Source organism: Amycolatopsis sp. La24, from assembly GCF_029087445.1.
Lineage (GTDB): Bacteria > Actinomycetota > Actinomycetes > Mycobacteriales > Pseudonocardiaceae > Amycolatopsis > Amycolatopsis nivea.
In genome coordinates this window covers 1-57311 of record NZ_JARACH010000036.1, presented here as the reverse complement: position 1 = coordinate 57311, position 57311 = coordinate 1, and the positions used below count along the sequence as shown (strand labels likewise).

At 69.2% G+C, this 57311-nt stretch carries 51 protein-coding genes and 1 other RNA gene (1 of these 52 running past the window's edge); 33 read left to right on the top strand and 19 right to left on the bottom strand.

Annotated elements, in window-relative coordinates; translation table 11 throughout:
• The 4 genes in view from PUT80_RS28985 to PUT80_RS28970 are tightly spaced (each overlapping or abutting the next) and all read left to right on the top strand, a layout consistent with a single transcriptional unit that may run on beyond the window.
• Positions 1-762, top strand: the 3' portion of a protein-coding gene (locus PUT80_RS28985) for a sugar ABC transporter permease (RefSeq protein WP_037815791.1). Its footprint begins 228 nt before the window's first position; 762 of the gene's 990 nt are visible here — the last part of the coding sequence; its start codon lies beyond the left edge, outside the window; its stop codon occupies positions 760-762.
• Entirely contained in the window at positions 759-1649 is an 891-nt protein-coding gene (locus PUT80_RS28980; protein WP_037815788.1) for a carbohydrate ABC transporter permease, read from the top strand. The genes PUT80_RS28985 and PUT80_RS28980 overlap by 4 nt, the downstream gene beginning before the upstream one ends.
• Entirely contained in the window at positions 1646-2911 is a 1266-nt protein-coding gene (locus PUT80_RS28975) for a 6-phospho-beta-glucosidase (protein WP_275294097.1), read from the top strand. The genes PUT80_RS28980 and PUT80_RS28975 overlap by 4 nt, the downstream gene beginning before the upstream one ends.
• The gene (locus PUT80_RS28970; protein ID WP_134734158.1) at positions 2908-3888 is read left to right on the top strand and encodes a BadF/BadG/BcrA/BcrD ATPase family protein; all 981 of its coding nucleotides are present in this window, start codon (positions 2908-2910) and stop codon (positions 3886-3888) included. Before PUT80_RS28975 ends, PUT80_RS28970 begins: the two co-directional genes overlap by 4 nt.
• Positions 3889-3928: 40 nt before the next feature.
• Here PUT80_RS28970 and PUT80_RS28965 read toward each other — a convergent pair whose 3' ends face one another.
• The 4 genes from PUT80_RS28965 to PUT80_RS28950 all read right to left on the bottom strand — a co-directional run bounded on the left by PUT80_RS28965 (position 3929) and on the right by PUT80_RS28950 (position 6730).
• Positions 3929-4438, bottom strand: a complete 510-nt coding sequence (locus PUT80_RS28965) for an SRPBCC domain-containing protein (RefSeq protein ID WP_043834939.1) — start codon at positions 4436-4438, stop codon at positions 3929-3931.
• Positions 4435-4776, bottom strand: a complete 342-nt coding sequence (locus PUT80_RS28960) for a metalloregulator ArsR/SmtB family transcription factor (protein ID WP_037816373.1) — start codon at positions 4774-4776, stop codon at positions 4435-4437. Before PUT80_RS28960 ends, PUT80_RS28965 begins: the two co-directional genes overlap by 4 nt.
• A gap of 95 nt (positions 4777-4871) precedes the next feature.
• The gene (locus PUT80_RS28955; protein WP_037815783.1) at positions 4872-6239 is read right to left on the bottom strand and encodes a gluconate:H+ symporter; all 1368 of its coding nucleotides are present in this window, start codon (positions 6237-6239) and stop codon (positions 4872-4874) included.
• Positions 6236-6730: a gluconokinase gene (locus PUT80_RS28950; protein WP_037815782.1), complete on the bottom strand. Its 495-nt coding sequence runs from the start codon at positions 6728-6730 to the stop codon at positions 6236-6238. Before PUT80_RS28950 ends, PUT80_RS28955 begins: the two co-directional genes overlap by 4 nt.
• 126 nt (positions 6731-6856) lie before the next feature.
• On the opposite strand from PUT80_RS28950, the gene PUT80_RS28945 reads away from it, so the two are divergent.
• Both PUT80_RS28945 and PUT80_RS28940 read left to right on the top strand, forming a co-directional pair.
• Positions 6857-7540 (top strand): FCD domain-containing protein, encoded by a 684-nt coding sequence (locus PUT80_RS28945; protein WP_037815780.1) that lies wholly within the window; start codon positions 6857-6859, stop codon positions 7538-7540.
• Between the two features lie 26 nt (positions 7541-7566).
• Positions 7567-8466: a cobalamin biosynthesis protein gene (locus PUT80_RS28940; protein WP_037815779.1), complete on the top strand. Its 900-nt coding sequence runs from the start codon at positions 7567-7569 to the stop codon at positions 8464-8466.
• Between the two features lie 4 nt (positions 8467-8470).
• Here the strand turns inward: PUT80_RS28940 and PUT80_RS28935 are convergent, their stop codons facing one another.
• The 3 genes from PUT80_RS28935 to PUT80_RS28925 form a co-directional block, all read right to left on the bottom strand.
• Entirely contained in the window at positions 8471-9079 is a 609-nt protein-coding gene (locus PUT80_RS28935) for an FMN-binding negative transcriptional regulator (RefSeq protein WP_275294096.1), read from the bottom strand.
• Positions 9080-9146: 67 nt separating this feature from the next.
• Entirely contained in the window at positions 9147-9977 is an 831-nt protein-coding gene (locus PUT80_RS28930; protein ID WP_037815776.1) for an SURF1 family cytochrome oxidase biogenesis protein, read from the bottom strand.
• A gap of 48 nt (positions 9978-10025) precedes the next feature.
• A complete protein-coding gene (locus PUT80_RS28925) occupies positions 10026-10487 on the bottom strand; it encodes a low molecular weight protein-tyrosine-phosphatase (RefSeq protein WP_275294095.1) in 462 nt (153 codons plus the stop codon).
• A 40-nt stretch (positions 10488-10527) separates the two neighbouring features.
• On the opposite strand from PUT80_RS28925, the gene PUT80_RS28920 reads away from it, so the two are divergent.
• The 4 genes from PUT80_RS28920 (at position 10528) to PUT80_RS28905 (ending at position 15168) form a co-directional block, all read left to right on the top strand.
• Positions 10528-11346, top strand: a complete 819-nt coding sequence (locus PUT80_RS28920; protein ID WP_275294094.1) for a Nif3-like dinuclear metal center hexameric protein — start codon at positions 10528-10530, stop codon at positions 11344-11346.
• Between the two features lie 17 nt (positions 11347-11363).
• Positions 11364-12101 carry a C4-type zinc ribbon domain-containing protein gene (locus PUT80_RS28915; protein WP_037815771.1) on the top strand — a complete coding sequence of 246 codons (738 nt, stop codon included), beginning with the start codon at positions 11364-11366 and terminating at the stop codon, positions 12099-12101.
• A complete protein-coding gene (locus PUT80_RS28910) occupies positions 12098-13240 on the top strand; it encodes a bifunctional RNase H/acid phosphatase (protein WP_275294093.1) in 1143 nt (380 codons plus the stop codon). The genes PUT80_RS28915 and PUT80_RS28910 overlap by 4 nt, the downstream gene beginning before the upstream one ends.
• 182 nt (positions 13241-13422) lie before the next feature.
• Entirely contained in the window at positions 13423-15168 is a 1746-nt protein-coding gene (locus PUT80_RS28905) for a hypothetical protein (protein WP_037815766.1), read from the top strand.
• Here the strand turns inward: PUT80_RS28905 and PUT80_RS28900 are convergent.
• Together PUT80_RS28900 and sfnG are read right to left on the bottom strand one after the other, a co-directional pair.
• Positions 15165-16343 (bottom strand): SLC13 family permease, encoded by a 1179-nt coding sequence (locus PUT80_RS28900; RefSeq protein WP_275294108.1) that lies wholly within the window; start codon positions 16341-16343, stop codon positions 15165-15167. The genes PUT80_RS28905 and PUT80_RS28900 overlap by 4 nt on opposite strands.
• Positions 16344-16420: 77 nt before the next feature.
• Positions 16421-17542, bottom strand: coding sequence for a dimethylsulfone monooxygenase SfnG (gene sfnG, locus PUT80_RS28895; RefSeq protein WP_037815762.1), 1122 nt, complete (start codon positions 17540-17542; stop codon positions 16421-16423).
• A 109-nt stretch (positions 17543-17651) separates the two neighbouring features.
• Here sfnG and rnpB point away from each other — a divergent pair.
• From rnpB to PUT80_RS28845, 10 genes are all read left to right on the top strand, one after another.
• Positions 17652-18044: RNase P RNA component class A (gene rnpB / locus PUT80_RS28890), an RNA gene on the top strand.
• A gap of 22 nt (positions 18045-18066) precedes the next feature.
• Positions 18067-18924, top strand: coding sequence for a hypothetical protein (locus tag PUT80_RS28885; protein ID WP_275294092.1), 858 nt, complete (start codon positions 18067-18069; stop codon positions 18922-18924).
• Positions 18925-19394: 470 nt separating this feature from the next.
• The gene (locus PUT80_RS28880; RefSeq protein WP_037815757.1) at positions 19395-19661 is read left to right on the top strand and encodes a hypothetical protein; all 267 of its coding nucleotides are present in this window, start codon (positions 19395-19397) and stop codon (positions 19659-19661) included.
• Positions 19662-19673: 12 nt separating this feature from the next.
• Entirely contained in the window at positions 19674-20162 is a 489-nt protein-coding gene (locus tag PUT80_RS28875; RefSeq protein WP_275294091.1) for a hypothetical protein, read from the top strand.
• A gap of 3 nt (positions 20163-20165) precedes the next feature.
• Complete coding sequence (locus PUT80_RS28870; protein ID WP_043834917.1) at positions 20166-23123, top strand: ATP-binding protein; 2958 nt, start codon at positions 20166-20168, stop codon at positions 23121-23123.
• A 46-nt stretch (positions 23124-23169) separates the two neighbouring features.
• Positions 23170-25248, top strand: coding sequence for a hypothetical protein (locus PUT80_RS28865; protein WP_037815752.1), 2079 nt, complete (start codon positions 23170-23172; stop codon positions 25246-25248).
• A 3-nt stretch (positions 25249-25251) separates the two neighbouring features.
• Positions 25252-25851 carry a hypothetical protein gene (locus tag PUT80_RS28860; RefSeq protein WP_037815751.1) on the top strand — a complete coding sequence of 200 codons (600 nt, stop codon included), beginning with the start codon at positions 25252-25254 and terminating at the stop codon, positions 25849-25851.
• A 2-nt stretch (positions 25852-25853) separates the two neighbouring features.
• On the top strand, positions 25854-26852 hold the full coding sequence (locus tag PUT80_RS28855; RefSeq protein WP_275294090.1) for a C40 family peptidase: 999 nt from the start codon (positions 25854-25856) through the stop codon (positions 26850-26852).
• A 2192-nt stretch (positions 26853-29044) separates the two neighbouring features.
• Positions 29045-29329 (top strand): hypothetical protein, encoded by a 285-nt coding sequence (locus PUT80_RS28850; protein ID WP_167754405.1) that lies wholly within the window; start codon positions 29045-29047, stop codon positions 29327-29329.
• Between the two features lie 24 nt (positions 29330-29353).
• A complete protein-coding gene (locus PUT80_RS28845; protein ID WP_275294089.1) occupies positions 29354-29551 on the top strand; it encodes a hypothetical protein in 198 nt (65 codons plus the stop codon).
• A 260-nt stretch (positions 29552-29811) separates the two neighbouring features.
• Here the strand turns inward: PUT80_RS28845 and PUT80_RS28840 are convergent, their stop codons facing one another.
• The 3 genes from PUT80_RS28840 to PUT80_RS28830 are packed head-to-tail and all read right to left on the bottom strand — an operon-like array spanning position 29812 to position 32766.
• A complete protein-coding gene (locus PUT80_RS28840) occupies positions 29812-30606 on the bottom strand; it encodes a hypothetical protein (protein ID WP_275294088.1) in 795 nt (264 codons plus the stop codon).
• Positions 30603-31748 (bottom strand): SMI1/KNR4 family protein, encoded by a 1146-nt coding sequence (locus PUT80_RS28835; RefSeq protein WP_275294087.1) that lies wholly within the window; start codon positions 31746-31748, stop codon positions 30603-30605. The genes PUT80_RS28840 and PUT80_RS28835 overlap by 4 nt, the downstream gene beginning before the upstream one ends.
• Before the next feature lie 58 nt (positions 31749-31806).
• Positions 31807-32766, bottom strand: coding sequence for an ATP-binding protein (locus PUT80_RS28830; RefSeq protein WP_134733918.1), 960 nt, complete (start codon positions 32764-32766; stop codon positions 31807-31809).
• Positions 32767-32891: 125 nt separating this feature from the next.
• On the opposite strand from PUT80_RS28830, the gene PUT80_RS28825 reads away from it, so the two are divergent.
• On the top strand, positions 32892-34298 hold the full coding sequence (locus PUT80_RS28825) for an RNB domain-containing ribonuclease (RefSeq protein ID WP_275294107.1): 1407 nt from the start codon (positions 32892-32894) through the stop codon (positions 34296-34298).
• Positions 34295-35059, top strand: coding sequence for a helical backbone metal receptor (locus PUT80_RS28820; RefSeq protein WP_275294086.1), 765 nt, complete (start codon positions 34295-34297; stop codon positions 35057-35059). The genes PUT80_RS28825 and PUT80_RS28820 overlap by 4 nt, the downstream gene beginning before the upstream one ends.
• Here PUT80_RS28820 and PUT80_RS28815 read toward each other — a convergent pair.
• The gene (locus PUT80_RS28815; RefSeq protein WP_275294085.1) at positions 35040-36467 is read right to left on the bottom strand and encodes an aldehyde dehydrogenase family protein; all 1428 of its coding nucleotides are present in this window, start codon (positions 36465-36467) and stop codon (positions 35040-35042) included. The genes PUT80_RS28820 and PUT80_RS28815 overlap by 20 nt on opposite strands.
• Complete coding sequence (gene gabT / locus PUT80_RS28810; protein WP_043834904.1) at positions 36464-37819, bottom strand: 4-aminobutyrate--2-oxoglutarate transaminase; 1356 nt, start codon at positions 37817-37819, stop codon at positions 36464-36466. Before gabT ends, PUT80_RS28815 begins: the two co-directional genes overlap by 4 nt.
• Before the next feature lie 139 nt (positions 37820-37958).
• Between gabT and PUT80_RS28805 the strand changes: the two genes are divergently transcribed.
• Complete coding sequence (locus PUT80_RS28805) at positions 37959-39377, top strand: PucR family transcriptional regulator (protein ID WP_275294084.1); 1419 nt, start codon at positions 37959-37961, stop codon at positions 39375-39377.
• On the opposite strand, the gene PUT80_RS28800 is transcribed toward PUT80_RS28805, so the two are convergent.
• Together PUT80_RS28800 and PUT80_RS28795 are read right to left on the bottom strand one after the other, a co-directional pair.
• Positions 39367-40107 carry a cache domain-containing protein gene (locus PUT80_RS28800; RefSeq protein WP_037816366.1) on the bottom strand — a complete coding sequence of 247 codons (741 nt, stop codon included), beginning with the start codon at positions 40105-40107 and terminating at the stop codon, positions 39367-39369. The two genes, PUT80_RS28805 and PUT80_RS28800, sit on opposite strands and share 11 nt — an antisense overlap.
• Positions 40108-40139: 32 nt before the next feature.
• Positions 40140-40883: an FCD domain-containing protein gene (locus PUT80_RS28795; protein WP_037815737.1), complete on the bottom strand. Its 744-nt coding sequence runs from the start codon at positions 40881-40883 to the stop codon at positions 40140-40142.
• A gap of 113 nt (positions 40884-40996) precedes the next feature.
• Here PUT80_RS28795 and PUT80_RS28790 point away from each other — a divergent pair, with 113 nt between their 5' ends.
• From PUT80_RS28790 to PUT80_RS28770, 5 genes are all read left to right on the top strand, one after another.
• Positions 40997-42412 carry a gamma-aminobutyraldehyde dehydrogenase gene (locus tag PUT80_RS28790; RefSeq protein WP_275294083.1) on the top strand — a complete coding sequence of 472 codons (1416 nt, stop codon included), beginning with the start codon at positions 40997-40999 and terminating at the stop codon, positions 42410-42412.
• A gap of 32 nt (positions 42413-42444) precedes the next feature.
• On the top strand, positions 42445-43521 hold the full coding sequence (locus tag PUT80_RS28785) for an ABC transporter ATP-binding protein (RefSeq protein WP_037815734.1): 1077 nt from the start codon (positions 42445-42447) through the stop codon (positions 43519-43521).
• A gap of 26 nt (positions 43522-43547) precedes the next feature.
• The gene (locus PUT80_RS28780) at positions 43548-44756 is read left to right on the top strand and encodes an ABC transporter substrate-binding protein (RefSeq protein WP_275294082.1); all 1209 of its coding nucleotides are present in this window, start codon (positions 43548-43550) and stop codon (positions 44754-44756) included.
• Between the two features lie 125 nt (positions 44757-44881).
• Complete coding sequence (locus PUT80_RS28775) at positions 44882-45763, top strand: ABC transporter permease (protein WP_037815731.1); 882 nt, start codon at positions 44882-44884, stop codon at positions 45761-45763.
• 9 nt (positions 45764-45772) lie between these two features.
• Positions 45773-46582 carry an ABC transporter permease gene (locus PUT80_RS28770; protein WP_037815728.1) on the top strand — a complete coding sequence of 270 codons (810 nt, stop codon included), beginning with the start codon at positions 45773-45775 and terminating at the stop codon, positions 46580-46582.
• Between the two features lie 58 nt (positions 46583-46640).
• On the opposite strand, the gene pip is transcribed toward PUT80_RS28770, so the two are convergent.
• The gene (gene pip, locus PUT80_RS28765) at positions 46641-47579 is read right to left on the bottom strand and encodes a prolyl aminopeptidase (protein ID WP_037815726.1); all 939 of its coding nucleotides are present in this window, start codon (positions 47577-47579) and stop codon (positions 46641-46643) included.
• 96 nt (positions 47580-47675) lie between these two features.
• Positions 47676-48650 (bottom strand): right-handed parallel beta-helix repeat-containing protein, encoded by a 975-nt coding sequence (locus PUT80_RS28760; RefSeq protein ID WP_275294081.1) that lies wholly within the window; start codon positions 48648-48650, stop codon positions 47676-47678.
• 234 nt (positions 48651-48884) lie between these two features.
• Here PUT80_RS28760 and PUT80_RS28755 point away from each other — a divergent pair, with 234 nt between their 5' ends.
• Positions 48885-49841 (top strand): undecaprenyl-diphosphate phosphatase, encoded by a 957-nt coding sequence (locus PUT80_RS28755; RefSeq protein ID WP_037815722.1) that lies wholly within the window; start codon positions 48885-48887, stop codon positions 49839-49841.
• Between the two features lie 16 nt (positions 49842-49857).
• On the top strand, positions 49858-50796 hold the full coding sequence (locus PUT80_RS28750; protein WP_275294080.1) for a cytochrome c oxidase assembly protein: 939 nt from the start codon (positions 49858-49860) through the stop codon (positions 50794-50796).
• Between the two features lie 32 nt (positions 50797-50828).
• On the opposite strand, the gene panB is transcribed toward PUT80_RS28750, so the two are convergent.
• Entirely contained in the window at positions 50829-51719 is an 891-nt protein-coding gene (panB, locus tag PUT80_RS28745) for a 3-methyl-2-oxobutanoate hydroxymethyltransferase (protein WP_275294079.1), read from the bottom strand.
• Positions 51720-52015: 296 nt separating this feature from the next.
• Between panB and lysX the strand changes: the two genes are divergently transcribed.
• From lysX to PUT80_RS28730, 3 genes are all read left to right on the top strand, one after another.
• On the top strand, positions 52016-55336 hold the full coding sequence (gene lysX, locus PUT80_RS28740) for a bifunctional lysylphosphatidylglycerol synthetase/lysine--tRNA ligase LysX (RefSeq protein WP_238608463.1): 3321 nt from the start codon (positions 52016-52018) through the stop codon (positions 55334-55336).
• A gap of 539 nt (positions 55337-55875) precedes the next feature.
• Positions 55876-56469, top strand: coding sequence for a hypothetical protein (locus PUT80_RS28735; RefSeq protein ID WP_037815718.1), 594 nt, complete (start codon positions 55876-55878; stop codon positions 56467-56469).
• A gap of 7 nt (positions 56470-56476) precedes the next feature.
• Entirely contained in the window at positions 56477-57058 is a 582-nt protein-coding gene (locus tag PUT80_RS28730; RefSeq protein WP_238608462.1) for a DinB family protein, read from the top strand.
• Positions 57059-57311 lie beyond the last annotated feature (253 nt).

Sequence of the window (57311 nt, the reverse complement as noted above, 5' to 3'; positions counted from 1 at the left end):
CGCATGTTCACCAGCGAGCCGCTGGTGAAAACCGCCGCGTACAACACGTTGTGGCTGGTGATCATCCTGACCGTCTGCCGGGTGCTGTTCTCGCTTGGCGTCGCGTCGGTGATTTCGCGGCTGAAGTCGGGCGTCGGCATCGTCCGCACGCTCTGCTACCTGCCCGCGCTCGCCCCGCCTGCGGCCGCGACGCTCGCGTTCGTCTTCGTGTTCAACCCGGAATTCGGTCCGGTGAACCGGTTCCTGCGGTTCGTGGGCATCGACGGCGGATTGTGGTTCAACAGCCCGGAAATGTCGAAGCCCGCGCTGACCTTGCTCGCGCTGTGGGGTTCGGGCGAGCTGATGATCATCATCCTGGCCGCGTTGCTGGACGTCCCGCAGGAGCAGTACGAGGCCGCGGAACTCGACGGAGCGGGCCCGGTGCGCCGGTTCTGGCACGTGACGCTGCCGTCGATCTCTCCGGTGCTGCTGTTCGGCGTGGTCAACTCGATGATCTACGCACTGCAGTTCTTCACCCAAGCGATCGTCGCCGCGTCCGCTTCCGCGGGCACCGCGGACGTCGCGGGGAACTCGAAACTGATCGGTGCGCCGGAGAACTCGACGCTGACGTATCCGATCTGGCTGTACGTACAGGGTTTCCGGTACTTCAACATGGGTTACGCGGCGGCGATGGCCGTGCTGCTGTTCCTGGTCTCAGCCGGATTCACGTGGATTTTGGTGCGGCAGATGCGTAAGACGCAACATCAGGAGGACGGAGCATGACGACGCTTTCGGCACCGCCGCGTCCGGCTCCTCCGGTGCATCCGCGGGAGAAGTTCAAGCGGCGCTGGGACAAGAAACTGTCCTTTGTGGCCACGCACGCGGTCGGCATCGCACTCGGCGTGATCTTCATGCTGCCGCTGCTGTTCGTCTTCCTCACCTCGGTGATGAAGAGCGACCAGGCGATGACGTCGAGCCTGTGGCCCACCGAATGGCATTTCGAGAACTTCGTCGAGGTGTTCAGGAAGGCCCCGTTGCTGGAGTACTTCGGCAACAGCTTCCTGTATTCGGCGCTGGCGACGATCGGGGCGCTGGTCTCGGCGATCCCGGCGGCGTACGGGCTGGCGAAACTGCGGTGGCGCGGGCAGAACCTGTGCTTCATGCTCGTCGTGGTCGCGATGATGCTGCCGCCGCAGGTCACCGTCGTCCCGCTGTACGACCTGTGGGTGCGGCTCGGGTTCACCGGCACGCTGGTGCCGCTCATCGTGCCGTACTTCTTCTTCGACGCCTTCTCGATCTTCCTGCTGCGGCAGTTCTTCCTCACCATTCCGAAGGACTACCTCGAAGCGGCGAAGATCGACGGCTGCAACGAGTTCCGGGTGCTCACGCGGGTGCTGATCCCGATGGCGAAGCCGGGGATCGCGGCCACCGCGATGTTCTGCTTCCTGTTCACCTGGAACGACTATTTCGGCCCGCTGCTCTACACGGGCGAGAACAAAGACAACTGGCCGCTTTCACTGGCGATCGCGTCCTTCCGAGGCATGCACCACGTCGAATGGAACCTCACGATGGCCGCCACCGCGCTGATCATGCTGCCGGTGATCGTGCTGTTCGTGTTCGCGCAGAAGTCGTTCGTCAAGGGCATCACGTTCACGGGAGTCAAGGGATGAAACTGGCAGTGGTCGGCGGTGGGTCCACCTACACGCCGGAGCTGATCGACGGCATCGCCGGACGGCGGGCCTCGCTCGACGTCGACGAGATCGTGCTGATCGACCCGGACGCCTACCGGGTCGAGGCGGTCGGCGATTTCAGCCAGCGGCTGCTGAACCACGCGGGGCATTCGGCCCGCGTGCGCACGACGGCGAACCTGGAGGAAGGCGTCGACGGCGCGTCGGCGGTTCTTATCCAGCTGCGCGTCGGCGGTCAGAAGGCACGTGCGTCGGACGAGACGTTCCCGCACATGTGCGGTTGTGTCGGCCAAGAGACGACCGGTGCGGGCGGCCTGGCGAAGGCGCTGCGCACGGTGCCGGTGGTGCTCGACATCGCCGAACGCGTGCGCAAGGTCGCCGGTGACGACACCTGGATCGTCAACTTCACCAACCCGGTCGGCATCGTCACCCGTGCGCTGTTGCAGGAAGGGCACCGCGCGGTCGGCCTGTGCAACGTCGCGATCAACCTGCAGCGCAAGTTCGCGAAGCTGCTCGGAGCTTCGACCGGCGACGTCAAGCTGGTCCACACTGGACTGAATCACCTGAGCTGGGAGCGCGGCGTCCTGGTCGACGGCGTCGACCGGCTGCCGGAACTCCTTGCCCAGCACGCGGAATACCTCGGCGAAGAGGTCAGTGTTCCGGTCGAGTGGATGCAGCGGATGCAGGCGGTGCCGTCGTACTACCTCAAGTACTACTACTCGCACGACGCGCAGGTCGCGAAGCAGCAGACCGAACGTCCGCGCGCCGAGGTGGTCAGCGATGTCGAGGAAGAACTGCTGAAGATCTACCTTGACCCGGAGCAGGTCACGAAGCCGGAATCGCTGGAGAAGCGCGGCGGTGCCTACTACTCGGAGGCAGCGGTGCAGCTCGTGCACGCGCTCACTTCGGGCGGTGCCGCCGAGGAACACGTGGTGAACGTCCGCAACAATGGCACGTTCGATTTCCTCCCGGACGACGCGGTGATCGAGGTTTCGTCCACTGTGGATTCCGCGGGCGCGACGCCGATTCCGCAGTCTCCGGTGGACCCGCGGTTCGCCGGGCTGATCGCCGGGGTCACCGCGTACGAGTACCTGGCTCTGGACGCCGCGATCAAGGGCGGCCGGGACCGGGTCGCGGACGCACTGCTCGCGCACCCGCTGGTCGGCCAGTACACGAAGGCGGACCAGTTCGCGGACGAACTCGTCGCACGCAACCGGGATTTCCTGCCCTGGGCGCGGGCATGAGCGACACCGTCGTCGCGATCGACGGGGGGAACAGCAAGACCGAGGTGCTGGTGGTTTCGCGGGACGGCGTCGTGCTCGGCGCTTCCCGCGGCCCCGGCGTTTCTCCCCAGCGGGTCGGAGTCGACGGATGCGTTGCCGCACTTGAGGAGTTTGTCCAGGAAGCCCTCCGCTCCGGCGGCTTGCCCGCTGAACCGCCGTTCGCCGTGCACACCTCGGCGTACCTGGCGGGCCTCGACTTCCCCCGGGAAGAAGCGGCACTGCACAAGGCTTTGTCGGCGCGCGGGTGGAGTTCCACTTTGGACGTCGGCAACGACGTGCTGGCGCTGCTGAGAGCGGGAAGCTCCGACGGCACCGGGGTAGCGGTGGTATGCGGTGCCGGGATCAACGGCGCTGGCTTCGCCCCGGACGGCCGATCCTACCGTTTTCCCGCCCTGGGCAAGGTTTCCGGCGACTGGGGCGGCGGCTACCGGCTAGGTGAGGAAGCCCTGTGGTGGGCTGTCCGCGCCGAGGACGGCCGGGGTCCGCGGACGGCGCTGGAATCGGCGGTCGCGGAGTACTACGGTGCCTCGACGCTGCTGGATGTGGTGCAGGGCCTGCATTTCGAGGAGATCGATGCCGCCTCGATCCACGGCCTCTGCCCGCTGCTGTTCGAGGTGGCCGCGGCCGGTGACGAGGTCGCGCAGGACGTGGTGACGCGGTTCGCCGAGGAAGTGAGCCTGCTGGTGGCCGCGATCATGCGCCGCCTGGACCTCACGACTTCGGCCCCCGAGGTCATCCTCGGCGGCGGCGTGCTGACCGGCGTCGGCGCGTCCGTGATCGCGGACATCGAACGCCGCTGCCTGAAGGTGGCGCCGCGGGCGCAGGTGCGGGTGGTGGAGGTGAACCCGGTGGTCGGTGCCGCGCTGTTCGGTTTGGACAAACTCGGGGCTTCTGACGATGCGAAGGCTGCGTTGAAGGCCGCGACGCAACGGGCGTGAGTTTGGGGTGGCTGCCCGAAAGCAGCCACCCCTGCCTCGCTCAGGCGGTGAGGTTCTTGCCCGTCTCGAGCACGGACTTCAGGTCGGACAGGACCCACGCCCAGCCGCCGCCCGCGTTCTCGCCGGGACCGGCGTTGATGTCTTCGTGCTGACCGGACACGAGCGCCGCGTGGTTCGGCGCGCCGGTGACGTCGTGGGTGACGGTGAGCCGGGTGCCCGCGGTCTGGGTTTCCTCGATGTCGTAGGTGAGCGTAGTGTACGGCTCGGCCGCGAGGCTCGGGTCCATCTGCAGTTTCCAGGTGATCACCAGCTTGCGCGGCGGATCGACCTCGAGCACTTCGCCGTCGAGGAGGTCGCTGGTGAAGCCGGAGTCGATGAACTCCTGGGTCGGCTTGGTGCGGTGCTTGCCGCCGCGCTTGAGGTCGAACTCGGCCAGGCCGGTGTAGCCGTACTTCGCGGTCCATTCCGGCTTGGTGACGGCGTCCCACACCGCCTGCGGGGAGGCCTTGATGTAGACGCGGTTGACCAGCACAGTCGTGGTGTCGCTCATGGTCCGGGCTCCTTCTGGGATTCTTCGGCTTCGAGCTGGGCCTTGAGGTCCAGCAGTGCCGCGGTGTGGTGTGCGGTGTACTTGTCGATCCAGCGGTCGTGGATCTGGCGGATCGGGACCGGGTTCAGGAAATGCCGTTTCTCCCGGCCCTCCTTGCGCGAGACGACCAGCTCGGCCTCCTCGAGCAGCTTGAGGTGTTTCATCACCCCGAACCGGGTCATGTCCACTTCGGACTCCAGCTCGGTGAGCGTGCGGCCGTCGCGCTCGTAGAGCAGGTCGAGCAGGAACCGGCGGGTCGGATCCGCCAGAGCCTTGAAAACCAGGTCCTCGTCGGGCACGCACCGAGAATAGGTGACCAAAAGGTCACATGTCAACCAGAAGAACGGCCGCTGGGCTTCCAACGAGGGAAACCCAGCGGCCGGAGGGGGGAACGCTAAAGCAACGCGCCCAGCGGCAGGATCAACGCGATCGCCACCACCGAGATCACCGTTTCCATCACCGACCAGCTCTTCAGCGTCTGGCCGACCGACATCCCGAAGTACTCCTTGACCAGCCAGAACCCGGCATCGTTCAGGTGCGAGAAGAAGAGCGACCCGGCACCGATGGCCAGCACTAGCAGTGCGTTGTGCGTCGGGTCCAGCGTCGCGGCCAGCGGCGCGACGATGCCCGCCGCGGAGACGGTCGCGACCGTGGCCGAGCCCGTCGCCAGGCGGATCGCCACCGCGACCAGCCAGCCGAGCAGCAGCGGGGACAGGTCCGCGCCCTTGGAAAGGCTGGTGATCACGTCGCCGACCCCGGCGTCCACGAGGGTCTGCTTGAACCCGCCGCCCGCGGCCACGATCAGCACGATCCCGGCGATCGGGCCGAGGGAATCGCCGATGATCGACGAGAGACGTTCCCGGTTCAGCCGTGCCGGGCGGCCCAGCACGACCATGCCGACGAGGACCGCCAGGAGCAGCGCGACGAGCGGGTCGCCGATGAAGTCCAGGACCCGGCGGGCCGGGTTTCCCTTGTCCGCCAAGATGTCCGCGAGCGCCTTGGCCAGCATCAGGACCACTGGCAGCAGCACCGTGGCCAGCGTCGCGAAGAAGCTCGGGCGGTGCTTTTCGTCGGTGCCCTCGGATTCCGGGACCAGCCGGGCGGGCGGAGCGGCGTCGGGCACCATTTTGGCGGCGAGACGGCCGAACAGCGGGCCGGCGATGATCACCGTGGGAATGCCGACCAGCAGGCCCAGCCCCAGGGTGAGGCCGACGTTGGCGTTCAGCGATCCGGCGGCGGCCAGCGGGCCGGGGTGCGGCGGGATCAGGCCGTGCAGCACCGACAGGCCGGCCAGCGCCGGGATTCCCAGCAGCAGTACCGGTTTCCCGCTGCGCTTGGCGACCAGCAGCACCACCGGGATCAGCATCACGAGGCCGATCTCGAAGAACATCGGCAACCCGATCAGCGCGGCCACCAGCGCCATCGCCCACGGCAGCCCCGGACCGCGAACCCGGCCGAGCACGGTGTCGACGATCCGGTCCGCGCCGCCGGAATCGGCGAGCAGTTTGCCCAGCATCGCCCCGAACGCGATCAGCACGCCGACGGACGCGACGGTGCTGCCGACACCGTTCGTGAAGCTCTTCAGCAGTTTGTCGATCGGCATCCCGGCGACCAGGCCGAGCACGCCGGAACCCAGCGTGAGCGCGAGCAGCGGATGCAGTTTCACCTTGCTGATCAGCACCACGATCACGGCGATGGCGAGCACCGTGGCGACGATCAGGCGGGTGTCGTGGCCGGTCCAGCCGGCGGCGAGGGCGGTCATGCGCGCTCCTGGAACGCTTTCAGCGCCGACGCGACGAGGTCGGCGGGCGGGCGGCTGATGTCGAAGGTCGCTCCCGGCTCGTCCGCTTCCAGCGGTTCGAGGTCGGCGAGCTGGGAATCGAGCAGCGAGACCGGCATGAAGTGGCCGCTGCGGGTCTTCATCCGCTCGGCGAGCAGGTCACGCGAGCCCTGCAGATGCAAGAACCACACGTCCCCGCCGCCGCGCAGCACGTCGCGGTAGCGCCGCTTCAGCGCGGACGAGCTGACCACGGCGCCGTTTTCGTGATGCTTGCCGATCCACTCCGCGATCGCGGCGAGCCACGGTGCCCGGTCCTCGTCGTTCAGCGGGTGCCCGGCGGTCATCTTCTCGATGTTCGCTCGCGGGTGGAAGGTGTCTGCCTCGGCGTACACGGTCCCGAGTTCCTTGGCGAGCGCCGTGCCGACTGTCGTCTTGCCCGAGCCCGATACGCCCATCACCACGATGACCGTCATGCGCACCTCCCACGTCTTTGTGCCCTGGAGAGTCAAACTCAAAAGTACTACTTAATCAAGAAGAAGTAGTACTTAATCGAGTCAGAGGGTTAGGTTGAGCCGGTGGGGAATGATCGGCACGAGGACATGCTCGACGAGCTCGGCGCGGCCATCGCGAGCGGCGAGCTGGCTCCGGGCGCGGTGCTGCGCTCGGAGGAGCTGCAGGAGCGGTACGGGGCGTCGCGGACGGTCGCCCGCGAGGTGGTCCGGGTCCTCGAGACGATGGGGTTGACCAGCAGCCGCCGCCGCGTCGGGGTCACCGTCCGCGAGCCGGCCGAGTGGAACCACTATGACCCGAGGCTGATCCGCTGGCAGCTCGACGGAGCCGACCGGCCGACCGCGCTGCGCACGCTGACCGAGCTGCGTTCGGCCGTCGAACCGTGTGCCGCGCGGTTCGCCGCGCTCCGGGCGACCCCGGAGGAACGCGGACGGCTGCGCGCGCTGGCGGTGCATCTCCAGCGCACGGCGCGGGCTCGCGACCTGGACGCCTTCCTCGGCCACGACGTCGCATTCCACGATCTGCTGCTGTCCGCGTCGCGGAATCCGATGTTCGCGCAGCTGTCCTCAGTGGTCGCCGAAGTGCTCGCCGGCCGCACCGGCCACGGCCTGATGCCGGACGAACCGCAGCCCGAGGCGGTCGCGCTGCACGTCGAGGTCGCCGAAGCGATCGACCTCGCCGACGCGGCTCGCGCCGAACGCGCGATGCGCGACATCGTGGAGCAGGCACGCGAGGAAATCGCCGCCGCGGTGTCGAGTAATCTCGGCGACTGAATCGTCCACGTTCGGGGGGGCTACAGGTGAGCGCGGCGCGCGCGATCGGCTTGATTCTCGGTTTGGCCGCAGACGGTGCACTCGGCGACCCGCGGCGACGTCCGCCGGTCACCGCCTTCCGGCAGGTCGTCGCCGCCACGGGGGCGCGACGCGCGGCAGGCTTGGGAATCGCGGGCGCGGCAGTCGCGGCAGGAGTGCTGGTCGAGCGGACCGGCCGCCGCAGCCCGGTGCTGCAAGCGACGACCACGGCAGTGGCGACCTGGGCGGTCGTCGGCGCGGCCGGGCTGGCGACGCAGGGCACGGAGCTCGCGCGCGATCTCGAAGAAGGCCGTCTCGAACCCGCGCGCGACACACTGTCCGAACTGGACCCGCGCGTCACCGACGGGCTGAGCACGATCGGGCTTTCCCGTGCGTCGGTGGAAACTCTGGCCGAGAACACGTCCGAAGTGGTCGTCACGCCGCTGTTGTGGGGTGCGGTCGCGGGCGTGCCCGGGCTGCTCGCGGCGCGGACGATCGGCTTGCTGCGCCGGCTGCTTCCCGGGCACTGGGTCCTCGACCGGCTTGACGAACTCGTGCACCTCCTGCCGACCAGGGTGGCGGCTGCGTTGACGGTTCTCGGCGCGCCGGTCGTCGGTGGTTCGGCGGGCGGCGCGTGGCGGGCTTGGCGGCGGGACACGATCGCGCATCCGAGCCCGAACGCGGGCCGGGTCGAGGCGGCTTTCGCCGGTGCGCTGGAGATTCGCGTCGGCGGGCGGACCGAGTACCCGCAAGGGGTCGTGGAGTTGCCGGTGCTCGGGGTCGGCCGGAATCCGGACGCCGGGCACGTGACGCGCGCGGTGGAGCTGTCCCGGGTGGTCGGCTGGCTGGCCGCGGGAACGTCGGTGCTCGTCGCGGTACTGACCGGGGTGCGCCGCCGGAACCCTTGAGCCGTCAGGGTTTCAGGTGCGCGATGGCTTCCGCGTCGTTGAAACCGTCCCGTTCGGACAGCAGTGCGCCGATCCGCCGCCGGTCCTCCGATTTCTTGTTCCCGCCGTACTTGAACTTGGCCCGCACCTCGGTCACCGTCAGCTCGATGCCGCGAATCCCAGGCAGCAGCCGCCGATCCGGAGCGTCCACAGCGGACACTGGGATGCGCTTGCCGTCCGGTTCGAAATGCGCCAGCTGGTGGTTCAGCAGCGCTGCTTTCTCCTCGGGATCGTCGATGACCCGGACGTCGCAGGCCAGCTGCACGCTCGCGTAGTAGGAAGTCGGCACGCCGAGCGCGGGATCGTCGGCGGTGTTCCAGTCCGAGCGGATGTAGGTGTAGTCGCCGGTCACCGTCAGCAGGGCGCGCGGGTGTTCCTCCAGCAGCGGCCACACCGGGTTCGGCCGGGCGAGGTGCAGGCGGACGGTAGCGTCGCCGTCGAAGACGAAGTGCGTCGGCACCACCACGGGGAGATCGCGGCCGCGGCCGCCGGCGACGAGTTCGCCGAAATCGTGTCCGGCGAGCCATTCCCGCCATTCGTTCTCGTCCGCGGCGTCCCAGGGGTGGATCAGCATGCCGTCAGTATCAGTGCCGCAAGTGGCCCCGACAAAGAGCCATTTTTGCGAGAAACGACCAGGCCACTTAGGCGGTCGGCGTGTACTCGTCCTCGTCTTCGGCGAGCATCTCCGCGACGGACTTGCGCCGGCCGCGCTGCGGGCGCTCGGTCGTCAGCGCGCCGCCCGGACGCAGTTCGCGGATCGTGAAGTACAGCCAGCCCAGCAACGCCATCGTGCCGAACGCCAGCCACTGCAGCGCGTACGAGAAGTACGGGCCCGATTCGAGCTGTGGCAGCGGTAGCGGGCTGAGCACGCCGGGCTGGTTCTGGTCGAGCTGGAAGTACCCGGGCCGGATCGTGAGGCCGGAAGACTTCGCCACCACGCGCGAGTCGACGGTGTAGCTCTGCAGCTTCCCGTTCGTCGACGCGTCGGCGAACGCGTCGCGGTTCTTCGGGTCCGTCTCGTCGCTTCGCACGCGCGCGACGACCGTCACCTGCCCGCCCGGCGCCGCCGCGTACGGAAGCACGCCGGAGTCACTGCTGAGCCCAACGTAGCCGCGGTCGATCAGGTACACAGTGCCGTCGGTGGCGCGAAGCGGCGTGAGGACCTCGTACGCGCCTTGGCCCTGCACAGTGCGCAGCCGCGCGACAACCTCGGCCGAAGGCAGGTACGTGCCGGTGATCGTCACGAGGTGCCACTCGGTGTTCTTGTCCGGCTTCGTCCCGGGCGGCAACAGTTGCGCCGCGGGCGCGGGTTTCGCGGTGAACGACGTGGTCAGCGCGTTGTTCTGGGTGACCTGCTCGTTGTCGCGGCGGAACTGCCACGGGGCCAGCAGCGTGTAACAGCAGATGGCGAAGGTGAACACCACCACTGTCAACGCCAGCCATCCCGGCCGGAGCAGAAACCGCAACCGCACCCCTCTACGGTAGGCCGTCGCGTTCCGTGCGCGCACCCGGACCGGACGTCACGCCTGTTCGCGGACCCAGTCGAGCAGTCCCGGCACGCTTCGCTCGATCATCCCGAGCACGTCGTCGAAGCCGTCGTCGCCGCCGTAATACGGGTCCGGCACCTCGGCGCCTTCCGGAGCGGACGGGTCGAACGAACGCAGCAACCGCACCCGCGAAGGGTCCTCGACGCGCGACTGCAGGAAGCCCAGGTGGCTCTCGTCGGCGGCGAGCAGCAGGTCGGCTTCGAGGTCTTCGTCGCTGACCTCGGCCGCGATGTGCTGGGTGGGGTAGCCGTGCGCCTTCAACGTGGCGCGCGCCCGCCGGTCGGCCGCCTCGCCGACGTGCCACGGACCGGTGCCCGCGCTGGACACGTGCACGGCGTCCGAGAGACCCGCGTCGGCGAGCTTCTTGCGGAAGACGAGCTCCGCCATGGGGGAGCGGCAGATGTTCCCGGAGCAGACAAACACCAGCTTGGGCATGGTCCGCAGTCTTCCAGAGCGACCGTGCGAGGATCCCCGGGTGCCTGCATTAGCCGAGATCATCGCCGTCCTCGAACGCAGTTACCCGCCCCGGCTGGCGGAAAGCTGGGACGCGGTCGGGCTCGTCTGCGGAGACCCGGCCGAGGACGTCCGCCGCGTGCTCTTCTGCGTCGACCCGGTCGAGGAGACGCTTGCCGAGGCCGAGGAGATCGGCGCGCAGCTGATCGTCGCGCACCATCCGCTGCTGCTGCGCGGCGTGCACGGCGTCCCCGCCGACACCGCCAAGGGCTCGCTCGTGCACCGCATGATCCGCGGCGGCATCGCGCTCTACTGCGCGCACACCAACGCCGATTCGGCCGACCCCGGAGTGTCCGACGCGCTCGCGCAAGCCATCGGCCTCGAGGTCGACCGGCCGCTGGACCCGCACGAACCCGGTGCCGCCACCGGGATCGGCCGCATCGGGCACCTGCCCGCCGCGGAACCGTTCGCGCAGTTCGTCCAGCGGGTCGCGGACGCGTTGCCGGCCACCGTGCCCGGCGTGCTCGGCGCCGGAGATTCGGACCGGCTGATCCGCACAGTCGCGGTGTCCGGCGGCGCGGGCGACTCGTATTTGGCGAAGGCGGCGGCCGAGGGCGTCGACGCGTACGTGACCGCGGATTTGCGCCACCATCCCGCCGGCGAACACCTCGCGTCCGCCGGAACCGTGCCCGCGCTGGTCGGCTTGACGCACTGGGCCAGCGAGTGGCCGTGGTGCGGACAGGCCTCGGACCTTGTCGGCGCGGCCTTTGCGGGTACCGTCGAAGCTCACGTCTCCACGCGGTGCACCGACCCGTGGACCATCCGCGCTACCGCCCAGTAACTAAATCAGGGAGCACAGTGAAGGCCGACCCCGCCGTCCAGCGTCAGCTGCTCGAACTCGCGAAGGTGGACGCCGAGCTTTCGCGCGTCGCGCACCGCCGCCGCACTCTGCCCGAGCTCGCCGAGATCGAGGCCGGGGAGAAGACCGTCCGGGAGAAACGCGACGCGCTGGTGTCCGTCGAGACCGCGACCTCCGACCTCGACCGGGAGATCGCGCGGCAGGAGAAAGAGGTCGAATCGGTGCGGGCGCGCGAGGACCGCGACCGCAAGCTGATGGAATCCGGTTCGGTCGGGGCCAAGCAGATGACCGACATCGAGCACGAACTGCAGACGCTCGGCCGCCGCAAGGGCGCGCTCGAGGACGACCTGCTGGAGCTGATGGAGCAGCGCGAGGCGCTGGGCCTGGACGCGCAGCGCACGAGCGCCGAGGTCGACAAGGCGACGCAGGCGGTCGAGGCCGCCGCGGCCCGCCGCGACGAGGCGTTCAAGGACCTCGACACCACCGAGGCCCGGCGCAAGGAGGACCGCGCGAAGCTGCTGCCGCGGTTCCCGGAGCCGCTGCTCAAGCTGTACACCCGCGTCTACGACCACAAGGGCATCGGCGCGGCGCTGCTGCGGGCCCGCCGGTGCGGCGCCTGCCAGCTCGAACTCGACCGCAACACCATCTCCGAGATCAAGGCCGCGGCCGAGGACAGCGTCGTGCAGTGCGACAACTGCGGCGCGATCCTGGTCCGCACGCTGGAGTCGGGGCTGTGACCGAACGGGCGATCGTCGAGGCCGACGGCGGGTCCCGGGGCAACCCGGGCCCGGCGGGCTACGGCGCGGTCGTGAAGGACGCGGCGACCGGTGAGGTGCTCGCCGAACGCCACGAATACCTCGGCATCGCGACGAACAACGTCGCGGAGTACTCCGGGCTCGTCGCCGGGCTGGCCGCGGCCGCCGAACTCGGAGTGTCCATTGTGGACGTCCGGATGGATTCGAAGCTCGTGGTCGAGCAGATGTCCGGGCGCTGGAAGATCAAGCACGCCGCGCTGCAGCCGCTCGCCGCGCAGGCGCGCGAGATCGCGGCGGGCTTCGAGCGGGTCGGCTACACCTGGATCCCGCGCGCGGAGAACTCGCACGCCGACCGGCTCGCGAACGTCGCCATGGACAGCGCCGGGTCCGGCGCGACCTCGCCCGCGCCGGTCGCCGAGACGCGGCCCCGGGCGAAGGTCACCGAGCCGGACCGGGTGTCCCCGGCGGGCTGGACCGGTGCCCGCGGCACGCCCACCAAACTGCTCCTGCTGCGCCACGGCCAGACCGAGATGTCGGTCGACCGCCGCTACTCCGGGCGCGGCGACGTCCCGCTCACCGAGCACGGCCGGGGCCAGGCCGCCGCGGCCGCCAAACGGCTGGCCGCGATGCCTGGTCTGATCGGCGAGGACGGCGAACCGGCACCGATCGTTTCGTCGCCGCTGATCCGCACCAAGCAAACCGCGCAGGCCGTCGCCGACGCGCTCGGCGGCCGGGTCGAAACCCACCCCGGGCTCATCGAGACCGACTTCGGCGAATGGGAGGGCCTCACCTTCGGCGAGGCCGCCCAGCGGGACCCGGAATTGCACCGCTGCTGGCTGAGCGATTCCTCCTGCCCGCCGCCTGGCGGCGAGAGCTTCGACGCGGTCCACGAGCGGGTCGGCAAGGCCCGGCGCGACCTGGTCGAGCAGTACGACGGGCGGACGGTGCTCGTGGTCAGCCACGTGACGCCGATCAAGACCCTGCTGCGGATGGGGCTCGACGCCGGGCCGTCGCTGCTGTTCCGGCTGCACCTCGATTTGGCGTCGCTGTCGATCGTCGAGTTCTACCCGGACGGCAACGCCTCGGTCCGGTTGGTGAACGACATCTCGCATCTGTCCTGAACCGGACAAATGTGAGGCAGGTCACGGTCGGGGATGACGTGTGAAACGCCCCGGATGAGGTATTGGCTAGAGTGCGGTGTCGACCGCGGCGCCGCGGCGCAGGTCCCGGCCGGGACTTCAAGGGGGGCGCAGGCTCGTGCGTTTCTTCGGCAGCATCCGCAAGTGGAAACAGTGACGAGGACATGACGGCTAGCGCACTCACCGCAGTATCCGAGCCCGACCTGCCGGGGGAGAAGACGACCGACCCGCCCGCGCGGTTCAAGCTCAGCTGGCTGGCGTCGACGCTGGCGGTGCTGGCCGGCGTGGCCGCGGTCGCCTGGCACGCCACCCGCTACGGGCACTGGATCGTCGACGACGCGGCCATCACGTTCTCCTACTCGCGCAGCGTCGCCGAAGGCCTCGGCCCGGTGCTGGCCCCTGGCGCGCCGCCGGTGGAGGGCTTCTCCGACCCGACCTGGATGATCCTGCTGGCGCTGGGCAAGGTCGTCGGCCTGTTCGACAAGGGCCTGCTGTTCGGCATCCCGGACTACGTGCTGTTCCCCAAGCTGCTCGGCCTGTTCTTCGCCGCGGGCATCCTGGTGCTGTGCCACCTGGTGGCCCGCCAGGTGTTCCGCAGGCACGCGTGGGCGATCACGCTGGCCACCGGTCTCGCGCTGGCGGCGATCCCGTCGTTCGTGATCTGGGTGGTCTCCGGCCTCGAGAACTCGCTGTTCGCGTTCTTCACCACCGCGCTGGCCGCGCTGCTGTTCACCGCGCTGCGCAAGGAAAACTCGCTGTCGTTCAAGGTCGCGATCGTCGCCGGCGTGCTCGTCGCCGCGGCCGCGCTGACCCGGCCGGAAGGCCTGATCTACGCCAGCGCGTACCCGATCGTCCTGCTGTTCGGCGTGAAGCGCGAAGGATTCTGGCCCAGCTTCCGGTCCGCGCTGGTGTCCATCGCGGCCTTCGCCGTGCTGTTCGGCGGCTACGTCGTCTGGCGCTACACGGAATTCCACCGGCTGCTGGCCAACCCGTCGGTCGCCAAGAAGCAGGGCCTGCCGACGTTCGCCTCGATCATCCGGCCGCACCAGCTGGTGGAGTACGCGGGCATCGCGCTGACGCTCGTGCTGGTCGCCGTGGTCGTGTGGGCGCTGCTCAAGGCTCCGTGGCGGCGTCCGCTGATCGGGCTGGTCACGCCGCTCGTGCTCGGCGTGATCGCGTACGGCGTGATGGTCCCGGACTGGATGGCCCAGTACCGCTTCGCGACGCCGGTGTGGGTGCTTGGCGCGCTGTGCGGCGTCATGGCCTTCGCCGAGCTGCTGCGTTCCCTGCCGAAGGTGCCGCTGAAGGCGGTCGCCGCCCTCGTGCTGGTGGCCGCGGCGGTCCCGTCGGCGATCGGCTTCGTGCACCACGACGAGGAATTCGTCAAAAGCCCGACCGTGCCGGCGTGCCTGATCGCCGACCGCTTCGGCCGCGGCTTCAACACGTACGCGGACATGCTCGGCCTCCAGCACGCGTCGCTGCTGCTGCCGGACCTCGGCGGCTCGTCGATGACCAGCCGGCTCGAACTGGTCGACATGGCCGGACTCGTGAACGCCCCGATCGCGGACCTCACGCACAAGGAAGACATCGCCGGCCTGCGCGACTACGTGTTCGACACGGTCAAGCCGACCTTCATCCACTCGTGGGGCCCGTGGGCGGACGGCAACGAGATCAGCATCGACCCGCGCATCGACCGCGACTACGTCCCGATCCTCGTGTACCCCGGCCCGGGCAAACGCCAGGGCGACTTCGTCCGCAAGGACGCGGTAACCGACCCGGCGAAGCTCGCGGCGGTTCAGCACTACGCACAGGTGACGATGATGTCCGTCGAGGCACAGCGATTCGGCAACGGTCTAGAGGACTGCGGCCCGACGTTGTCGCGGGGGAGCACGATCCCGCCTCGGGGTTAGAGGGCCAGCCATAGTGCGCACGTCGCCGCTGCCAATGACAGCGGCGTCGTGAGCGCACCAAGCTTCAGAAACTCCCCCACCGGCGGATGCTCCCTGTGCCGGACCACCACCCGTCGCCACAGCAGCGTCGCCAGTGAACCGAGGTACGTCGCGTTCGGGCCGATGTTCACGCCCAGCAGCACGGCGAGCAGCACGCCCTGATTCGGGTGCGGGCCGAGCACGGACAGCAGGATCAGCGTCGCGGGCAGGTTGTTGACGACGTTCGCCAGCAAAGCCGCGACACCCGCGGCGAGCAGGAGCTCGGGCAGCCCGGCGGTCGTCGGCAGCAGAGTGCGCAGCAGGCCGCCGAGGACGTGTTCGTCAACCGCTTCCACCACCACCGCGAGGGCGAGCACGAAGAGCACCAGCAGCGGAGACGCTTCGGCGACCACCTGCCAAGGCCGGATCTTCCGCTCCGCCAACGCTTTCGCGGCCAGCACGAGCGCGGTCAGCGCGGCGATCCAGACCGGCTCGACGTGCACCAGCTGTCCGGTAGCGAAGCCGACCAGCATGACCGCCAGCACGACCAGGGTGAAGACCGGCGCTTCCCGATGTTCGGGTTGCCGGGTGCTGGCCGGTTCCCGCAGGTCCTTGCGGAAGAACCAGAGGAACGCAGCCAACTCCACGGCGAGCGTGACCAGCCAGGGCAACGCCATCAGCGCGGTAAACCCGGCGAAGGTGAGGCCGGAAGCGGTGAAGGCGAGCAGGTTCGTCAGGTTCGAGACAGGGAACAGCGTGGACGCCGAGTTGGCCAAGTGCGCACACGCGTAGACATGCGGCCGCGCGGTGAGTTTCAGTTCGGCCGCAGTGGCGAGGACGACCGGGGTCAGCAGGACGACGGTGGCGTCAAGGCTGAGCACGGCGGTGACGATCGCTGCCGCGGCGAAGGTGAGCAGCAGGAGCCGAGGTTGCCGGCCGCGGCAGATTTCGGCTAGTTCGGCGCCGAGCCAGGTGAAGACGCCTTCCGCCGCGGCGAGGTGGCTGACCAGCAGGATCGCTGCGAGAAAGCCCATCGTCGGCAGCATCTGGACGACCCGTTCGCCCGCTTCGTGCGGCGAGGTCAGGCCGAGCGCGAGGACGACACCGGCGGCGGGGACCGCGAAGACAGCTTCCGGCAGGCCGCGCGGACGCGCCATGGCGAACCAGAGCGTTCCGGCCAGAAGCAGCAGGGACAGGGGACCGTTCACCCCCGAACGCTAGCCGCCGCGAAACCTCAGATCCCCGCCGGTTCCGGCACTCCCGCGCCGCGGTCCAGCACCCGCTCCTTCTCCCGGATCACCGGCAGCACCTCCCGGCCGAAGTGCTCGACGTCCTCCAGATAGTGCAGGAAACCGAGCAGCAACAGGTTCGCGCCGCGCTTTTTGTACTCGATCGCCCGGTCCGCGATCTGTTCCGGCGTTCCGATCAAGCCGGTCCGGAATCCGTCGTTGTACTGCACCAGGTCGGCGAACTCCGAATCCGCCCACATGCCCTTGGTGTCCGAAGTGGACTTCCCGGCCTGTTTGACCGCCGAGCGGAATCCTTCGACGGCAGGCACGTTCGCCTTCGCCACGATCTCCCGCAGCACCTCGCGCGCCTCGGCTTCGGTTTCGCGGGCGATCACGAACCCGTTGAGCCCGAACCGGACCGCGTGGTCGTTCTCCGCGGCGTACCCGCGCACCTCGTCGACCTGCTCGCTGAACCCGGCGAAATCCTTGCCATTGCTGAAATACCAGTCCGAAACGCGACCGGCCAGCTTGCGCGCCGCGGTGGAGTTGCCGCCCTGGAAGACCTCCGGATGCGGCCGGCCCGGCCCGGCGACCGGTTTGGGTTTGATGTCGAAATCGTGGATCCGGTAGAAGTCGCCGCCGAACTCGGCGTGGTCGTCGGTCCACAATTCCTTGAGCACGCGGATGAACTCCTCCGAGCGGCGGTAGCGCTCGTCGTGTTCGAGCCACGGCTGCCCGAGACCGGTGAACTCGTCTTTGAACCAGCCGCTGACCACGTTCACCGCGGCCCGGCCGCCGGAGATGACGTCCGCGCTGGCGATGAACTTCGCGAGGACGCCGGGCTGCCACAGTCCGGGATGGACGGCCGCGATGACCTTCAGCCGCTGCGTCGCGAGCAGCAGCGCCAGGCTGAAACCGGTGGATTCGTGCTGGTAGGCGGCACCGTAGCTGGCGGTGTAGCGGACCTGGGTGAGCGCGTATTCGAAGCCGTTGTTCTCGGCGAGCACGGCCAGTTCGCGGTTGTACTCGTAGCCCCAGTCGGTGCGCTGTTCGATGTCGCTGGTGACCAGGCCGCCGCTCACATTCGGGACCCAGTAAGCGAATTTCAGGGGTTCGGGTGCGGTCATGCCGGGAGTGAAACAGCGGCCGGGCGCCGGGCCAAGCGCGTCCACGCGGTGGAATGTGCCAGCCGGTGCCCGGGGCCGCGCGGCCTCCCGGGTACGCTGTTTCGGCGGACGAGCTGGCAGGACGGTCGCGGCCCGGGTTCTCCCGGTCCGAGGAAAGTCCGGACTCCGCAGGGCAGGGTGGTTGCTAACGGCAACCCGGGGCGACCCGCGGGACAGTGCCACAGAAAACAGACCGCCCCCGTCTCACGACGGGGGTAAGGGTGAAACGGTGGTGTAAGAGACCACCAGCATCCCGGGTGACCGGGATGGCTCGGTAAACCCCACCCGGAGCAAGGCCAAGAGGGAGTTCGCTCCTGCGCAGGCGATCGAGGGCGGCCCGCCCGATGCCTGCGGGTAGGCCGCTGGAGCCTGCCGGCGACGGCAGGCCGAGATGGATGACCGTCGCCCGGTCCGCCGCGAGGCGGCCCGGGAACAGGATCCGGCTTACATGCCAGCTCGTCCGCCCGATCGCTACGATCGGGCGCATGGGTCAAGCCGTCGCCGCCGCTGTCGCCTTCCGGACCACCTTCGACGCTCTGCACGCTCCCGTCTACTTCGCGCCAGAGACCCAGGAGCGGCTCGCCGCCGCCGGGCTCAAACCGGGGTCGATGACCTACTTCGCCAGCCGCGCCGCGGCGATGGGCGCGGTCGGACCGGGCACGGTCACCGCCACCTTTTACAGCTTCAGCCCCAGCCTGATCGCCCACTTTGTCCCGCGCGTCTGGACGATCGCCGCCCCCGAGGCCGTGCTGGAAGCCCGGCTTGCCGCGGTCGACGACATCTACCGCCGGCTGTTCGGCGACGAGACGCTCGCGTCCGCCGAGGTCGCCGAAGCTGCCGAGCTCGCCCGGGAAGCCACCGAGGGCTGCCGTCCCGAAGGCCGTCCGCTCTACGCCGCGCACGCGGACCTGGATTGGCCCGAACAACCGCACCTCGCCCTCTGGCACGCGGTCACCTTGCTGCGCGAGCACCGCGGAGACGGGCACGTCGCGGCGCTGATCACGAATGGCCTTCCCGGCCTCGAAGCGCTGGTCACGCACAGCGCGACCACGAACGGCACCCCGCCGGACACCGCCAAGCGCACCCGCGGCTGGAGCGACGAGGAGTGGGACGCGGCCGCGGCCCGGCTGACCGCCGACGGAATCCTCGACGCCGGCGGCGCGCTCACCGAACGCGGACTGGAGCTGCGCGAACGCGTCGAGACGGCGACGAACGCGGCGGCGCGGGGCCCGTGGGAGCACCTCGGCGAGGAGAAGACGGCCCGGCTGGAGCAGTTGTGCGCTCCGCTCAGCCGCCGGGTGATCGAAGCGGGCGCGATCCCGAGCGCGGCGTTCCGGCCCTGATCCGCGAGACGGTCCGGAACTGCCCGGGATCACGCTTTGTAGTGAACAAATGCGCACATCGGACGCGATGGTGACCGTTATCGCATCGGAGAGTGATCAATTCCAGATTGTTTTCCAATCCGGTTGTCACTCACCGGACTCGCGGCGGAACGCCGATCGGGGCATGCCACACTGGTGCCTGCCCGACACGCCGGTCCGGGGCGCACCGAGAGTGAGCGCCGCACGTTTCGCGGAGCCGCACCGCCGGAAGACTGCGCAATCCGGGTGGCTTAGGTTATTCCGGAGCACCCTTGCCACGATGATGGAGGGCGAGGAATCCTGACCATCGGACCGCAGCACCCGCCCATTGACCACAAGTCGACATCTACGCAGCGCGCTTTGACCATTACCCCTTGTAACGCCATGATGGTGTTCGTAGCTTCGCCGAAGCCAGAACAGCGCGGCGCCCGCCGTGCACCGGGAGTATCGCGATGACCAGCATGACCGCCCTCGAGACGTTTGTGGCCGAAGGGCTCAGCACCGGCAACGTCCGGACCTGGCTGCTCGACAACATCATCCCGCTCGTGCTCCTCGCGGTGGCGCTGCTGCTGCTGTGGCTGGGCGGCGGCAAGGGCGACAACGCGGGGGTCATGCGGCGGCTCGCCGGCGTGGTCATCGCGCTCGCGATCATCGGACTCGCGGTCAGCGGCGCGGGCGTGAACGTGGGCCAGTGGATCGCCGGCCTGTTCACCGGCTGAGGCGGAGCAGGCGTGCGGATCAGGACCGATGACGAGGTGTACCGGGTCGATGCCGTCTGGCTCGGCCCGCCGAAGGCGACTTTTCCCTGGCGAGCCCGCTACGTGGCATGGCTCGTTGGCATTCCGGTCTTCCTGGTCGTGCTCACCGTGGAGCGGTGGGTCGGCTGGAGTTTCGGGTTTTTCTCCACGGCGTGGGCGTTCGTGGCCACGATCGTGATCACCAGGCTGATCACCGCCAAGATCAGCCACGAGCGCCCGCTGGGCGCGGTGATCGCGATGATGGGCCAGGAACTGCGCGCGCCGAGAGAACGGACCTCGGGCGCGGGCGGCGCGGTGAGCGCCAGCCGGGTCCGGGTGCGGGCGGAGCGCCCGCTGCCGAAGCACAAGAGAAGGCGGCAATACCAGCACCGCGACCCGCGTCGCGGTGCCGGCACGAGTGCCAGGAAACAGGGAGCACCACGAGCGCGCCGGAGCCGCCCCGCGGCTCGGGCCGGGAGGTAGTCGTTGTTCGGTCGCGGCGGAAGCCGAGGGAAGCGGGAGCAAGACGTCCCTGCCGGTGCGTGGAACACGCCCCCGCAGGGCCGTCCGCCGTCCGGCGGCAGCAAGTCCGGCGGCAAGGGCCGCAGGCTGCCCGGTGAGCAGGCGATACCGGCGTACACGCCGTCGATCGCCGCGCGCAGCATCGACGGGCATCTGCTGCGCACCGGGTACGAGGTGTACGCCTGGTACCGGCTCGCGCCGCAGCGCTGGTCGTTCCGTTCCGATTCGCAGCGCCGCGACCTGATCGCGGCCATCGCGGGCCAGTACGCCGAACTGCAGGGCCGCTGGCTGCACCTGCGCGTCACGAACCGGCCGTACCCGATCCGGATGTGGGCCGAGGCGCACGTGCACAACGCGGTCGGCAGGCCGAACGACGTGCCGGGCGCGCTGTCGTTCGACGACTACCTGATCGGCGAGCAGCAGCAGCTGATGGGCCGTTCGATGGCGGAAAAAGAGGTGTACCTCGGCGTCCAGGTGCAGACCCGGCGCATGGTGGACCGCGCGGTCGAACGCGCCGCGCCGGTGCTGCGCCGCATCCTGCCCGAGGCGGTCGACGCAGAACTGGCCGCGCTCGACTCCGAGATCGAGCACCTCGACCAGGTCATCGGCAGCGCCGGGCTGGAAGGCCGTCCGGTGCACGCCGAGGAGATGTCCTGGCTGATGCACCGCTCGTGCTCGCTCGGCCTGCCGGCACCGCGGAACATGCCCGCGGTGCCGGGCGCGGCGTGGGAGCCCGAGGACCTCGCCAGCTTCACCGACGCGGCTGATTTCCACGCCGACCCGTACGCGCCCACGGTCACCGTGCGCGGCCGTACCGGGTCCAACGCCGGCGTGTCGCGGCATCTCGCGGTGCTCACCGTCGGCCAGATGCACGGGCTGCAGATCCCCGAGGTCGACGACCCGTGGATCCAGCACGCGGACCGGCTGCCCGCGGCGGTCGAGGTGTCCGCGCGGATCTACGTGCGGCGTCCGGAAGAGGTGTCCGGCGAACTGCAGCGGCAGATGAACAAGGTCCGCTCGCAGGTCAAGCACTACACCGACGAGCACGAGCTGGAGCCGCCGCAGTCGCTGGCCCGGCAAGCGGGCCGGGTGCTGGAGATCGACGACGAGATGACGTCGGGCTTCACCGCGCTGGCCACGCGCGTGCGGTCGTGGTGGCGCCTCGCGGTGTCCGGTCCGACCGAGCGCGACGCGCTACGGCTGGCCCAGCAGCTGCTCGATCTGTACAAGCCGAAGATCGCCATCGAACACCCGGAAGCGCAGTACGCGATGGCCCGGGAGTTCATCCCGGGCGAGCCGCTGGCCTCGGGCGCGTACATGCGCCGCGGTTCGGTCGTGTGGACGGCTTCGGCGGTGCCCACCGCGACCGCGGAGGTCGGCGACCGGCGCGGCATCCTGCTCGGCGAAACCGTCACCGCGACGCGGCGGCCGGTGGCCTGGGACCCGTGGATGGCGCAGGAAATCCGCGACGGGTCGGGCCTCACCGCGATGGTCGCCGGCCTGGGCGGCGGCAAGTCGTTCCTCGGCGGCGGCATCGTCTACAAGACGCTGCGGGCCGGGGCGCACTGGACGATCCTCGACCCGTCCGGCCCGCTGTCGCGGCTGTGCGACCTGCCGGAGATCCGCCCGTACGCGCGGCCGATCAACCTGCTCAACGCCCAGCCGGGCATCCTCAACCCGTACCGGGTGGTCGCCGATCCGCTGATCGAGCACTTCATGGACGAGGAGGACCCGGAACGCTCGTGGCGGCGCGAAAAGGCGCTGGCCGGGGCGACCCGGCGGCGGCTCGTGCTCGACGTGCTCACCGGCGTGCTGCCGTACGAGGTGTCGCGGATGGCGCAGACCCGGATCGTGCTGCTGCGCGCGGTCCGCGCGGTCGGCGGCCGGTTCGACGCCGACCCGGGCCAGGTCATCGACGCGCTGCGGCGGGATTCGAGCGAGCACCACGAGCACGCGGTCGTGGTCGCGGACTTCCTGGACGAAATGCGCGAGCGGATGGCGCTGCTGATCCCGGAAACCGACGCGGACCCGTACTCCGAGACCCGCGACGACCGGATGACCGTGCTGACCATGGCGGGGCTGACCCTGCCGAAGGACGGCGTGCCGCGCGAGTACTGGACCGACGCCGAATCGCTCGGCGTGGAAATGCTGAACCTCGCGGCGTGGCTGACCCAGCGGTCGGTGTACGAGAAGCCGAAGGAACTGCGCAAGGGCGTCTGGATCGACGAGGCGTTCTTCCTGTCCGAGGTGCCGACCGGGCGCGTGCTGATGAACCGGTTCGCGCGCGACTCGCGGAAGTGGAACGTCCGGGTGCTGCTGTCGTCGCAGATCCCGGCGGACTTCCTGAAGATCCAGGGTTTCGTGGCGCTGCTGGACTCGGTGTTCGTCGGTCGCCTCGACGACGACGACGCCCAGGCCGACGCGCTGCGGCTGCTGAAGGTGCCGGTCGGCGTGGGCTACGAGCAGGTCGTCGCCGCGCTCGGCCGCCGCCCCGGAGCCCAGCGCGGGCTCGAACGCGACATGGAGCCCCGGCAGTTCATCTTCGGCGACGGCGCCGGCGGCGTGGAGCGCATCCGCGTCGACTTCTCCGGCCCGCATCTCGACCCGTTGCGCGCGGTCATGGACACCACCCCGGGCTCGCCCGACGCGCGCAGCAAACCCGGCAGCGAACTCGTGGTACCCCACGAGGACGAGGCCAAGCCGTACGTCCCCGCCCCACCGGAGGACGACGAGCTGGAACACGACTTCGAACTCCAAGCGGAACTCGAGGTCGGTCTCGCCGACGAGCAGCTGCTGGGCTCGCCGGACCCGCTCGCGTCCGAGACCGGCGAGGTGGAGGGTGCAGTGCGCAACGGACGGCAGGAGGACCGGCACGCCCGCGCCGGCGGCAAGGGCGGCGGAACCGGCAGGGATGCCGCATGACCCCCGGTGATCCGGGCCGGCCCGCGCCGGCCGTGAGGAGGCCTGCGTGAACACCGTCTTCACGCTGGCGTTCGTCCTCGCGTTCGCCGCCGGCTGGCACGCGCTCCGCAAACGCGTCAAGGAAGGCCCCAAGCCGGGCGGCCGCCGCCCCAGCAGGCGCGCGTCGCTGCTGGCGGTGGTGGCGGTGATCGGGCTGCAGACGGTGCTCTTCGCCCCGTCGGCCAACGCGGCGGCTTGCGGGGAATCACCGAACCCGGAGCGTCCGGGGGCGGGCATGGTCGGCGCGCTCGACCCCGCCGAAGGCCACGGCGAGGCGGGCAGTCCCTACATCGATTACAGCTACGCCGGGTTCGTGTGGAACACCTACCAGACGAACTGCACGGCGTTGTCGGCCATCGCCTCGCCCAGCTCCACGATCGACACCTGGGCGGGCAACCAGCTTTTCAATGTCGGCAAGAACATCGTCGGCGCCACCAACTCGCTGCACTACACGGTGCTCGAGGGCGGTCTGCTCAACCCGATCTACAACGCGGTCAAGGCGGGCGCGGAGAAGGTCTACAACAACATCTACACGCAGTTGTTCGGGCTGGTCGCGCTGATTATGTCGATCATGTTGTTCCGCAACATCTGGCGCGGCGACCTCGCCGGGGTCAGCAAGCGGGCGCTCTACGCGATGGCGGGCGTGTGGCTCGCCGCCTCGTCGCTCGCGATGCTGCGTTATTTCGACCCGATCGACAAAGCGATCGTGCAGACCACCACGAACATCCAGGCCGGGTTCGTGGACGAGTCCGAGAACCGGGTGGTGCGGCACATCCTGCCGACCGACCTGCACAACGAAGTGGTCTACAAGAACTGGCTGCGCGGGGAGTTCGGGTCGCCGGACGCGCCGCAAGCAGCCCAGTACGGCCGCCCGCTGCTCGACGCCCAAGCCTTCACCTGGGAGCAACTGCGCAACGGCGACGACGGCAAGCAGAACGTCGTCGACGCCAAGAAGGCCGCCTTCAAGGACATCTCCACCAAACTCGGCCCCGCAACCGGCTACTTCACCGGCGAGGCGGGCGGCCGCACCGGCGCCGGATTCCTCGCGCTGGGCCAGAGCCTCGTCTACTCGCTCTTCCAGTTGCTGGCCAAGGCGTCCGTGCTGCTCGCGCAGGTGCTGATCCGCCTGTTCGCGCTCACCGCGCCGCTGATCGGCCTGGTCGCGCTGCTGAACCCGGAGATCCTGCGCCGCGTGCTCAAGGTCGCCGGCGGCATCGCGTTCAACCTGGTCGTGCTGTCGGTGCTGGCCGGTGTGCACGCGCTGCTGCTGCAGGCGATCTTCGCCGCGGGCGACGGGCTCAACCTGCTCACCAAGATGGTCCTCGCCGGGCTCATCACGGTGCTGCTGTTCCTCGTCGGGCGCCCGGTGCGGCGGCTGTGGCAGATGGTCGAGATGTCGGTCAGCATGGTCGGCGGCGCGGTGCCGTCGCCGGGCGGCGGGCTGTTCTCCCGGTTCCGCCGGAAGAACGAGCCGACGCCGCAGGACCAGTTCTGGCAGAACGTCCGCGACACCGACGACGTCGTGGACGGCGAGCAGCGCGGCCCGATCGGCGCGACCGTCGGCGGCGGCCGGTACCGGCCCGAGGCGGCGGTTTTCGCCAGCTCGCAGCGGCTCGACAACGGCTCCCGGGCGGCCCGTCCCGCCGCGGCCTGGTCCGGTGCTCCGTGGCCGGGCGCGGTCGGTCCCGCGCAGTCAGCCGCGGGCGCATTGCCTTCGGGCGGCGGAGGCGGTGCGCCGGCGTTCGGCCAGTATCACCCGGTCGCCGGTGCGCCCGGCGACTACGTGATGGCGGGCGCGCGGTGGCCGGTCAAGGAAAGCCGCCAGGTCGACACGTCCCCGGTCGCCGACCGGCGGTGGAGCGACGAACCGGAACCGGTGGTCGTCCCGTCGCGGATGAGCGCGCCGGATCGCGGCTACTCGGCTCCGGCGCCGGATCAGCCGGGCTTCACCGTGCCGACGCAGGGCATCCGGGCTCAGCCGCGCCGGGTGGATCCCGAGGTCGTGGCCGGGAAACCGGTGTTCGTGCTGTACCGCCCGTCGCGCGGCATCGAGGTCCGCGACACCGACCAGGTCATGGGGCGGTGACCGATGCCGATCCGCACCAACCGCGGCCGGACCGCGGTCTACCGCCGCCTGTGGGGGTTCCCGCTCCGCTCGCCCCGGCATCTCGTGGGCACGCTGGTGTTCCTCGCCGTGCTGATCACCGCGCTGGGCGTCGGCCTGCCCAAGCTCCTGGGCAAACCGGCGTCCGCGCATCCGGGAACGGCTCCGCCGAACTCGTCGGCCGGGCCGCACACCGGCGTCGCGGCCCCGGTGCCGAGCACGGAAACCCTGCCGACCCGGCTGTCGCAGCCGCTGGTCACCCCGTCGTCGGCGGCGCCGAACCCGCAGGCGCTGACCGTCGCGAAACAGTGGGCGACGGCGTGGGTGCACCATCCGGCGGGCATCTCGAACGCCGACTGGCTCAACGGGATGCGCGCGCTCACCACCGACGAGTACCTCCCGATTATGTCCACTGTGGACCCCGCGAACATCCCGGCGACCAAGGTCACCGGCGATCCGACGGTCGCGCAGTCCTACTCCAGTTCGGTCAAGGTCGTGGTCCCCACCGACGGTCCGAAACTCAGCATCACCGTGGTCAAAACCGCGGCGGGATGGCGAGTGTCGGACTATGACCAGGCGAGCTGACCGTGAAGCTGGCCATTCTCGTCTCGGTGGTGATCGCCGCCGTTTTCGCCACGGTGCTCACCACCAACGTCGTGCAGAAGGCGGTGACCGACCAGCAGCAGGCGGCGGCCGGCGGGGTCGCGCTGACCTCGTGCGACGCCGCGATCGGCCCCACCCAGCCCAGCCAGCCGGAGCAGGGCGGGGCGGACGCCGCGGAACTCGACCAGGAGTCGCGCAACACGGTTTCGCTGATCATCTCGATCGGCAAGCAGCGCAGCCTCGCGCCGCGGGCGTGGCAGGTCGCGATCCAGGCCGGGATGACCGAATCACGGCTGCACAACGTGAACTACGGCGACCGCGATTCGCTCGGCATCTTCCAGATGCGCCCGTCGATGAACTGGGGCAGCGCCGCCCAGGTCACCGACCCGAATTACGCGATCAACAAATTCTTCGACGTCCTGCTCGGCGTCCCGGACTGGGAGAACCTGCGCCCCGGCGACGCCGCGCAGCGGGTCGAGCGGTCCGGTTTCCCGGACCGGTACCACCGCTGGGAGGCCATGGCGGCCGCGCTGGTGCAGAACATGGGCCAGATCGCCGACGTGGTGGGCTGCGGGCAGGGCATGGGAGCCGCGCTGCCGCCGAGCCAGGCCGCGGCACAGGCGATCAAGTTCGCGCTCGGCGAGCAGGGCAAGCCCTACATCTGGGGCGCGACCGGCCCGGATTCCTATGACTGTTCCGGCCTGATGCTGCGCGCCTACGAGTCGGCGGGCGTGATCCTGCCGCGCGTGTCGAAGGACCAGTACAAGGCGGGCGCGATGCTGCCGGTGCGCGACGCGCAGCCCGGCGACCTGATTTTCCTCGCCACCGACCCCGCCGACCCGACGACCATCCACCACGTCGCGATGTACCTGGGAGACGGCAAGATCGTCGAGGCCCAGCAGACCGGCGTGCCGGTGCACGTGCGCCCGTTCTCGTTCGACGAGCACGAAGTCGTGCCGCAGGCGGTGCGCCCCGGCGTCTAGCATGGGTGCGGGAGGCACCGGCTCTTGACCCGCGGGTTGCCCAGTACCGCGGGTCCGGATTCACCCCGAAGTCGCGGCCTGTCCACGAGCACGTGGCCGCGCGCTGGCAGAGGATGGCACACGTGGCACGGAAATTCGGCAAGCGAGGCAAGACCGGCCAAAGCGAGCCCCAGGACCCGGCGGCGCTGTTCGGCGCACCGCAGCCGCCGCGCCAGTCCGCGCACCCCGCGTCCAGCACCCCGTTGGCGGACCTGCTGAACCAGGGAATGCCCGGCGTCGACGGCGGGTACGTCGTCCTGCCGCGTTCCCTGGCCGAGGGCATGTCGCTCCCGTGGCAACAGCAGATGGCGGCTTTGCTGGCCCAGTTCCACGCCGAACACGCCCGGTTGTCGTGGCCGGTGTACCGGGTGGTCCCGTCCCGCTACGAGCGCCTGGTGGATCTCGACGAGGAGCAGCTCGCGGAAGCGGGTTACCTGGTGGAGATGGACGCCGAGGGGGAGATGGTCTACCGGGAACGGAGCGGCCGGAAGGTCCAGGACCCCGATCGGACCACGGTACTGGTGTCCTGCTTGGACCCGATCCCGCGCCCGGCTGCCGCTGGCCCGGTGCCTTCAGGCGAGGCGCCCCCGGTAGGCCCGCTGGCCGCGGCGGTACCGATGAACATCGGACCGGCCCCGGTTTGGCGATCTTCGGCGCCTCAGGGGCCGGTGGGGGATGAATTGCCGCTGACGAAATCCGCTCCGGCAGGGGCTGTACGCCCTTCAGACGCTCATGGGGGTTCGGCCCCGGTTCCTGCCGCGGCGGAACAGGCGGTTTCGCCCGCTGAGCAGGCCTCGGAAGCCGCTGGTCCGGAGGCGATTGCTGCGGACGAGCCACCCCAGCCCAGCCCGGCTGTCGAGGCTGCCGCTTCGCCTGCTGCTCCGCCTGCCGCTCCGCCGGTGCCGCCGCCCGACACCAGCGTCCCGTCCTCGGTGCCGCCACCCGCGCAACCTGCGGTCAATCCGCAGTTGCAGGCGAGGCAAGCGTGGCAGCCGAAGCCGTACGTGCACGAGCCGCGTCAGCCTGCCCGCCCGGCAGAACCGTTGCCGCAACAGGGGAATCCGGTGGTTCCGCCACACGGTCGGCATGAGGCCGCGCCCGGGTGGCATGGACAGAACCCGGCGGTACAGCAAAGTGAGGTTCCGCAGCCGGGGGCGCAGCAGTATGGCCCGGGTTCGCCTCCCGCACCCGTGACCCCGCCGATGCCTGCGCCGCAACCCCCGGCCCAGCCAGCTGCGCAACAGCCGGTTACTCCGCCCGCGTCCGGTGGGTCGCAACCGGCTCCGCAGCAGCCGCCTACGGCCACACCTAACACGGAGTCGGTGAACCCGCCTGCGGCTAGTGCTGCGCAACCGGTTCCGCCTCCGATGCAGCCTGCTCCTCCCGCGCCCAGTGCGGAGTCGGCGAATCCGCCTGCGCCTGGTGCGTCGCAACCGGCACCGTCCGCGAGCGATCCGGTTCCTGCCGCACCCGGCGCTGAGTCGGCGACCCCGCCCGCGTCTACTGCACCGCAGCAGCCGCCGACGGCTCCTGCCGCACCCGGCTCCGAGTCGGCGAACGCGCCCGCTCCGGCTGCGCCGCAATCGGTGCCGCAGCAGCCGTCGACAGCTCCTGTCTCGCCCAGCGCGGAGGCAGCGACTCCGCCCGCGCCTGGTGCCTCGCAACCGACTCCGCCTGCGAGCGCTCCGGCTCCTGCGCCACCGAGCGCTGAGTCGGCGACCCCGCCCGCGCCTACCGCACCGCAGCAGCCGACGGCTCCTGCCACACCCGGCTCCGAATCGGCAAGCTCGCCCGCTCCTGCTGCGGCGCAACCGGTGCCGCAGCAACCGCCGACGGCTCCTGCCGCGCCCGGCGCTGAGTCGGCGAACTCGCCCGCGTCTGCTGCACCGCCACCGGTGCAGCACCAGCCTGCTCCTCCCGTGCCCAGCGCGGAGTCAGCGACCCCGCCCGCGCCTGCTGCACCGCAACAGCCCCCGGCTGCTCCTCCCGCACCCGCGGAGTCGGCAAAACCGCCCGCCCCTTCCGCACCGCAACCACCTGCGAACCCGCCTGCCCAGCCGCCGCAAGCACCTCCCGCCTCGGGTGCTCCGTTCCAGCTTCCGCAGCCCAGCGGTCGCCGTCGGGCGGTTGAGACCGGGCCGGACGGGCGGCCCTTGCCCGTCTTCCCCGGGCAGGAGACCGGCACCTCCACGCCGCCGCCGGTGCGGCCGTATCGGGATGAGTTGCCGGTGTTTCCGGGCAAGGAATCGGCTGTACCGCCGGTTCCGGATTACGGTGCTTCCTCCCCGGCGGACGACGCGGCGACCCCGCCCCGCGGCATTCCGGTCGGGGATCCTCGCGGGTGGTTCGACGAGCATCCCGACCACGAGGACGACGGTCCGGCCGACTTCGGGCCCACCGGGCAGCCCACGGAGGTTCCGTTCCGCTGGCGCAAGTGAGCAGGCAGGTGTCAGGCTGAACCCATGTCTGACGACCCGAACCCGGACCAGGGCTGGTACTACAACACCCGCACCCACGAAGTCGAGCACCTGGAACGCAGCCGCGGAGTCGACCTCCTCGGCCCCTACCCGGACGAGGCCACGGCCCGCCGCGCGCTCGACATCACCCGCGAACGCACCCGGCAAGCCGACGCGGCGGACCGTTCTTGGGATGGCGACTGACTGGGCTGGTCAGGCGGGGTAAAGCGGTTTGGTGCGCGGCTGCCGCCATAGGGGCTGCAGGCAGTCGGAGTCCGCGGGTGTGGAAGCGGCTAATGCACCCGGCAAGCCGACGCCGACCGTGCCTGGGTGGCGGCTGACCGGGCGGTCAGTTGGGGTAGAGCGCTTGTCCCCACAGTTGCAGCAGGCAGCCGGAGGCCGCAGTGCGGATGCGGCTAACGCACCCGGCAAGCCGACGCCGCCGACCGTGACTGACTGGGCGGTCAGGCGGGGTAGAGCGGTTTAGTACGCGGCTGCCCCCACAACTGCAGCAGGCAGCCGGAATCCGAGGTGTGGAAGCGGAGCCGGTAGTCGCCGTGTCCGGCGGGCAGCGGTGGCAGCTCCCGTTCCTGTCCGGCCAGTTCGCGCAGGACGACGTGGCCGGAATGAAAGCGGCAGCTCAGCTCCGCGATCCGGGCATAGGACCGGTCGGGGCCCGGATCCGCGGGGCAGAGCACCACGGTCAACGGGAGTTCGCCGTCGTGGATCGGGGGCCAGAACAGCGCCGCGCCGGGGACCGCGTCGATCAGGTTCGCGGATTCGGCGGACGGGGGTACCGGCAGGATGTCGCCGAGCGAACGGCCTCGGTCTAGCAGCATGAACTGCCCTGCCCGGACGCGCAGGAGAAAATCGAGGCGCGTGGTCGCGGGCCGGTACGGGGCGAAGTCCTCGGGGATGCCGTCGGGGAAACCGTTCGAGGCAAGGAATTCGGCGAATTCGGCGTCGGTCACCTGCCGGGTGCGCTCGGCGAGGCCGGGGACGTCTCCTGGCTCCGGTCGTTCGTATCTGCGGACGACCGCGATCTGGCCGGGGCCTTCGGGCAAGGGGCCTTGCCATTGGCTTACCGACACGGTCCCGCAGGTTCGGCAGGCGTCCCGCCTGATGCAGATGGTCCGGCCGGACGCGTCGGTCTGGGTTTCGGTCGCTTCCAGGGCGAAGTCGGGGAAGTCGTGCGGGCTGCCGCAGGATCGCAGGATGTGTTCCATCGCGACGTCTTCCCTGGTCGGGACGGGGCTCATCGGTCACCTCGCGGTCGGGACAGCAGGGCGCGGCCGCGCTCGGGGGTGAGCGTTGAGGCCAGCGCCGGGTCGGCGAGCAGCGCGACCGGGGCGATGTGGTCGGCGTTTCGCGGCCGCCAGTGCGCCATCGCCGTCTGCACGGCCCGCCACAACGCGTCCGCATCGCCTGTGTGGTCGTCCAGGGCCTTCCTGACCAGCTGATCGAACGCTGGCTCGCCGAAGTTCGGGCCGTCCCGCCGAAGCCGGGCTTGGCCTTCGCCGATGGCGAGCTGGATTTCCGGGCGTTCGCCGATCATCGCCGTCTGCAGTACCGAGTGGCGGTGGTTCGTCGCGGTCCGAGCGTGCTCGGCGAACAGCCACGGCAGGAATTCCTCGGTGAACAGCGGATCGGCGAAAAAGCCTTCTGGCGCCTGATGCAGCAGCCTGCTGAACGACTGGCTGGCCTGGTACTCCCGGCCGAGCAGCAGGTCTAACTGGACGAGCAGGATCGTGGCCCGGTCGCGGCCGAATTCCTCGGCCTGAGCGAGAACCGCCGAGGCAGCGTCGGCATCGCCGGCGAGCGCGTCGAGCCTGGCCTGTTCGACCTTGGCGTCCCACGAGTCGCGAGTTTCGCCTTCCGGACGGCGCATCTGGTGGAACTCGGCGTACAGGCTCTCCATCAACGCGGTGAACGACGCGAACCGGGTGGGCGGTTCAGCCATCCAGGAGAACAAGCTGTACGCCGCCCACTCGCCGGACTCGTCGACGTCGCCCGGGTCGAGGAACAGGATCCCGGCGTCGGCCTCGAGCGAGATCAGCAGTCCCCGGCTGAACTTGTTGCTCTCGGCCGGTTCCTCCTCGGAGAGTTCTTCCCAGCCCTCCCAGTACGGCTCGATGTCCCGCAGCCAGCCGAGAGTGGCGGTGTCCCGCATGCGCCAGACGAACGATCCGGCGTCGCGCCAGCCGTCTGTCGTCAGCAGGAAATCCCGGTAGGACGGCGGCAGCGGCAGACCCAATCGTGCCTCTGCCGCCGCGACCGCCTCCTCGCTCGCCGGGGCGAAGCCGAGCCATCGATCGCGCAGCACCTGCGGGTCGAGCTCGGCGGGCTCGGAGCTCTGGATCCACTCCGCGCTCCACCGGGACAGCCAGGGTTTCCAGTCCATGCGCGGCATTATGGCGGCGCGGCTCCGGTCCCGGTGGCGGATTCGGCGAGGTGTGCGGTTATCCCATCACCAAGGCCGGATCCAGTACGAATTCCGGATCCACCTGCTCCGTCAGATCCGTTCCCGCGCGTCCGTTCCCCCAGGCCCGCGCGTTCCGCAGGTGGAACTCCACGCCCTGGCGCTGGTACCGCGCCCAGTCGCGCGGTGTCGTGTCCACCAGGTCCTGCATCGCGGCCAGCGTCGCCAGGTTGCGCGGTTCCAGTTCGCCGATCGGCCGGGTCGTGCCGCGTTCGGCGGCCCGGACGTGGCCGGACGTCGTCATCCAGCCTAGCAACGCCGAACCCAGCTGCTCGGTCAGGAAGTCCACGTCGTCGCCGTCGGTGACCTTGTTCCCGATCGCGACCAGGTGAACCCCGAAGTCCCGCGCGTGATCCGCGTACTGACGGTAAACGCCGACGCTGCGCAGGGTCGGTTCGCACACCAGGAACGTCACGTCGAAGCGCGTGAACAGACCCGAGGCGAACGCGTCGGCCCCGGCGGTCATGTCCATCACGACGTACTCGTCCGTGCCGTCGACCAGGTGGTTCAGCAGCAGTTCGGCCGCGCCGACCTTCGAGTGGTAGCAGGCCACGCCGAGGTCGTCCTCGTCGAACTGGCCGGTGACGCCCAGCCGGACGCCGCCGAGCGGGCGGAAGCAGGCGTCGAAGATCGGGTTGTCCTCGAACGGCCGCACGAGTCGCGAGCCGCGGCCGGGCGGGGTGGTTTTGATCATCGCGTCGGCCGACGGGATCCGCGGGTTGTCGCCGCGCAGGTACTCCTTGATCAGCGGCATGTTGTCGCCGAGCGTCGGCCACGCCAGCGCCTGTTCCTCGGTCGCGCCGAGGGCCACCGCCAGGTGCTGGTTGATGTCGGCGTCGATCGCCAGCACCGGTTTGCCCGCAGCGGCCACATAAGAGACGAACAGCGACGAGAGCGTGGTTTTCCCGCTGCCGCCCTTGCCGACGAACGCGATCTTCACCGATCCGGCCCCTTCTGAAAATGAAGACGATTATCAATGCCAGGCAGGCTACACCCGACCGGCCCGCGCCCGAACGGGCGATCACCGGCGGTTCGGCGGGATAGTGTTGGACCGTGCCGCCACTCGTGCTGAGGACACCAGCGTCGGGAGGGGACTTCGGTCGTCTCCGGACGGAGTTCGCGCTGCCGGAGTCGTTCGGGCCCGCGGTGCTCGCGGAGGCCGAAACGGCGGTGCTCGATCCGCTCGCGTCGGCGGGCGGCCGCGAGGACGCCACCGACCTGCCGTTCGTCACGATCGATCCGCCCGGGTCCAAGGACCTCGACCAGGCGATGGTGATCGAGCGGCGCGGCAGCGGCTTCCGGGTGCAGTACGCGATCGCGGACCTGGCGGCGTTCGTCCCGCCGGGCGGGGCGCTCGATCACGAGGCGCGGCGGCGCGGGCAGACGCTGTATCTCCCGGACGGCAACGTCCCGCTGCACCCGCCGGTGCTGTCCGAGGGCGCGGCCAGCCTGCTGCCGGGCGAGGTGCGGCCGGCGGTGCTGTGGACGATCGACGTCGACGAGGCCGGCGAAATCGTCGCCACCCGGGTCCGGCGGGCGCTGGTGCGGTCGACCGAGCAACTGGACTACGAAGGCGTGCAAGCCTCGCTGGACGCGGGACGGCCGCATCCCTCGGTGGCGGCGCTGCCGGAGCTCGGCCGGTTGCGGCGGAGCCTCGCGGTGCGGCGCGGGGCGGTCGAGTTGCAGTTGCCGGAGCAGGAAATCAGCGGCGACGTCGACGGCGGCTGGATTCTCGCGCGCCGCCCGCGGACGGTCGTCGACGCGTGGAATGCCGAAATCTCTTTGCTGACCGGGATGGCCGCGGCGCGGATCATGATCGACGCCGGGATCGGGGTGCTGCGGACGCTGCCGTCCCCGGAGCCGGACGCGGTGGAATGGCTGCGCCGGTCGGCGACGGCGGTCGGGCTGGCTTGGCCGGTCGAGCTGACGGTGTCCGAGTTCCTGTCCACATTGGACCCTGGGCAGCCCGCGTCGATGGCCTTGTACGCGGACACCACGCGGCTGTTGCGCGGCGCGGGGTACACGGCCTTCGCCGGGGAATTGCCCGCGGTTACGACGCACGCGGGGATCGGCGGGGCATACGCGCACGTCACGGCACCGATTCGACGGCTGGTCGACCGCTTCGGCACCGAGGTGTGCTTGGCGGTGACGGCCGGTCGCGAGGTGCCTGACTGGGTGCGTGAGGCGTTGTCCGAGGTGCCGGCGTACATGTCCGCTTCGGACAGTCTGGCTGCACGGGTCGAGCGCGCGTGCATAGATCAGGTCGAAGCGTGGGTACTCGCAGAGCATGTCGGTCACGAGTTCATGGCGGTGGTGCTGCGCGCGGACGAGACGCGCGCGGAGATCCTGGTCGAGAACCCGCCGGTGATGGCGAAGTGCTCCGGCGAGAAGTTCCCGGAGGGCGAGCGGATCGCGGTGCGGCTGACCGAAGTGGACGTCGAGCAGCGGAAGGTGTCGTTCGAACGGGTATGAGGAACGCGGAACTGGTCGATGATCTGGGCGAGCCGGTGCCGATCGAGGGCTCGCCGCGGCGCGTGGTGTCGCTGGTGCCGTCGCTGACCGAGGCGGTCGAGGTGAGTGCGCCGGGGCGGCTGGTCGGGGCGACGGACTACTGCACGCATCCGGCGGATCTGGACGTGGAACGGGTCGGCGGGTCGAAGTACCCGAAGCTCGACCGGGTGCTGGCGCTCGAACCGGATCTGGTGCTGGCGAACTCCGAGGAGAACCGGCCGGAGGACGTGGAAACCCTGCGTGCCAACGGGATCCCGGTGTTCGTCATGGCCGCGGCGGAGTCCGTGCCCGCCGCGCTGGGATCGCTGCGGCGGATTTTCGGCCAGGTGTACGGCATCGACGAACCGGAATGGCTCGACACCGCGGACGAGCTGTGGCGCGAAGTGGCACCGCTGCGCCACCGCGCGGTGATCCCGGTGTGGCGCAAGCCGTGGATCGTGCTGGGCCGCGACACCTTCGCCGGAGACGTGCTGCGCCGGGTCGGGGTCGAGAATGTCTACTCAGGACACTCCGAGCGCTATCCCCGGCCCGCGCTGGAAGAACTCCAGAAGACCGGGGCCGACCTGGTCGTACTGCCCGACGAGCCGTACGAGTTCACCCAGGACGACGGCCCCGGCTTCTTCCCGGAGATGCGCCCGGTACTGATCTCCGGGCGCTACCTCACGTGGTACGGACCGTCTCTCGTGGACGCCTACGCGGCGCTCAGAGAGTCAGTCCGGTAAGGACAGTCACGCGCTCCTCGGTGAAGTCCGCCATCGCCGCCGCCGGGCCTTCCCGGCCGACACCGGAGTCCTTCACGCCGCCGTAAGGCATCTGGTCGGCTCGGAAGCTCGGCACGTCGCCGACCAGCACGCCGCCGACCTTGAGCCGCGCCGACACGTCGAACGCGGTCGGCAGGTCGCGGGTGAACACGCCGGTCTGCAAACCGAAGCGGGACGCGTTGATCCGCTCGACGCCGTCGTCCACAGAGGACACCCGGACCAGCGAGACCACCGGGCCGAACACCTCGTCCGCCATCACCGAAACGTCCTCGGGGACCTCGGAGAGCACGGTCGGCTCCACCGTCGCACCCGAACGGCCGCCGCCGGCCAGCAGCTTGGCACCGGCGACAACCGCGTCGGTGACCCAGGTTTCGACCCGCGACGCGGCGGCTTCGTTGACCAGCGGGCCTACGTCGACGCCATCCTCGCGCGGGTTTCCGGTGCGCAGCGCGGCGACCTGCTCCAGCACCTTCTTCTGCAACTCGTCGTAAACGTCGGTGTGCGCGTACACGCGCTGCACCGAAATGCACGACTGTCCCGCCTGGTACATGGCGAACGTCGCGATCCGCTGCGCGGCGAAGTCCAGGTCAGTCCAATCCGGACAGACGAGCACCGCGCCGTTGCCGCCGAGTTCCAGCGCGACGTGCTTGCGCGGCACGCTGTCGCGGATCGCCCAGCCGACCGGCACCGAACCAGTGAACGACACGACCGGCAGCCGCGGGTCCTTGACCAGTTCGGCGGTCGCCTCGTTGCCCAGCGGCAGGATCGACCAGCTGCCCGCCGGAAGAGCGGTCTCGGCAAGGATTTCGCCGAGCAGCAGGGCGGTCAGCGGCGTCGCCGGGGCCGGCTTGAGCACGATCGGCGCGCCGACCGCGATCGCCGGGGCGACCTTGTGCGCCACCAGGTTCAGCGGGAAGTTGAACGGCGTGATGCCCAGCACCGGACCGCGCGGCACGCGCCGGACGAGCGCGAGCCGTCCGGTGCCGCCCGGGTCGGTGTCGAGGCGCTGCAGGTCGCCGGAGAACCGGCGGGCCTCCTCGGACGCCCAGCGGAACGTCGACACCGCACGGCCGACCTCGCCGCGCGACCACTTCAGCGGCTTGCCCGATTCGGCGGTGATCAGCTGCGCGATCTCCTCCGTCCGCTCGGAAAGCCGCCGCGAGATGTGGTCGAGCGCGCCCGCGCGGACGTGCGCGGGCAGCGTCGCGTACTCGTCGGCGACGTCCGCCGCGGCCTGCACCGCGGTCTCCACTTCGGACGGTCCGGGCAGGTAGTGCGAACCGGCTTCGGAGCCGTCGAACGAATGCCGGACGACGGTCGTTTCGCTGCTGGTTACCGGCTTTCCGGCCACCCAGAACGGGAAAGTCACTTGCGGGCCTCCGTGGCGATCGCGTACTCGAGAACGGCGAGGCCTTCGTCGAGCAACTCGTTGGACAGGGACAGCGGGGGAAGCAGCCGGACGACGTTGCCGTACGTGCCGCAGGTCAGTACCACGACGCCTTGGGCGTGGCAGGCGGCGGCGATGCGCTTGGTGAGGTCGGCGTCGGGCTCGTTCGTGCCCGGCTTGACGAACTCGGCCGCCAGCATCGCGCCGCGTCCGCGGACGTCGCCGATCACGCCGGTTTCCTCGGCCAGCGCCCGAAGCCGCGGCAGCACCAGTTCCTCGATGCGCTTCGCGGAACCCGTCAGGCCTTCGCCCCGCATGGTCTCGATCGCGCCCAGCGCCGCGGCGCACGCGATCGGGTTGCCGCCGTAGGTGCCGCCGAGCCCGCCCGGGCCGACCGCGTCGAGCAGGTCCGCGCGCCCGGTCACCGCGGCGAGCGGCAGGCCGCCCGCGATGCCCTTGGCCGTGCAGACCAGGTCCGGGACGACGTCCTCGTGCTCCGAGGCGAACCAGTTGCCGGTGCGGCAGAAACCGGTCTGCACCTCGTCGGCGACGAACACGACGCCGTTTGCCTTGCACCACGACGAAATCGCGGGCAGGAAACCGGGTGCCGGCTCGATGAACCCGCCCTCGCCCTGGATCGGTTCGAGCACGACGGCCGCGACCTGGTCGCCGCCGATCTGCTTCTCGATCCGGTCGATCGCCTGCCGCGCGGCCTCCGGGCCGGCGAGCCCGTCGCGGTACGGGTACGAGCCCGGCACGCGGTACACCTCGGGCGCGAACGGCCCGAAACCGTGCTTGTAGGGCACCGATTTCGCGGTCATGCCCATGGTCAGGTTGGTGCGGCCGTGGTAGGCGTGGTCGAACACGACGACGGCCTGGCGACCGGTGGCGGTGCGGGCGATCTTCACCGCGTTCTCGACCGCTTCCGCGCCGGAGTTGAACAGCACCGACTTCTTCGCGTGGTCGCCAGGCGTCAGCTCGGCCAGCGCCTCGCACACCTCCACGTAACCCTCGTACGGGGTCACCATGAAACAGGTGTGGGTGAACAGCGCCGCCTGCTCGCGCACCCGGTCGACCACCTCGGGCGCGGAATGCCCGACGCTCGTCACCGCGATCCCGGAACCGAAGTCGATCAGCACGTTGCCGTCGGCGTCGGTGAGCAGGCCGCCGCTGGCGGAGGTGATGTAGGCGGGCAGCGTCGACGCGACCCCGGCGGCGACCGCGTTCGCGCGGCGCTCCTGCAGCGCGCGGGAGACGGGCCCGGGGATCTCGGTCTGCAGCCTGCGCTGCCGGGGTGCCGGAGCCTGCGGCTCGGCGGCGGTGCTGGTGGTCACGGCGCTCCTACGTCGCGGTCGTGCGTGCCGGGGAGGACCGGCATTCACGAGCTTCGGGTGGGTCGCCCTCAGGATGGGGCCTGCGCCGTCCGCCGTCAGCTGGCCGTTCTGTCCAACTTGACGTCTACAATTGGCCGTTATGGCACTCACCCTGCGGGCATTGGCCGCCGAACCCGCGCTCGGCCTGCGCGTGGTCGCGGGTGAGGCGGGGCTGGACCGCCCGATCGGCTGGGTGCACCCCACCGAACTGACCGACCCGCAGGTCTTCCTCGAAGGCGGCGAACTGCTGCTCACGACCGGTCTGACGCTCTACAGCGCGACGTACGCGCCCTACATCCGGCGGCTGGTCGACGCGGACGTCGCCGGGCTCGGCTTCGGCGTCGGGCTGAGTCACGCGAAGGTGCCGGACGCGTTGGTGGCGGTCGCCGACGAAGTCGGGTTGCCGGTGCTGGAGGTGCCGCGGAAGACACCGTTCATCGCGATCACGCGCGCGGTCTCCCGATCGGTTGCGGCTGACGAATACGCCGCGACAGTGCGGATCGGCCGCGCCCAGCAGGAACTGACCCGTACCGCGGTCGGGCGCAGCGGTGCCGGGGGAGTGGTGCGTCGGCTCGCGCGGCTCATCGACGGCTGGGTCGTGCTGTACGACTCCGCCGGACGCGTGCGCGAGGCGTCGTCGGCCAAAGCGCGCGGCGTCGAACTGGACGTCACCAGTCTTCGCGCGGGCACGCGCGTGGTGTCTCATGGCGACGACGAGGTCGTCATCCAGACTCTGCATACACGGGGTGCGCTGGCGGTCGGTACTGCGGAACCGTTGGACAGCACCGGACAGCACATCGTCAACACAGCTGTCTCGCTGCTTTCCCTTGCCTTGGAACAGGATCGCGCACAGCGGCTTTCACTGTCCCAGCTGCACACGGGTGTGCTGGAGCTGCTCGCCGCCGGACACGACGAGCTCGCCCGCGAGGTCGTACCGGATCTCCCGGCAGAGCCGTGGACGGTGCTGGCGGTAAAGGGGAGCAAGGCAGCCCGGAACACGCTTTACGAACGGCTGGAAACCCTTGCCGGGCAGGTGTTCGCCGCGCATCGCGGAGACAAGCTGATCGTGCTGGCGGAGAACGACGAGGTGACCGCGATCGTCGGGGAGACCGGAGATTTCCACAGTGGACTGTCCACAGGAGATTTCCCAACCGCGTTGAGGCAGGCGGAAGAAGCGGCCGAGGCAGCGCGTACCCAGCGCGTGCCGCTGCTGCGCTACGCCGACCACGCCGGGGCCGGATTGCTCGGCTTGATCGATCAGCAAGCCGCGCAAGCGTTTTCCGACCAGCTGCTCGCACCGGTACGGGAGTTCGACCGGACCGGCCGCGGCGACCTGGAACTGTCGCTGCGCTGCTGGCTCGAGCACCACGGCCACTGGGACCTCGCCGCGACGAAGCTCGGCGTGCACCGGCACACCTTGCGCAACCGGGTCACCAAAGCCGCCGAGTTGCTGGGCCGGGACCTCGACGCGCCGGGCGTCCGCGCGGAACTGTGGTTCGCGCTGCAGATCAGGTCGTGACCAGCAGCGTGATCGGGGAATCCCCGCACCGCCGCAACGTCATCCCGCCCGGCGCGGTATACGGTTCCGCGCCGGATGCCCACCAGGCAGGCACGTCGATCTCGCGCACCAGCGACCCGGTCGCCTTCCGCACGCTGTTCGACACGATCACCCGGCCCTGCGCGTTGAGCAACGCGGCGGTCCGGCCGAGCGCGCGCAGCCGGCGACTCACCGTGCGCTCGAACTCGCGCACATACACGTCCGCACCAACGACTCCGGCGAATTCCTCACCGCGTGTAACGGGAATGGTGAAGGTGAGCGTGTACTCGTCGGTGCAGAGATAGTCCACGTACGGCCCATTGACATGCCGCCGCCCGCTGTCGCGCGGGACGGTGAACCAGGATTGCCGCGTGTAGTCGAGAAAATTGGGGCTCTCCGGATCGAGGCTGATGAACAGCTGTTCCGGAGCCCCGTCGTCGGCGCGGCAGGAGGTCCACCATTCGAAGCCGAGTTCTTGATCGGCAAGGACATTCGGCGCGCTCACGAAGCCCGCGCCGACCACGAGGCCGCCGAGCGCCTCGATGACCTGCGGCCGAATCGTGTGCAGCGCATCGGCGGACAGCTCGCCGGATTCGGCGAGCAGCGTCTCGGCGGCGGCCAGAACCGGTTTCAGGCGCGCGAAAATCTCCTCGACGAGGGAGGAAACCTGGGTCACTACCTCTTCGCCGGTCAGCGTGCGGGTGTCGGGCACGATGCTCACCTCGTGATGCGGGTCATCGGAGCTTACGGCGTTTCGAGGGTCAGGTGCAGATCTGCGAGCCGATCAAGCGCGCCGAGAAGGTGCTCTTCGGTCAAGGCGCGCGCCCGATCGCCGTCGGCCGAGGCGATCGCCGAGACGATCGCCTGGTGCTCAGCGTAAGACCCGCGGCAGGTTTCCTTGTCGCCGAGGGGCGCCCAGAGCAATACGCCGTGTTCGCTCTGCAGCTGAACTTCCTGGTTGGTGAGCCGAGGGGACTGTGCGGCGGCGGCGACTTCGAGGTGGAAGTGCCGTTCCGCGCGGGTCGCGTCGGGGCCGCTCGCGCCGAGGAGGTCTTCCGCGGTGAGCCGCAGCCGTTCGAGATCTTCGGGAGTGCTGCGTTCCGCGGCGAGTTTCGCCGCCGAGCCCGCGACGGCGAGGTAGTGGTCGCCGAAGTCGCGAAGTTCAGCCATTGAGACCAATCGCAGGCGTTCGGCCCACGAACTCTGCGCGGGCCAGTCCGGGGTGCGCACGAAGCTGCCGCCGCCGCGTCCGCGCCGCGTTTCGACGAGACCCTGCTGCCGCAGCACCGCGAGCGCCTCGCGGACGGTGACCGTGGAGACCCGGAACTGCGCGGCGAGTTCGGCCTCGCTCGGCAACTGCTCGGCGTCGTCGAGGAGACCGAGGGTGATGGCGTCGAAGAGCCGCGCGGCGACCGCTTCCGCGCGCCCCACCTGTTCCAGCGGGGCGAACATCGCCAGTCGTGCGCTGTTCGACATCTCCTTGCGCATCGTTGGTCCACCCGTCTCGGCATCCGTTGGAGCCAATCCTGCCCCAGGGCCTTGTCATTTGAAATATGGAGTTATATGTTTCATCCTGCCACGGAGAGTCAGGAGGCGCACGCGTGCAGGAGTTGAAGCACTACATCGGCGGGACCTACGTCGACTCGCTGTCCGGAAAGGTCGCGGAAATCGTCGACCCGGTTACCGGCCGTGCGTACTGCACCGCGCCGGTGGCCGGCGCCGAGGACGTGGACCGCGCGCTGAAGGTCGCTGCGGAAGCGTTCGAAAGCTGGCGCGAGACCACCCCGGCGCAGCGGCAGCTCGCACTGCTGAAGATCGCTGACGCGCTCGAGGCGCGCGGCGAGGAGATCATCCGGGTCGAAGCGCAGGACACCGGCAAGCCGTTCGCGCTGACCATGGAGGAGGAGCTGCCCGCGGTCATCGACCAGGTGCGCTTCTTCGCCGGCGCCGCGCGCGTGCTCGAAGGCCGTTCGGCCGGCGAGTACATGGAGGGTCACACGTCGTTCATCCGCCGCGAGCCGGTCGGCGTCTGCGCACAGGTGACGCCTTGGAACTACCCGCTGATGATGGCGATCTGGAAGATCGCGCCCGCGCTCGCCGCGGGCAACACCATCGTGCTCAAGCCGTCCGACACCACCCCCGCCTCGACGCTGCTGCTCGCCGAGATCTGCGGCGAGCACCTGCCCGCGGGCGTGTTCAACGTGATTTGCGGCGACCGTGACACCGGACGGGCGTTGGTGGAGCACGACATTCCGGCGATGGTGTCGATCACCGGCTCGGTGCGAGCGGGCATCGAGGTCGCCGGTTCCGCGGCGCACGACGTCAAGCGCGTGCACCTCGAGCTGGGCGGCAAGGCCCCGGTGATCGTGTTCCCGGACGCCGACCTCGAAGCGGCCGCCGAAGCCATTGCCGCGGCCGGGTATTTCAACGCGGGCCAGGACTGCACGGCGGCGACTCGCGTGCTGGTGCACGACGACGTGCACGACACGTTCGTCAACGCGCTCGCCCGCCAGGCCGAGGCGAACAAGACCGGCACGGGCGACGACGTCGCCTTCGGCCCGCTCAACAACGAGGCGCAGCTGGAAAAGGTCTCCGGCTTCATCGACCGGCTCCCGGAGCACGCGACTGTCCACTGTGGAGGACGGCGGTCCGGCGACGAGGGCTACTTCTACGAGGCCACCGTGGTTTCCGGGCTCCGCCAAGACGACGAGATCATCCAGAACGAGGTCTTCGGCCCGGTCATCACGGTCCAGCGGTTCACTGAGGACGACGAAGCGCTCAAGCACGCCAACGGGGTTCCCTACGGCCTCGCCTCCTCGGTGTGGACCAAGGACCACCAGCGAGCCATGAAGTTCTCGGCGAAACTCGACTTCGGTTGCGTGTGGATCAACACGCACATTCCGCTCGTGGCCGAGATGCCGCACGGCGGGTTCAAGCGGTCCGGCTACGGCAAGGACCTCTCGCTGTACGGCCTCGAGGACTACACCCGCGTCAAGCACGTGATGAGTGCGCTGTAGCCGTCGTGACCAGATCCATCGGAAGGCCTGTCATGCCCCATCAAGCCCCCGCCGAGACCCGGCCGCCGGGAAGGCGTCCGCAGACCGGACAGCCGGCGATCCGGCTCACCGGACTGGAAAAGCACTTCGACAAGGTGCGCGCCGTGGACGGGGTCGACCTCGACATCCCGCCCGGCGAGTTCTTCTCGATGCTCGGCCCGTCCGGTTCCGGCAAGACCACCGTGCTGCGGATGATCGCCGGGTTCGAACTGCCCACCGCGGGCACGATCGAACTCGAAGGCAAGGACGTCAGCCAATTGGCTCCGTTCGACCGCGACGTGAACACGGTTTTCCAGGACTACGCGCTCTTCCCGCACATGACGGTGCAGCAGAACGTGGAGTACGGCCTGAAAGTCAAGCGGGTCGCGAAAGCCGAACGCCGCGACCGGGCGAAGGAAGCCCTGCGCACGGTGCGGCTGGAGGACTACGGCGACCGCAAACCGTCGCAGATGTCCGGTGGACAGCGGCAGCGCGTAGCACTTGCGCGCGCTCTAGTGAATCGCCCGAAAGTGTTGCTTTTGGACGAACCCCTTGGCGCACTTGACCTCAAGCTGCGCCAGACCATGCAGGTCGAGCTCAAGCAGATCCAGCGCGAGGTCGGCATCACCTTCGTCTTCGTCACCCACGATCAGGACGAGGCGCTCACGATGAGCGACCGGATCGCCGTGTTCAACGCGGGCCGCATCGAACAGGTCGGTACTCCGGTCGAGGTGTACGAACGCCCGGCAACCGCTTTCGTGGCAGGGTTTGTGGGCACGTCGAACCTGCTCAGCGGGCGCAGCGCGGAGGCGGTGATCGGCAGGCCGGGCGTGTACAGCATCCGGCCGGAGAAGATCCGCATCGACGGCGATCTCGCGTCTCCGGCGGGCCCCGGCGAGACCTCCGCGACCGGTTCGGTGACGGATGTCGTTTATGCCGGGTCGACAGTGCGCTACGCTGTCGCGCTCGATGCCGGGGGCCAATTGTCCGTTGTCCGCCAGAACACCAGCGAGCCGACCGAGTTCGCAGACGGTCGCGTTCGCCTGCGCTGGCGCCGCGAACACAGTTTCCGGGTCCCCGAAGCCGGCTAGTTCCTCACGGGAAGGTTTCTCTCGCTATGAAGAACAGGAAGACGCTGCTCGCAGGGCTGTGCGGCGTGAGCCTCCTGCTCGCTGCCTGCGGCACCTCGGGCTCCGACTCCAAAGCGGGGTCGGCGCCGGGCGCACAGGGCTTCACGCCGCCGAAGCTGAACGCGCTGACGCAACTCGGCCAGCCGGAAGGCCAGCTGAACGTGCTGGCGTGGCCCGGTTACGCGGAAAACGGCTCGAACGACCCGAAGGTCAACTGGGTCACGCCGTTCGAGCAGCAGACCGGATGCAAGGTCAACGTCAAGCCGTTCGGCACCTCCGACGAGGCCGTGACGCTGATGAAGACCGGGCAGTACGACGTGGTTTCCGCGTCCGGCGACGCCTCGCTGCGGCTGGTCGCCTCGGGCGACGTCGAGCCGGTCAACACCGCGCTCGTGCCGAACTACAACGACATCTACCCGTTCCTCAAGAACAAGCCGTGGAACAGCGTCAACAACGTCGCCTACGGCATCCCGCACGGCTGGGGCGCGAACGTCCTGGCCTACCGCACCGACAAGGTGCAGCCGGAGCCGAAGTCGTGGTCGCCGATGTTCGACGAGAAGTCGCAGTTCAAGGGCAAGGTCATCGCCTACGACTCGCCGATCTACATCGCCGACGCCGCGCTGTACCTGATGGCGCACCAGCCCGACCTCGGCATCAAGAACCCGTACGCCCTGGACGACAAGCAGTTCAAGGCCGCCACGGACCTGCTCAAGAAGCAGCGCCCGCTGGTCGAGGAGTACTGGTCGGACTACCTCAAGGAAACGCAGTCGCTCAAGAGCGGCGACGGCGTGATCGGCACGGCCTGGCAGGTGACGGTGAACCTCGCGAAGAGCGAGGGCGCGCCGATCGCGGCCACGGTGCCGAGCGAGGGTGCGACCGGCTGGTCGGACACCTGGATGGTGTCCGCGAAGTCGCAGCACAAGACGTGTGCGTACAAGTGGATGGACTACATCACGAGCCCGAAGGTGAACGCCCAGGTCGCCGAGTACTTCGGTGAGGCCCCGGCGAACTCCAAGGCCTGTGCGGAGTTCAAGGACAAGTCGCTGTGCGACACCTACCACGCCAACGACGCCGCGTACGCCGCCAAGATCCAGTACTGGACCACGCCGATCCCGCAGTGCCTCGACGGCCGCACGGACGTCAAGTGCAAGGACTACGGCGACTGGACCCGGGCCTGGACCGAGATCAAGGGTTGACCGACCCTCGCGGACGCCGGTACCCACCGCGCCGGCGTCCGCGAGCCCGCCGGGGGTTGCGGGCCCTCCCCAATGTTCCCGCAGCCCCCGGCTTTTCTCCCTTCCGCACCCGAAAGCGCTAAGACATGACCGCCGTGAGCCCGCCGAGTCACCGCATCTCGGCTTTCTTCCACCGCAAACCCCAGCTGCGCCTCGGACTTCTCCTCACCGCGCCGATGCTCTGGCTCGGCCTGGCCTACCTCGGCGCGCTCGCCGCCCTCTTCATCACGGCCTTCTGGTCCACCGACGTCTTCACCGGCAAGGTGGTCACCGACTGGTCCTTCGACAACTTTGTCACTCTTTTCAGTGATTCTGTTTATCGCACGATCACGTTCCGCACTGTCGGCATCGCGCTGCTGGTGACCGTGATCGACGCGGTGATCGCGTTCCCGATGGCGTTCGCCATGGCCAAGCTCGCGTCGCCGCGGGCGCAGCGGCTGCTGGTGATCATGGTGATGACGCCGCTGTGGGCGAGCTACCTGGTGAAGGCCTACGCGTGGCGGACCCTGTTGTCCGGCAACGGGGTGCTGAACTGGCTGCTGGACCCGCTCGGCCTGTCCGGGCCGGGATACGGCGTCACCGCGACCGTGATCACGCTGTCCTACCTCTGGCTCCCGTACATGATCCTGCCGATCTACGCGGGCCTGGAAAAGCTTCCGACGTCCCTGGTGGACGCTTCCGGCGACCTCGGCGCGAAATCGTTCCGCACGTTCCGTTCGGTGATCCTGCCGCTGACGTTCCCGGCGATCGTCGCGGGTTCGATCTTCACCTTCTCGCTGTCGCTCGGCGACTACATCGCGGTGAAGATCGTCGGCGGCACCTCGCAGATGCTCGGCAACGTCGTGTACGACAACATCGGCGCGGCCAACAACCTGCCGTTCGCCGCGACCGTCGCGACGGTTCCGGTCGTCATCATGCTCGTCTACCTGGCCGCGGTGCGTCGCACCGGTGCGCTGGACAACCTCTAGGAGACCGCCGTGCGGATGTCGAAACCCGCCCGGGTGCTGTTGTGGACCGCGCTCGGCATCGGATTCGCGGTGATCTATTTCCCGCTGCTGGTGGTCCTGCTGAACTCGGTGAACGCCGACACCACGTTCGGCTGGCCGCCCAAGAGCTTCACCCTGGAATGGTGGGGCAGGGCGATCACCAACGAGGGCGCCCTGCACGCCTTGTGGACCAGCGTCATCGCCGGGCTCTCGGCGACCGCGATCGCTTTGGTGCTCGGCACGATGGCCGCGTTCGCGCTGCAGAAGTACCGGTTCTTCGGCCGGAACTCGTTGTCGCTGCTGGTGATCCTGCCGATCGCGCTGCCCGGCATCGTCACCGGCATCGCGCTGAACAACGCGTTCCGGACGATCTTCGGCCTTGACCTCGGGCTGATGACGGCGATCGTCGCGCACGCCACGTTCTGCATCGTCGTGGTGTTCAACAACGTCGTCGCCCGGTTGCGCCGGATGGGCGGGAATCTCGAAGAAGCGTCCATGGACCTCGGCGCGGACGGCATGACGACGTTCCGCCTGGTGACGTTCCCGATGCTGCGATCCGCGTTGCTGGCAGGCGGTTTGCTCGCGTTCGCGCTGTCGTTCGACGAGATCATCGTGACGACGTTCACCCTCGGCACCGGCATGGAAACGCTGCCGATCTGGATCTACAACAACCTGTTCCGGCCGAACCAGGCCCCGGTGGTCAACGTGGTCGCGGCGGTGCTGATCATCGTCTCGACGGTGCCGGTCTACCTGGCACAGCGGCTTTCCGGAGGCGACAGCTCCAGCGGCGGCCGGATCTAGCTCCGAAGGTCCGTGAAGGGCTCCTTGCGGGAATTCCGCAAGGAGCCCCTTCACGCTTTTACCGGAAGCTGTCGGTGGCCTCGCGGAGAGCGGCGAGGATGCCGGGGTCGGTGACGGCGTGTCCCGCGGATTCGGTGAGCTTCAGCGTCGAGCCGGGCCACGCGCGATGGAGCTGATACGCCGTGATGGGCGGGCACACCGCGTCGTAGCGGCCTTGCACCAACACTCCCGGGATCCCGGCGAGCTTCCCCGCGTCGCGGATCAGCTGGCCTTCTTCGAGCCACGCGCCATGTCGGAAGTAGTGCACCGCAAGGCGAGCGAACGTCAGCGCGAACTGCGGATTCGCGTATTGGTTCACAAAGGACTGTTGCGGCAGCAACGCCACCGTCGCGCCTTCCCAGACGCTCCAAGCGATCGCGGCTCGTTCACGCACCGCGCGGTCGGGGGAGTGGAGCAGTTCCGCGTACCCGGCGAGCGGATCGTCCACATTGTCCAGCGGCTCCAGGAAAGCGTCCCACTCCGCCGGGAAGAGATTCGCCGCGCCACCGCGGTAAAGCCAGTCCAGTTCCCGCTGCCGCACGGTGAAAATCCCGCGCAGCACCATCTCGGACACCCGCGACGGATGGGTTTCCGCATACGCCAGGGCAAGCGTCGAGCCCCACGACCCGCCGAACAGCTGCCAGCGTTCGATGTTCAGCCGTTCGCGCAGCAGCTCCATGTCGGACACCAAGTGCCACAACGTGTTCGCCGACAGGTCGTCGCCCGCGTTGGGCGTGCTGCGGCCGGCGCCGCGCTGGTCGAACAGGATGATGCGGTACGCCTCGGGGTCGAAGTGCCGCCGGGTCATCGGGGCGATGCCGCTCCCGGGCCCGCCGTGCAGCACCACCACCGGTTTCCCCTGCGGGTTCCCGGCCTCCTGGCAGTAGATCCGGTGCCCGTCGCCGACGTCCAGCATTCCGTCGGCGCGCACCGGGATCGGCGGGTAGAGCTCGTCCATACCGGGCACTCTTCCCGAAAGCTCCCGGCATCTCAAAAGCAGGGTGGGGGCCCGCCCCCGCCGCCGGGCTGAGCGGGCCCCCGTCTGTGATCGCGGTCAGCAGCCTGGTGTCGCGGCTACGTTCGCGAAGCCCTTCCCGGCGTTCGTCACCTTGTTGCTGGCGCAGACCTTGTTCCCGGTGGCCGCCTTGACCACGTAGAAACCGTAGGCCGAGGGCGCCTGCACGTCCGCGGTGTTGTCCGAGAAGGTGTTGTCCCTGCCCCAGCCGTCGAGCTGCACGTGGACCTCGAACGACCCGTAGGTCGCGTCGTGCACGAAGACCTTGCTGCCCTTGTTGCCGGTGACCAGGTACCCGTTGCCCTTCACGTCGACCCAGCTGTCGGCGTAGTTCTCGCCGCTCTGCCCGGTGCCGTCGAAGGTGTTGCCGCGCAGTTCGCCGCCGGTGGTGCCTTCCTTGACGTCGATCGATTCCGCGCGCACGTTCGGCCCGATCTTGTTGCCGATCGCCTTGTTGCGGTCGCTGTGATCGGGCTGCCCGTCCGGCCAGTTGCTCTTGGCCGAACCGAAGTAGATGCCCTCGCCGAACCCGCCGTTTTCCTTGCCGGTGTCGGAGATTTCGGAGTTCTGCACGACGTTGTCGCTGCTGCCGTGCTGGAAGTGGATGCCCTCGTTGCCGATGCCGGTCACCTTGAGCCCGTCGACCAGCGTGTGGTTGACGCCGAGCGCCATCACGCCCTTCTGGCCGCCGGTGACGGTGAACCCGGACAGCGTCCAGTAGCTGCCGGTCAGCTCGATGGTGCGGCCGCCGGACGCCTGCACGACCGCGCTGCGCGGGCCGGTGAGCGTGATGCGCCCGCTCGCGGTGCCGCTGGCGGCGGCCTTGAAGTTGCCGGTGTAGGTGGTGTTCGCGGCCAGCTGGATCGTGGTGCCCGGCTTGGCCGAGGCCAGCGCCGTCTTCAGCTCGGCGGAGTTCTTGACCGGGACGGTCCCGGCGGACGCCGCGGGCGTGGCGAGTGCGAGCAGTGCTGCGGCTCCGGCAGTGGCTGCCAGAACTCGGTCGCGGACGCGCATTCCAACCCTCCTCGTCGAGGCTCGATGACTTCGGATGCGGCGTGCGCTCACGCTAAGACATCGGGAGAACACTGGTCAAGTACATGATTGATGTTCATGGATGTGAACATGGTGAACAAAGCGTGGCCGGAAAGTGTCGGCTGCTGCTGTTCCCGCCCGGCTTGCTCGGAGTTAACCCGATCCCCGGTAGCTTTTTCGCGGAATGCCCGAACTGCGGCGAGAAAGGCTTCGTGAATGTCCGCGGTCAGCTACCTCGAGTCCATTGTCGTCGGCGCTTTGCAAGGCGTGTCGGAATTGTTTCCGGTGTCCAGTCTCGGGCACAGCGTCCTGTTGCCCGCGCTCGTCGGCGGAAGCTGGGGACGCGACCTGAGCATCGGGAAGGATTCGCCGTATCTCGCCGTGCTGGTGGCGATGCACGTCGCCACCGCGATCGCGCTGATCCTCTTCTTCCGGCGCGACTGGGTGCGCATCGTCACCGGCCTGTGGACGTCGGTCCGCGACCGCGAGGTCCGCACGGCCGACCAGCGGCTCGCGTGGCTGCTCATCCTCGCCACGATCCCGGTCGGGATCGCCGGGTTGCTGCTGGAAAGCCTGCTGCGCGACGTCCTCGGCAAACCGGTGCCCTCGGCGATCTTCCTCGCGCTCAACGGCGGCGTGCTCTACGCCGCGGAGAAGTTCTCCCGGAAGCCGAAGCCGGAGGTCGCACGGGTCGCGCGCGAGGAGGAGACGATCGACTTCAGCGCCGAGGAGACGATGGTGATGCGCGCGGTGACCGTCGACGAGGCCACCGACCTCCGGTTGTCCAAGCTGAGCGTGAAAGAGGCCGTGCTCATCGGTTCGGCGCAGATTTTGGCTCTGCTGCCGGGAATCAGCCGCTCCGGCATCACCATGGTGGCCGGGCTGCGGCGCGGGCTCGACCACGAGGACGCCGCCCGGTTCGCCTGGCTGCTGGCGACCCCGGTGATCCTCGCCGCGGGCGCGCTGAAGATGCCGTCGCTGTTCACGCCGGAGAACCAGCCGTCGCTCGGCCCGGCGTTGGTGGGCAGCGTGGTCGCGTTCGCGGCGTCCTACATTTCTGTCCGTTTTCTGACGAAATACTTTGAAACGCGCACCTTGACCCCCTTCGCCATCTACTGCGCGGTCGCCGGAATCGGCAGCCTGATCTTCTTCACGGTGTCAGGGGCGGCGTAAGGCGCAATTTCGCCGGGTGCACACTGAACGCATCGAAATCGTGCCTGACCTGCCACCGCTGAGCGGATCGACGTTGTTGACGGCCTGGACGTTCGACGTCCCGGCCGTGCTCGTCGCGCTCGCGCTCGGCGTCGGATACGTGGCCGCGGCTCGCCGTCAGGAGTGGAACACCGGGCGAACCACGGCGTTCCTCGCCGGGCTGGCCACGCTCGTCCTCGTCACGTGCTCGTTCCTCGGCGTGTACGACACGACGCTGTTCTGGGTCCGCGCCACGCAGAACACCGTGCTCCTGATGGTCACGCCGCTGCTTCTCGCGCTAGGCGCGCCCGTAACGCTGCTGATGCGCACCGCGCCGCCGAAGGTCGCCACGTGGTTGCGTACGCACGGCCGTGGCCGCTTCGCGCAGTTCATCACCTTCCCGCTGTGCGTCACCGTGGTACTGATCGCGCCGTTCCTGCTCATCTACCTGACGCCGCTGTACGAGCTTTCGCTCGACTCAGCGGTCGTCGGCGGCCTCGTACGCGTAGCGCTCGTACTGGCCGGGTTCCTGTACTTCTACAGCCGTGTGCAGCTCGACCCGACGCCGCGCAACGGCTCGCACCTGGTGTCGGTGTGGATCTCGTTTACCGAAGTGGTGTTCGACGGCGCGCTCGGCCTCGTGCTGTGGCTCGGTCCGTTGCTCGCGCCGGCGCACTACGACGCGGTGCACCGTGACTGGGGGCCGGACCGGCGCACGGACCAGATCATCGGCGCGGGCGTGCTGTGGATCGGCGGCGACGTCGCCGGGCTGCCGTTCGTCGGCGCGCTCTTCATCAGGTGGGCCCGCGACGACGAAAAACGGGCGAAACGGCTCGACCGGAAATTGGACGAGGAGGCAGCGGCAGGCGAGGCACCGGCGAAGGGATTGTGGTGGGAGAACGATCCGGAACTCGCCGAACGGTTCCGCCGCTCGTGAGTGCCGGCTCGCACCGGCACTCACGAGGCAGCTCAGTGGAACGCGTGCTCAGCCGCGGGGAACTCGCCGCGGCGGACGTCCTCGGCGAACGCCGTCGCGGCGCTCTGCAGCACTCCGGCGACGTCGGCGTACCGCTTCACGAACCGCGGTGCCTTGCCGCGGCGCAGCCCGGCCATGTCCTGCCACACCAGCACCTGGGCGTCGCAGTCCGGACCGGCTCCGATGCCGACCGTCGGGATCTTCAGCTCGTGCGTGACGCGCTTGGCAGCCTCGGCGGGCACCATCTCCATCACGACCGCGAACGCGCCGGCTTCCTGCAGCGCCAGCGCGTCGGCGAGCAGCTTCTCCGCCGCCTCGCCGCGCCCTTGCACCCGGTAGCCGCCGAGGTTGTGCTCGCTCTGCGGGGTGAAGCCGATGTGGCCCATGACCGGGATCCCGGCCGAGGTGAGCGCTTCGACGTGCGCCGCGAACCGGTGCCCGCCTTCGAGCTTGACCGCGTGCGCGCGGCCCTCCTTCATGAACCGGACGGAGGTGGCCAGCGCCTGCTCCGGGGAAAGCTGGTAGGAGCCGAACGGCAGGTCGGCCACCACGAGCGCCCGTTTCGCTGCCCGGGTGACCGAGCGGACCAGCGGGAGCAGCTCGTCGACGGTGACCGGAAGCGACGTGTCGTAGCCGAACACGTTGTTTGCCGCGGAGTCGCCGACCAGCAGCACGGGGATGCCTGCTTCGTCGAAAAGCTCAGCGGTATACATGTCGTAAGCGGTGAGCATCGGCCACGGTTCGCCGCGGTCCTTCAGCTCGCGCAGATGATGAATCCGGACTTTTCTCGGTTTGCCCGGGCCCGCGCTGGTCGCGGGGCCGGTTCCGTAAGGGGCGGCCACCTCGCCGGCGGCGCCGTCGGGTTGGGCAGACTGGGCAGACATCGTCGTCGACCGTCCTTCCCTCGAGGCCTCGCAGAGGTCCCCGGGTCGTGGAGTCAGTACCGGAGACAGCGTGACACGCGCGCCGGAGGGCCCCAAGGTCGTGCGACCAGCTTCACACGGCCGGGTAGCGACAACCGTTTTGCCTCCTGTGACGTCTTGATAGGCATCGGGCCGATTTGCGCCCGGTGGGTGAGAAGGTCCGGCGCGTCCCGCAAGGTGATCGCGTCGCAAGAAAGCCCGGCTGCCGCCCCACCACCTCCCTCAACGGAGCGGCTGCGCCGCACAGGAAGGATCCAATGGGAACCCCAGTGACCCGTCCGCGCAGCCTCGGCTGGAAAGCCCGCGCCGGCGGCCTCGTGGCCACTGTCGTGCAGCTGGCAGCGCTTTTCTCGATCGTGCTGCTGCTCGCTGGCGGACGGCACGGGCACCTGCTGAACGGCATCGACATGGCGTTCGGCGTGGTGAGCGTGCCGACCAGTTCGAGCCTGGTGATCGTGCTGCTGCTCGTCGTGCTCGGCGCGGCGCTGCGCAGGCGCAAGAAGGCCGCGCTGTACGTGCTCGTGCTGTTCCAGGTCGCCGGCCTGGTGACCACGCTGGTCCTGCAGGCGCTGCTGCTGTGGGCTCCCGACCTGCTCACCCTCAACGCCCGGCAGATGCGCCACATCCCGACGCAGGTCGGCGCGCTCGCCATCGCCGACGTGATCTCGATCCTGCTGATCGTCTTCCTGCTGTCGCTGCGTCCGGCGTTCCCCGCGCGGCTCGCCCCCGGTGCCTGGTGGAACGGGCTTTCCGTGCTGTTCGTCGGGTTCCTCGGCGTGATCGTGCTCGGCTGGGCACTCACCGAGGTGTTCCCGGGCAGTCTCGGCGACGCGTGGGAGCGCTTCGCCTGGGTGGTCAACCACGCCACCGGCGAGAACCTGCAACTGCGCCGGATCGGCGTCGGCGAAGGCCCGGCGTGGATCGACGTGGTTCTCGACCTCGGCGCGACCTTCGTGTCCACAGCCGCGCTGTACACGCTCTTCCGCGGCGTACGCAGCCGTCGCATTCGGACAGACGACGAAGAGCTGCAGTTGCGCCGTCTGCTGGGAGAATTCGGCGAGGACGACTCTCTCGGCTACTTCGCAACGCGCCGCGACAAGAGCGTCATGTTCGCGCCCAACGGCCGCGCCGCGGTGACGTACCGCGTGCTCGCCGGGACCACCGTGGCGAGTGCGGACCCGATCGGCGACCCGGACGCGTGGCCGGACGCGGTGCAGGCGTGGCTCCACGAAGCGCGTACGTACGGCTGGACGCCAGGCGTGCTCGGCGCGAGCGAGAAGGGCGCGAAGGTGTACGCCGCCGCGGGGCTGCGCGCGCTGCAGATCGGCGACGAAGCGGTCCTCGACGTCCGCGAGTTCTCTCTTACCGGTCCTGAGCGGAAGTCCGTGCGACAGGCGGTGAAGCGGATCCAGCGCGCCGGGTACACCTCGCAGGTCCGGCGGCACAGCGAAATCCCCGAAGACGAGATGGTGCAACTGCTCGCCCGCGCGCAGCAGTGGCGCGTCGACGAGACCGAACGCGGCTTCTCGATGGCGCTCGGCCGGCTCGGCGACCCGAGCGACGGCCGCAGCGTGATGGTCGAGGCGTACGACGCGCACGGCGAACTGCGCGGCCTGCTGTCGTTCGTTCCCTGGGGCCGCCGAGGCCTTTCTCTTGACTTGATGCGCCGCGATCGGGACGCCGAAAACGGGCTCAACGAGTTCATGGTCGCCGAGGTCGTCTCGGCCGCTCAGCACATCGGCGCACAGCGGATCTCGCTGAACTTCGCGATGTTCCGCGCGGTGTTCTCCGAAGGCGAGCGCATCGGCGCCGGCCCGGTACTGCGCGCGTGGCGGGCGGTGCTCGGTGTCGCGTCGCGGTTCTTCCAGCTGGAATCGCTGTACCGGTCGAATGCCAAGTACGGTCCGGATTGGGAACCGCGGTTCCTCTGCTACTCGTCGGCGCGACGGCTCCCGCGAGTCGGCATCGTCGCGGGCGCGCTGGAGGGCTTCGTGCCGACCGGACGCGCGCGGTCGCTGCGGCTGGAGAACGTCGGCGAGGATTTCGTCGCGCAGGTCCGGCGGATCGACGAGGAAGCGGCGCAGGTCGTGCCTCGCGCCAAACGCCGTCCGGAACAGGTCCGCGTGCGAGTGGCCAAAGTGGACAAACTGCGGGAACTCGGGGTGGACCCGTACCCGGTCGGCTTCTCCCGCGAAGACCACCTCGGCGACATCGTGCACGCGTTTTCCGGACTGGAACCGGATTCCCACACCGGAAAACGCGTCCGGGTAGCCGGTCGGGTGCTCGCCCTGCGCACCCTCGGCGGCCTGTGTTTCGCGCGGATCAAGGACTTCTCCGGCGAACTGCAGCTGATGCTCGACGCGAAGGTCCTCGACCTGACCGGCTGGCGCACCGGCGTCGACCTCGGCGACCACGTCGGCGTGAGCGGCGAGGTCATCACCTCCCGCCGCGGCGAACTGTCGGTGCTGGTGGACGAATGGACCGTCACCGCGAAGTGCCTGCACCCGTTGCCGGACAAGCGAAAGGGCCTCACCGACCCGGAGACGCGCGTCCGGCAGCGCTACCTGGACCTGGCGGTCAACCCCGACTCCGCGAACATGCTCCGCCTGCGCTCGACAGTCGTCCGCGCCGTCCGCGAACGCCTGCACCAGGGCGACTTCCTCGAAGTCGAAACCCCCATGCTGCAAACCATCCACGGCGGCGCCAACGCACGGCCGTTCGTCACGCACATCAACGCGTACGACATGCGGATGTACCTGCGCATCGCCCCGGAGCTGTACCTGAAGCGCCTGTGCGTGGCCGGCGTCGAGCGGGTTTTCGAGCTGAACCGGAACTTCCGCAACGAAGGTGTCGACGCGACCCACAACCCGGAATTCACGATGCTGGAGGCGTACCAGGCGTACGCGGACTACAACGCGATGCGCCACCTGATGCGCGACCTGATCCAGTACGCCGCCGAAGCCGCGTACGGCGCACAGATCGTGCGACGCCCAGACGCCGACGGCCGCATCGTCGAACACGACATCTCCGGCGACTGGCCGGTGATCCCGGTGCACAAAGCCGTGTCGGAGGCCCTTGGCGAAGAAGTCGACTCGCAAACGCCGGTCGCGACATTGCGAAAACTGTGCGCCGCCGCCGGAGTCCCCGTGCCGGAAGAAGCCGGTGCAGGCGACCTGGTCCTGAAAGCACACGAGCACTTGGTCGAGGGCTCGACGGTCCTGCCGACCTTCTACACGGACTACCCGACCGAGGTCTCCCCGCTGACCCGCCAGCACCGCACCGACCCGCTCCTGGCCGAACGCTGGGACCTGATCGCGTTCGGCTCGGAAGTCGGCACCGCTTATACGGAACTGACCGACCCGCTAGAACAGCGCCGCCGGTTGGAGGCACAGTCACTGCGCGCCGCGAGCGGGGACGTCGAGGCGATGGAGTTGGACGAGGACTTCCTGCTGGCACTGGAACACGGAATGCCCCCGACCGGTGGTCTGGGCCTCGGAGTGGACCGGCTGCTGATGATGCTGAGCGGGACGTCTATTCGGCAGACGGTGCTTTTTCCGTTCGTCCGACCGCAGGGGTGAGGCTGGCGTTCGGGGCTGGCTGTCTTTTTGCCTGCTTGGCCCCGATGCGCTTCCCTTGGCTTCGCCTGCTTTGTCTGCCTAGCGCCGATACGCTTCCCTCGGCTTCGCCTGCCTGGCTGATGCCGATGCGCTTTGCTCAGCTTCGGCCTGCTTTTGCTGCCCGGCTCTGGCGCGCCTCGCTCGGCCTCGGCCCGTTCGCCTGCCTGCCCCGATGCGCTTTGCTCGGCTTCGACTCGCTTCGCCCGCCCGGCCCTCCGCACTTCGTTCGGCATTGATCCTTCGCCTGCCCAGCCTTGATGCGCCTCGCTCGGCACCGGCCCGCTTCGCCCTCATCCGGCTGTCCGCTGTCAGTCCCGGCCCGTCCCCGAGGCAGGTATTGGCAGTCCGCCAACTCGGATCCGGTAACCTCCACCAGGGATTCGGTGCGTGAGTTCGTGGTAGCGGATGGTGTCCGGAACCTCCGGTAAGTCACGGGTGTGACACCATCCGGCACTTCGTCGCAGAGATTCGCTTAGGGTGGGCAAGTGCATGCTGCGCGGGTGGCTTCGATAGTCCTGCTCGGACTGGGTTTGGCGGGATATTCCGCGTGGCTGCTGGAGTTCTTCATGCAGACCGGGGTGTCGCCGACCGAACAGCCGGTCTGGGACCTGTTCAGCGCGCAACCGGTCTTCCCGGTAGCGACGGCGATCGGCGGCCTCGCCTTTCTTCTCACCGGCCCCGCCCTCATGCGACTCGCGCCAGCACACTGGAGCGGACGGCTGACGTCGGTTTCGGTGTCCGCGTTCGGAATCATGCTGATGGTGTACGCCGGGGTCCCGGAAACGGCGGTGACCCCGAACCTGCTGAGCGCCGCCGTCGCGGTCGGAGCGCTGAGCCTCGTCTTCTGGTGGCCGTCCGGCTGGCGAGCCTGCGCGGTGGGTTGCCTGGTAGTCGTGCTGCTCGCGTGGGCGCTGGTGGTGGCGTCGAAGCTGACCGGGCACCTGGAAGGCGTGTTCACGAGGGTTCAGTTGGTGGTGCACTCGGCGCAGGTCGTGATCGGCGGCGCGTACATCGTCCAGACTCCCGTTCCGGTCCGCGGCCGAAAATTGTCGGTGGCAGGTGCGATGCTGCGGAGCAACAGACACCGGAAGTGAGGCCACCATGGCTGGAAAGCTCTCCCCGACCCCCGACGAACGCGGCGGTCTGCTCGGTTTCCTGGCACAACAGCGTCAGGCAATGAAGGTCGCCACGTACGGTTTGACCGACGACCAGGCACGCGCCGTCCCCAGCGCGAGCGCGCTGAGCGTAGGCGGCCTGCTGAAACACGTGTCGTCCACCGAAAGCGGCTGGATCGACCTGGTGCTGAAAATCGAGCCAAAACCCTTCGCCGAAGCCGTGGAGGCCTTCCAGGAGAACTACCGGCTGGGCCCGGACGAAACGCTGGAGTCGGTCATCGCCGCCTACGACCAGGTCGCCGCCCGCACCGAAGAGGTCATCGCCGGGATCGCGGACCTGAACCAGGAAGTCCCCATCCCGAAAGGCGTCCCCTGGTACCCGGACGACGCGTCTGCCTGGTCCGTCCGCTGGGTGCTGCTGCACCTGATCGAAGAAACCGCCCGGCACGCCGGCCACGCCGACATCGTCCGCGAGTCCATCGACGGAGCCACCGCCATGCCTTTGCAAGCCGCCGCCGAGGGCTGGCCGGAGACGGACTGGCTGAAGCCTTGGAAACCGGCTGAATGAGCTGACTTTCCGCGCGGGCTGGGCTTGATCGAGATGGGCCGAGCTTTTCCGGATGGCTGTTGGGGCTGGTTCGGTTGCGGGAGGGACAGGGCTTGGTTGCTCCGCGAGGTTGTCACTCCGGTGGTTGGGCTTGAGCGATGCGGGTCGGGTTTCCCGGTGGCTGACGCGGTCGGGGGAGTTGGCTTGGGCGGTCGGCGAGGCGCTCGCTCCGATGGCTGGGGTTGGGCGATGCGGGTCGGGTTTCCCGGTGGGT

Coding starts and splice junctions, on each gene's coding strand:
- PUT80_RS28835 (WP_275294087.1), bottom strand. CDS start 31,748: ATGGACTGGAAACCCTGGCTGTCCCGGTGGAGCGCGGAGTGGATCCAG.
- PUT80_RS28945 (WP_037815780.1), top strand. CDS start 6,857: ATGCTCGACGAGCTCGGCGCGGCCATCGCGAGCGGCGAGCTGGCTCCG.
- PUT80_RS28925 (WP_275294095.1), bottom strand. CDS start 10,487: ATGCCCAAGCTGGTGTTTGTCTGCTCCGGGAACATCTGCCGCTCCCCC.
- lysX (WP_238608463.1), top strand. CDS start 52,016: ATGGGAACCCCAGTGACCCGTCCGCGCAGCCTCGGCTGGAAAGCCCGC.
- PUT80_RS28820 (WP_275294086.1), top strand. CDS start 34,295: ATGAGGAACGCGGAACTGGTCGATGATCTGGGCGAGCCGGTGCCGATC.
- panB (WP_275294079.1), bottom strand. CDS start 51,719: ATGTCTGCCCAGTCTGCCCAACCCGACGGCGCCGCCGGCGAGGTGGCC.
- PUT80_RS28795 (WP_037815737.1), bottom strand. CDS start 40,883: ATGCGCAAGGAGATGTCGAACAGCGCACGACTGGCGATGTTCGCCCCG.
- PUT80_RS28880 (WP_037815757.1), top strand. CDS start 19,395: ATGACCAGCATGACCGCCCTCGAGACGTTTGTGGCCGAAGGGCTCAGC.
- PUT80_RS28905 (WP_037815766.1), top strand. CDS start 13,423: ATGACGGCTAGCGCACTCACCGCAGTATCCGAGCCCGACCTGCCGGGG.
- PUT80_RS28935 (WP_275294096.1), bottom strand. CDS start 9,079: ATGCTGATCCACCCCTGGGACGCCGCGGACGAGAACGAATGGCGGGAA.
- PUT80_RS28860 (WP_037815751.1), top strand. CDS start 25,252: ATGCCGATCCGCACCAACCGCGGCCGGACCGCGGTCTACCGCCGCCTG.
- PUT80_RS28780 (WP_275294082.1), top strand. CDS start 43,548: ATGAAGAACAGGAAGACGCTGCTCGCAGGGCTGTGCGGCGTGAGCCTC.
- PUT80_RS28980 (WP_037815788.1), top strand. CDS start 759: ATGACGACGCTTTCGGCACCGCCGCGTCCGGCTCCTCCGGTGCATCCG.
- PUT80_RS28965 (WP_043834939.1), bottom strand. CDS start 4,438: ATGAGCGACACCACGACTGTGCTGGTCAACCGCGTCTACATCAAGGCC.
- PUT80_RS28840 (WP_275294088.1), bottom strand. CDS start 30,606: ATGAGCCCCGTCCCGACCAGGGAAGACGTCGCGATGGAACACATCCTG.
- PUT80_RS28775 (WP_037815731.1), top strand. CDS start 44,882: ATGACCGCCGTGAGCCCGCCGAGTCACCGCATCTCGGCTTTCTTCCAC.
- PUT80_RS28760 (WP_275294081.1), bottom strand. CDS start 48,650: ATGCGCGTCCGCGACCGAGTTCTGGCAGCCACTGCCGGAGCCGCAGCA.
- PUT80_RS28885 (WP_275294092.1), top strand. CDS start 18,067: ATGGGTCAAGCCGTCGCCGCCGCTGTCGCCTTCCGGACCACCTTCGAC.
- PUT80_RS28975 (WP_275294097.1), top strand. CDS start 1,646: ATGAAACTGGCAGTGGTCGGCGGTGGGTCCACCTACACGCCGGAGCTG.
- PUT80_RS28970 (WP_134734158.1), top strand. CDS start 2,908: ATGAGCGACACCGTCGTCGCGATCGACGGGGGGAACAGCAAGACCGAG.
- sfnG (WP_037815762.1), bottom strand. CDS start 17,542: ATGACCGCACCCGAACCCCTGAAATTCGCTTACTGGGTCCCGAATGTG.
- PUT80_RS28805 (WP_275294084.1), top strand. CDS start 37,959: ATGGCACTCACCCTGCGGGCATTGGCCGCCGAACCCGCGCTCGGCCTG.
- PUT80_RS28900 (WP_275294108.1), bottom strand. CDS start 16,343: ATGGCGCGTCCGCGCGGCCTGCCGGAAGCTGTCTTCGCGGTCCCCGCC.
- PUT80_RS28845 (WP_275294089.1), top strand. CDS start 29,354: ATGTCTGACGACCCGAACCCGGACCAGGGCTGGTACTACAACACCCGC.
- PUT80_RS28785 (WP_037815734.1), top strand. CDS start 42,445: ATGCCCCATCAAGCCCCCGCCGAGACCCGGCCGCCGGGAAGGCGTCCG.
- PUT80_RS28950 (WP_037815782.1), bottom strand. CDS start 6,730: ATGACGGTCATCGTGGTGATGGGCGTATCGGGCTCGGGCAAGACGACA.
- PUT80_RS28955 (WP_037815783.1), bottom strand. CDS start 6,239: ATGACCGCCCTCGCCGCCGGCTGGACCGGCCACGACACCCGCCTGATC.
- pip (WP_037815726.1), bottom strand. CDS start 47,579: ATGGACGAGCTCTACCCGCCGATCCCGGTGCGCGCCGACGGAATGCTG.
- PUT80_RS28755 (WP_037815722.1), top strand. CDS start 48,885: ATGTCCGCGGTCAGCTACCTCGAGTCCATTGTCGTCGGCGCTTTGCAA.
- PUT80_RS28730 (WP_238608462.1), top strand. CDS start 56,477: ATGGCTGGAAAGCTCTCCCCGACCCCCGACGAACGCGGCGGTCTGCTC.